The organism is Nocardioides sp. NPDC006273, assembly GCF_040613495.1.
Taxonomy (GTDB): domain Bacteria; phylum Actinomycetota; class Actinomycetes; order Propionibacteriales; family Nocardioidaceae; genus Nocardioides.
The window spans coordinates 1-55363 of sequence record NZ_JBEXSD010000020.1; the positions used below are offsets into that span (position 1 = coordinate 1).

Genomic DNA, 55363 nt, shown 5'->3' on the forward strand with positions numbered 1-55363 from the left:
CCGACGGCGGCCCACCGTCAAGGAGGGCCGCCGTCGGCGTATCTCTCAGGCCAGGTTGTCCTTGTCGATGACCTCGCCGGTGACGATGTCGTCGTTGCGGGGCCGGGCGGTCGGCCCGAAGGTCGACGGCATCGTGGCGGTGACCAGGCGCTTCTGCACGATCGTGGCCAGGATTCGGCGGAAGAACGGTCGGGTGAGCGGCAGCATCAGCACCACGCCAAGGATGTCGGTGACGAATCCCGGGGTGAGCATCATCGCCCCGCCGAGCAGGATGAGAGCACCGTCGGCGATCTCGGTGGACGGCATCTTCCCGGCCGCCAGCGCGTTCTGCAGCGCCGTCCAGGCTCGGGCACCCTCACGGCGCACGATCCAGGCCCCGATGATCGAGTCGGCGACCAGCAGCAGGATCGTCCACCACACGCCGATCAGCTGACCGACCTGGATGATCACGAACAGCTCGGCCAGCGGCATCACCAGGAACAGGAGCACCAGCAGCCAGGAGAGCCTGCGTCGCCGAGCGGTCATCGGCGGCCTCCCCCGAGACGGTCCAGCCCGAAGCGGCGCAGCAGTCGCATCAACTGGTCGCGTCGCTCGGCCAGGCCCCAGCGGGTCACCCGGCGCATCGACTCGGCAGCGACCGCCGAGCTCATCTTCGACTCGCCCCGGACCCGCTCGATGAACTGGATCGGGACCTCCTTGACCGTGAGACCGGCCCGCAGCGTACGCGTCACCATCTCGGTCTGGAAGACATATCCGGTCGACTCGACGCTGCTCAGCTGCAGCTTCTCCAGCGTCGTACGCCGAAAGAGCCGGTAGCCGGCAGTGGCGTCGTGCACGCCGATACCGAGCAGGAGACGGACGTAGAGGTTGCCGCCCACCGACAGCAGCCGTCGCGACAGCGGCCAGTTGACCACCGAGCCGCCGCGGATCCAGCGGGCACCGATCACGAGGTCGGCGGAGGGGATCGCGTCGAGGAGCAGATGGAGCTCCTCGGGCTGATGGGAGCCGTCGGCGTCCATCTCCCCGACGACGTCGTAGGCCTGCTCGATGGCCCATCCGAAGCCGTGGAGGTACGCAGCTCCGAGGCCGGCCTTCTCGGTGCGGTGCAGCACATGGATCTGGTCGTCGTTGTCGGCCAGCTCGTTGGCGATCGTGCCCGTGCCGTCAGGAGAGCCGTCGTCGACGATCAGCACGTCGACGCGCGGTTGCGCCTTGCGTAGCCGTCCGACGATCCAGGCGAGGTTGTCAGCCTCGTTGTAGGTCGGGATGACCATCACCGCCCGGCCGATCTCGGTCCAGGGTGGAAGCTGCTCGTTCGTCACGTAACGCCGGCCTTGTCGAGGGATGGGGTGGAGATCACAGGATATCCGCCCACCGGTCGAACCCAAGATCCCCGCAACCACCTGCCGCCAGCGCTGCGCGCACGGCGAAGCGAGCGCCGGCGACGCAGAGCGCGGGAGGACCAAGACGTTCTTCGGGCCGCTCCGATCCTTGCTGGAGGCAAGGGGACGATCGTTGTCTAAGGGCGCCTTGGCCTTCCCGCGTTGCCCTCGCGGTCATGGACCGCGCCCGCGAAAACGCATCGAAGGCATGCCTGGATCGACACCCCCCGACCCGATTCGTCGAGCGCCGGTCCGCCGACCGCAACTCTGCATGGGCGAACGTTGCCACCATCACCCGCTGGCTCTGCGTAAGTCAACACGATGCTGACCTGCGGAAACAGATGTTTCCGCAGGTCAGCCACAGCCCTCTGGGCGAGAAAAAGCAGGGAATTCTCGGGGAACCTCGGCGTGTCGTATTCGCGTACCCGTTACGGCCTTCAGGGAACGACGACGGTCCCCCGCGCGAAGGTGGCGAGGACCGGCTCCGCCAGCATCTCGGCGGCCCCCGGACTGGCCTCGGTCGCAGCGCCCCGGGCCACGACGTACACGGCGAACTCCATCACCCGGGAGCGGGTCCCGGCCTTGACCAGCTCGCAGCTGATCTCCAGGACGTCGCCGGCACGCACGGGCGCCTTGAACTGCACGTCGTCGTAGGAGGCGAAGAGTCCCTCGTCACCGTCGGTGCGGATGCACATCTCGGTCGCGACGTCGCCGAAGAGCCCCAGGCTGTAGGCGCCGTCGACCAGGTTCCCGGCGTAGTGGGCGTGGGAGTACGGCACGTAGCGGCGGTGGACGACCACTGTTCCGACTTCGGGGCCGATCTGCGGCGACGTCATGCGGCGGGCTCCTTCGCGGTGGTGCGGTGGACGAGATAGGAGGCGACCTCGGCGGGAGTCGTGCCGCGGCCGAAGATGCGGTCGACGCCGAGCTCGGTGGTCATCGCCTCGTCGAAGCGCGGCCCGCCGGCGACCAGCAGCGGCCGCTCCCCCGCCGGATAGGCCTCGCGGAAGGCCGCCGACATCTCCCGGGTGTTGAGCAGGTGCGCGTCGCGCTGGGTGACGACCTGGGAGACGAGCACGGCGTCGGCGCGCCGGGTGACGGCGGCCTCTACGAGGGAGGGCACGGAGACCTGGGCGCCGAGGTTCACGACCTCGATCTCCTTGTAGTACTCCAGGCCCTTCTCCCCCGCGAAGCCCTTGATGTTGAGGATCGCGTCGATCCCCACGGTGTGGGCGTCGGTGCCGATGCAGGCGCCGACGACGACCAGCGGACGCCGCAGCGTCTCCTTGATCACCGCGTTCGCCTCCTTGGGCGTCAGCAGCGGGAAGTCGCGCTCGACGACCTGGACCTTGTCGACGTCGACGAGGTGGTTCACCTGCCCGTAGACGACGAAGAAGGTGAAGTCGTCGCCCATCGGCTTGGAGTGGACGACCATCGCCGGCTCCATGCCCATCTTGTTGGCCAGCTGGAGCGCGGCGCCATCGGCGACCTTGCTGTGCTTGATCGGCAACGTGAAGGAGACCTGCACCATCCCGTCGCCGGTGGTGTCGCCGTAGGGCCTGATCAGGTTTCCTTGGCTCATTCCTCGCCCTCCAGGATCGTTGTGGCCGGGTTGTAGTACGCCTCGGACTTCTCGGCGACGCCCTCGAGGCCCTTGCCCGCGTCGGCGGGGCGCTTCATCAGGCCGAACGTGCCGTCGGCGATCGCGTCGAGAAGCCCGTTGGGCTCGTCGATGATCTTCCCAAGCAGGTCGATCGACTCCCCCAGCACCTCACGCGCCCGGTTGGCGATGAAGCCGTCCGGAGCCGGGTGGAAGTCCTCGCCGAGCCGCCCGGCCGCGTCCATGACGTACCGGACGTTCTGCAGGGCCAGGTCGCGGTCGGAGATCCAGGGCGTCACGACGGCCTCGGTCATCATCCCCACCAGCAGGATCCCCTGGTCGGTCATCGCGCCGGCGAGGTTGAAGAACCCGTCGAGCAGGTAGCCCCTGAAGATGTCGCCGGTCATGTGCCGCGTCGGCGGCATCCACTTCAACGGGGCGTCGGGGAAGATCGACTTCGCCAGCAGCGCGTGCGCGAGCTCGAGACGGAACGAGTCCGGTACGTCGGGATTGATCTCGAACGCGTGGCCCAGCCCCAGCTGCCAGTCCTCGAGCCCCGCCTCCTTGGCGAAGTACTCGTTGAGCAGCTGGGAGGTGGTCACCGTGTGCGCGGCCTCGACCGCGTCGGCGGTGGTGAGGTAGTTGTCCTCGCCGGTGTTGATGATGATCCCCGCCCGTGCGTGGATCTGACGCGAGAGCCGCTGGTCGACGAACGTACGCACCGGGTTGATGTCGCGGAACAGGATCCCGTACATCGAGTCGTTGAGCATCATGTCGAGACGCTCCATGCCGGCCAGCGCCGCGATCTCCGGCATGCACAGCCCGCTCGCGTAGTTGGTCAGCCGGACATAGCGCCCCAGCTCGCGGCTCGTCTCGTCGAGGGCCGCGCGCATCAGCCGGAAGTTCTCCTGCGTCGCGTACGTCCCGGCGAACCCTTCCCGCGTGGCGCCCTCGGGCACGTAGTCGAGGAGCGACTGACCGGTCGAGCGGATCACCGCGATGATGTCGGCACCCTCGCGCGCCGCCGCCTGCGCCTGCGGGATGTCCTCGTAGATGTCGCCGGTCGCGACGATGAGGTAGATCCAGGGCTTGCGAGGGGCGTCACCGATCTCTGCGATCATCCGATCCCGCGCCGTCCTGCTGGTATCGAGCCGGGCGATGCCGACGCCGACCGCCTCGCGGGCATGCTTCGCGGCCAGCTCCGCCTCGGCACCCTCGGGCAGGCGGAAGGTCACCTGGCCGGCGGCGGCCTCCTCGGCAAGTCGCGACAGATCGTTGCCATGAGCCGCCAGCGCCTGCCACACCGGCAGCGCGATCCCGTGCTCCAGACCTACGTCGGCGCGCACCGCGTCGACGAGATGGTTCACCCACGGGGTGCCGTCCGGGTCGGCGCCGGCGAGCCCGGCCAGCCGCAGGGTGGCCCGCTCCACGGCGACCGTGGTGTGCTTCTTGGCCATCTCGACGATCGGGTCGCCGACCTTGGCTGCCAGCGCGCGGGCCTGGGCGATCGTGCGTGGGTCCAGATCGAGTCTCACCGGACACCCTCCTTCTCGAATACGGTCCTGCCGTCGACGACGGTCTGCAGGCAGGCGGTGGTGACGTCGGCGACGTCAGGCGTGGTCAGGTCGGGGAACGTGGTGCGGTCCCAGACCGCGTAGGTCGCCCGCTGGCCGACCGCGAGCGTCCCGGCGTCGTCGATGCCGGCCGCGTACCAGCCTCCGACGGTGTGCGCGGCGAACGCCTCCGCGGGAGTGATGCCCTGGCCGGGGGTGCGGTGGTGCACGGCCGCGTGGACCGCCGCCCACGGGTCCAGCGGGGTGACCGGCGAGTCGGAGCCGAAGGCGACGCGTACGCCGGCGTCGAGCAGGGTCCGGAACGGGTTCATCTGCTGCCAGCGCTCCCCCAGCCTCGCCGCGTACATCCGGCCCGGGCCACCCCACAGCCCGTCGAACATCGGCTGCATGCTCGCGATCACCCCGAGGTGGGCGAAGGTCTCGGTCGCGGCCGGCGAGGGCAGCTCGCAGTGCTCGAGCCGGTGGCGACGGGTCCGCAGGGTCTCGGCGCCCAGCGCCTTCTCGGCGAGCCGGAACGCCTGCGCGATGTTGTCGATCGCCTGGTCGCCGATGCAGTGGAAGCCGGCCTGCAGGCCGCGCCGGGTGCAGCCGATGATGTGCTCGGCCAGCTGCTCGGGGTCGAGATAGGCGTGGCCTCGGTGGCCGGCGAGATCGGCGTAGTCGAAGGTCAGCGCCGCGCTGCGGGATCCCATCGAGCCGTCCGCGCTGAGATCTCCGGCCAGGCCGGAGACGTCGTCGAGGCGGTCCAGATCGCCGAAGCCGAGATGTGCGCCCCAGTAGTAGGTGCCGTGCAGCCCGGACTCGGCGGCCTGCGTCTGCACGGCGACCAGGTCCGACTCGGGGCCGATGTCGGGTCCGGCGTTCTCGTGGAAGGCTCCGATGCCCAGGGCTGCCATCGCCTGCAACGCCGCCCGGGCACCGCGCTCGGCATGCCCGGCCGGGGTGAGGTCGGCCAGCAGCGGAAGCAACGCGCGCAGCGCCTCCCGCTCGACGCGCCCCTCGGCGGTCCAGCCCGGCAGCCCGGTGATCCCGGGAACCTCAGCCATCAGCGCGCTCGAGACCACGGCGGAGTGGCCGTCGATGCGGTTGAGATACACCTTGCGGCCGCCCGAGGCGCGGTCGAGCTCGGTCGCGGTCGGCAGGGTCGGGTCCGGCCAGCGCGTCTCGTCCCAGCCCTGGGCGAGGACCAGGTCGTCGGGGCCCAGGTCGGTGACGTACGCAGCGACCATGTCGAGCACCGCCTCCCGGCTGGGCGCTCCGCCGAGGTCGAGCCCGAGGATCTGCTCTCCGGTCTCGACGACGTGGACATGGCTGTCCACGAAGGCCGGTGTCACCAGCCGTCCGCCGAGGTCGACCACCTCGTCGGGGCTCGTGAAACCGTCCAGATCGGTGCCGGTCCAGACGATCCGGCCGTCCTCGACGGCCATCGCGGTGATCGGCTCGGCCGGGGCCAGGCCCGTGTGAATCTGACCATTGCGCAGGAGGATGCGAGTCACGGCGCCAGTCTGCCCTCGAAGAGAGTTCGTACGCCGCGGTTCGCGCGGAGAAGATCCAGGGCGTACGCCGCGTGGCCGGGGACGTAGCCGTTGCCGACGAGCATCGTCACGTCGGCGGCGAGGCCCTCGGCGCCGAGCGCGGCTGCGGAGAAGGAGGTCGCCATGGAGAAGAAGACGACGGTGCCGCTGTCGGCGGTGGAGAGGATCGCTCCGCCCTCGCAGCCGGGCACGTCCACGCACACCACGGTGACGTCGGCGGGGCCACCGGCCTTGGTGACCGCGTCACGCAGCGCCACCGGGTTGCGGGCGTCGGCGACCACGACCTCGTCGGCCAGACCGGCGTCGCGAAGGCGCTCGGCCTCGGCCTCGGTCGGCACGATGCCGATCAGGTGGCCAGCGCCCGCGTCACGGGCCGCGGCCAGCGACAGCGACCCGGACTTGCCGCCGCCACCGATCACGGCGACGACCCCGCCGGTGTATCTCTCCGAGACGACCCGGCGGGTGAGCGCCGGCGCGCCGCACACGTCCATCACCGAGAGCGCGAGCTCCGGGGCGAGATCGTCGGGGAGGACAGCCGCGATCGAACGGCCGAAGAGGATGGCGTAGCCGTCGCACGGCACCTGCTCGTCCTCGCCGGCCCATCGCTCGAGCCCGTCCTCGATGACCAGCGGCGTCAGCGTCAAGGAGACCAGGGTGGCGACACGGTCGCCGACCGAGAGGCCGAGCGGCGACTCGGGGCCGACCTCCTCGACCACGCCGACGAGCATTCCGCCCGACCCGGTCACCGGGTTCTGCATCTTGCCGCGGTCGGCGACGATGTCGAGCACCTCGCGGCGTACGGCCTCTCCATCGCCGTCGTGCGCTGCCTCCAGCTGACGGAACGAGGCGGCGTCCAGGTTGAGTCGCTCCACCCGGATCCGCACCTCGTCGGGCCACAAGGTCTTTCGGGTGTCGAGTCGGCGGGCCGCCTGCGGGAGCGGCAACGAGCCGGCCACCGGCTCGTCGAGCACTCGGTGCAGGCCTGTCGGGTCGGAAGTGGTCATCGTCGTACGCCTCCTTGCGTGCATCTCACGGCGGACCATACCAGCGGTTGATGGAAGAATTGCGGCTGATGCTTGCATTGGCCGGAGGATCTCCCGCTATGGTGGAAAGCATGACGGCAACCATCGAGCCCAAGACCCGAGACGGACAGCCATACGCCTACCAGCGCGTAGAGCTGGTCGAACCCGACTGGACCCGGTTCCCAGGCTGGGCCGACATCACCGAGGAGCAGTGGCGTGACGTGCAGTGGCAGCGCGTCAACTGCATCAAGAACGTGCGCCAGCTCCGCGCGCTGATGGGTGATCTCCTCGACGAGCGGTTCTACGCCGACCTCGAGCGCGACATGGCCGAGCGGGCGACGATGTCGATGCTGGTGCCTCCGCAGATGGTCAACACGATGGTTCCCTCGGGCGCGTCGGCAGGCGAAGAGTTCACCGCAGCGTTCTACGCCGACCCGCTCCGGCACTACATGATCCCGGTCTTCTCCGACCGCCGCACCGACTGGCCGTCCCACCCGCAGGCGAGCCGCGACTCGTTGCACGAGCACGACATGTGGGTCGCCGAGGGGCTGACCCACCGCTACCCGACCAAGGTGCTCGCCGAGCTGCTCTCGACCTGCCCGCAGTACTGCGGTCACTGCACCCGGATGGACCTGGTCGGCAACTCGACCCCGGTCATCGACAAGCTCAAGCTCACCGGCAAACCGGTCGACCGCCACGAGGCGATGCTCGAATACCTCCGCAACACACCGCAGGTACGCGACGTGGTCGTCTCGGGCGGCGACGTCGCCAACCTGCCTTGGCCGCGCCTGGAGGACTTCCTCACCAAGCTGATGGCCATCGACAACATCCGCGACATCCGGCTGGCCACCAAGGGCCTGATCGGTCTCCCCCAGCACTGGCTCCAGGAGCCGCTGCTGGAGGGGATGAACCGGGTGACCACCATCGCCCGCGAGCGCGGCGTATCGCTGGCGATCCACACCCACGCCAACCACGCCAACTCGGTCACTCCCCTGGTCGCCGAGGCGTCCAAGGCGCTGCTGGCCGCGGGGGTCCGCGACGTACGCAACCAGGGTGTGCTCCTGGCCGGCGTGAACGCCGACAGTCACAGCCTGCTCGACCTGAGCTTCCGCCTGCTCGACGGCGCGCAGATCATGCCCTACTACTTCTACATGTGCGACATGATCCCGTTCAGCGAGCACTGGCGGGTCTCGGTGGCCGACGCCCAGCGGCTGCAGCACGACATCATGGGCTACCTGCCCGGTTTCGCCACTCCCCGCATCGTGTGCGACGTGCCTTTCGTCGGCAAGCGATGGGTCCACCAGATCGCCGACTACGACACCGAGCGCGGGATCTCCTACTGGACCAAGAACTACCGCACCTCGATCGAGGCGAGCGACCCCGAGGCGCTGTCCAGGACCTATGAGTACTACGACCCGATCCACACGCTGCCCGAGTCAGGTCAGGAGTGGTGGCGCACGCACGGGGAGTGAGCGGCCGAGGCGCTCAGTGCTTCAAGGTCGGCCGGTTCTCGTAGTAGGTGTACATCGCGATCGTGGTCCGAGTGCCCACGTTGGCGACCGAACGGATCCGGCCGAGCAGCTCCTCGAGCGCCTCGGGGGTCGCCACCCGCACCTTGAGCATGTAGGACTCCGCGCCGGCGATCGACCAGCAGGCCTCCACCTCGTTGAGGTCGGCGACCCGCTCGGGGCAGTCGTCGGGCTGTGAGGGGTCGAGCGGCGTGACCGCGACGAACGCGGTCAGCGGGACTCCGATCGCGGCGTAGTTGACGGTGGCGCCGTAGCCGGTGATGAGGTCACGCTGCTCGAGCCGCTTGACGCGCTGGTGCACCGCCGAGGTCGACAGACCGGTGGCCTTGCCCAGATCCGTGTAGGACATCCGGCCGTCCTCCGCGAGAAGCTGAAGGATTTTACGGTCGGTGGCCTCTATCTCAGGGGTAGTCACGGCGACAGCGTACCGACAACAGCAATATATCCGCTGAAACGTCCAAAACCGCGATCGATATCGAAAGATTTGCGGCTCGCGGTGGACTGAGTGAGCCTCAGGAGGGCGATTCAGGAGGCCCGTCCCACGCGTCAGCGGATAATGTGCACAGCGTGGCTGAACCTCGAATGCTCCTGCTGGACACCGCGTCGCTCTACTTCCGCGCCTTCTTCGGCGTGCCTGACATCAAGGCGGATGACGGCACTCCGGTCAACGCCGTCCGCGGCCTGCTGGAGTTCATCTCCCGGCTGGTCAACGACTACTCCCCCACCGACCTGGTGTGCTGCTGGGACAACGACTGGCGCCCGCAGTGGCGGGTCGACCTGGTCCCGTCCTACAAGTCCCACCGAGTGGTCGAGGAGGTCGAGACCGCCCCCGACGTGGAAGAGGTCCCCGACCCGCTGCAGGTGCAGGTCCCGATCATCCGCGAGGTGCTCGCCGCGGCCGGGATCTGCGTCATCGGCGCCGACGGCTACGAGGCCGACGACGTGATCGGCACCCTCGCCACCGGCGCGGGGATGCCGGTCGATGTCGTCACGGGCGACCGCGACCTCTTCCAGCTGGTCGACGACGCTGCCGGCGTACGCATCCTCTACCCGACCCGTGGCGTGGGCGATCCCGACCTGGTCGACGAGAAGTGGCTGCTCGCCAAGTACGGGATCAGCGCCGCGCAGTACGCCGACTTCGCCACGATGCGCGGCGACTCCTCTGACGGCCTGCCGGGGGTGAAGGGCGTCGGAGAGAAGACGGCGGCCAAGCTGCTCGAGCAGTTCGGAGACCTGGCGGGGATCATCGCCGCCGTCGCCGACCCGACCACCTCCCTGACCAAGTCCCAGCGTCAGAAGTTCGTCGACGCGGTCGACTATCTGGCGGTCGCACCGAAGGTCGTGGCCGTGGCCCGAGACATCCCCCTGGACCGCAGCCGCACGACACTGCCCAGCACTCCGGCCGACCCGACTCGTCTGCATGAGCTGGCCGCGACGTACAACCTCAGCTCTCCCGTCGCGCGCCTGGAAGCCGCTCTCGCGCGGGTGTGACCGAGGTCGCCACGAAGCAGTTCAGAAAGTTTGTAGAAACGGCATCATCACCTGCGTACGACTCCGTCTCCTTGGCAAGACCACCAAGAAGGAGCGGACGAATGAGCGACATCAAGCACCCGACAGTGCAGCAGGACATCCAGATCTCGTGCCTCGACCCCTGGGGCCGCACGGTCGAGGTGCCGACCACCCTCGGCTACCGCGAGAGCGACCCGTACGCAGTGAGCCTGACCTTCCACTCAGGTGCCGGTGACGTCGAGTGGGTCGTGTCCCGCACCCTGATGCTGCAGGGCCTGGCTGCGCCCGCCGGTGAGGGCGACGTGAAGATCTACCCGAGCATCGACGAGGACGCCAAGGCGGTCGCCGTCTTCGACTTCAGCTCCCCGGACGGCCGGCTCATCGCGACCGCCGACTCCAGCGAGGTGCAGACGTTCCTCGGCAGGTCCTTCTCGGCCGTCCCCGTCGGCGCCGAGAGTCAGCACATGGACCTCGATGCGCTGGTCGCGGACCTGCTCGGCACCTCCTCCGACGTCGAGTAGGCACTCCGCCCGTCTGCTCTTTCGTCTTCGCACCCTCTCGTCCCGACTGTCCGGCACGAGAGGGTTCGTCGTTTTCGCTGGCCGGAAGTGTTCCCTCGCCGTTGCCGTGTCAACTGTGGTAGTGATGTGCGTCACGCGTCTCTCTCGGAGGTCACATTGCTTCCCGCTTTCCTGTCTCGCGAGCGCACGGTCGCCGGTCCCGGCTTCAACCGTTGGCTCATCCCGCCCGCCGCCCTCGCGGTCCACCTCTGCATCGGCCAGGTGTACGCCACCAGCGTCTACAAGACCGCCCTCGTCGAGCACTTCGGCACGAGCCAGACCGCGATCGGACTGATCTTCTCGATCGCGATCGTGATGCTCGGTCTCTCGGCCGCGGTGATGGGCACCTGGGTCGACCGCAACGGACCCCGCGCGGCGATGACCGCAGCCGCGATCTTCTGGGCCTCTGGATTCTTCATCGGCGCCCTCGGTATCGGCACCGGCCAGCTGTGGCTGGTCTACCTCGGCTACGGCGTCGTCGGCGGCATCGGGCTCGGGATCGGCTACATCTCCCCCGTCTCCACCCTGATCAAGTGGTTCCCGGACCGGCCCGGCCTGGCGACAGGGATGGCGATCATGGGCTTCGGTGGTGGCGCCATGATCGCCAGCCCGTTGAGCGGCCGGCTCCTGTCGCTCTACGATCCCTCCTTCACCGGTGACGGCTCCACGGTTCCCGACGGGCATGCGGTGATGATGCTCTTCCTCACCCTGGGCGCCGTCTATCTGGTCTTCATGTCCTTCGGTGCGGCGACGGTCCGAGTCCCGCCGGCGGGATGGACGCCGGCCGGCTGGGACCCGGCGAGCGTCAAGGCGAAGAAGCTGGTCACCACAGCGAGCGTGACGGCGAACAGCGCGATCAGGACCCGTTCGTTCTGGCTGGTGTGGATCGTGCTCTTCTGCAACGTCACAGCCGGCATCGGGATCCTCGAGCAGGCGGCCCCGATGATCCAGGACTTCTTCCGCATCGATGGTGTGTCCGCCGTCAGCGCCGCCGCGGCCGGAGGCTTCGTGGGGCTGCTCTCGATCGCCAACATGGCCGGCCGATTCGTGTGGTCCTCGACCTCCGACGTCATCGGCCGCAAGCCGATCTACATGATGTACCTCGGCGTCGGCCTGGTCCTCTACCTCCTGCTGGCGACCGTCGGCGACGCCTCGATGGCGCTCTTCGTGCTGCTCGCCGCGGTGATCCTGTCCTTCTACGGCGGCGGCTTCGCGACCGTGCCCGCCTACCTTCGCGACCTCTTCGGTACGTTCCAGGTCGGCGCCATCCACGGCCGCCTCCTGACCGCCTGGGCGGCAGCCGGGATCGCCGGACCACTCATCATCAACGCCTTCCTGGACGCGCAGGGTGAGCCGGGCACGCTCACCGCAGAGGCCTATCGCCCCGCGTTGCTGACCATGGTCGGCGTCCTCGCGGTCGGCTTCGTCGCCAACCTCCTGGTCCGCCAGGTCCCCGACAGGTTCCACGAACCGAAGTCCGCCGATCCCATCGAGACCGAGAGGAGCGCGGCATGAACCCCAAGGTCGCAGGCGCCTGGGCCCTGGTCGGGATCCCCCTGGTCTACGGGATCATCGAGACGCTGCGCCGTGCGGCGCAGCTCTTCACCGGCTGAGCTCTGTCGCCGGCCGCTCAGAGGCCGAGCAGGCTCGACTCGTTCGTACGCCACGCCTCCTGCGCCGCCCGGGTCACCGGGCCGTGCGGGAGGGTGCGCGTGCCCCACTCGGTGACAGCCTGCACGTCGCGCAGGCTGGAGGTGAGGAAGACCTCGGTGGCGTACTCCTCCACCTCGGCGAGTGGCTCGTCGGTCTCCTCCGCGCCGAACCACTCCAGCACCAGAGCCCGGGTGATCCCGGCCAACGGACCACTGGAGAGCGTCGGCGTCTTGAGCGCACCGTCGAGCACGTAGAAGACGTTGCTCCCGGTGCCCTCGCACAGGTCGCCGACGGTGTTGGCGAAGATCGCTTCGCTCGCCCCGTGCTTGTGGGCCTCGGCGAGCGCGATGACGTTCTCGGCGTACGACGTCGTCTTCAGGCCGGACGTCGCGCCGTGCTCGTTGCGGCGCCACGGCACGCTGACGACCTTCGTCTCGGTCGGCGTCGGCGTCGCGTCCTCGAGACCGACCACGATCGTCGGTGCCGCCTCTGCGCGTCCCGACCCGAAGGGCGCCGGCCCACCCGTGACGGTGATCCGCAGACGCCCGTACACCGTCGGGCCCGCGCCCAGCACAGCCTCGACACCCTTGGTAATGAGCGTGCGGTCGAACGCGGGCAGGCCGAGGCCGTTCGCGGATCGCTCGAGGCGGTCGAGATGGAGGGCGAGCGCGAACGGCCGGTCCTCGATCACCTTGAGCGTCTCGAAGACGCCGTCGCCGACGACCAGACCATGGTCGCGGACGGAGACCGCAGGAGCGGCCGGGTTGTCGAGAAGGTGACCATCGATCCACGCGCGCATGCAGCAACTCTAAATCGTCCCTGATCAGAGGCAGGAAAACGCGCCGGTGCGACCTTCGAGATGTCGAGCGAATGACACCGAGGTGACCCCCGATTTGTCGCCGCCACGTGGCTCCGTTAATGTTCTTCTCGTCGCCAAGGGCACGGGAAACCGGGTCCGAAGCAGCAAGCGGACGTAGCTCAGTTGGTAGAGCGCAACCTTGCCAAGGTTGAGGTCGCGAGTTCGAGCCTCGTCGTCCGCTCGGAGTAGGTCTCCACCGGAGGCATTGCCTCCAGCGGTGGGTTGGCCGAGAGGCGAGGCAACGGACTGCAAATCCGTGTACACGGGTTCAAATCCCGTACCCACCTCGAAGCACCACCCTGATGTAAACTGCAGGACACAAACTGAATAACCACGGACGATTGGCGCAGCGGTAGCGCGCTTCCTTGACACGGAAGAGGTCACTGGTTCAAACCCAGTATCGTCCACCACCGAAACCGGCCCCTGAACTGCGGAAACGCGGATCAGGGGCCGGTTCGATTCTGCGGACCCGAATGGCAGTCGACGCAGTTGCCCTGCAAAACGAGTGGTGAGTCGACTGGCGCCGCTGATGTACTGCTGTGCGACCCTGAGTCTGCAGCGTGACGGAGGTAGTAGTAGTCGTGACGGGTTACAACGCGCTCGCCGAGGTGTACGAATGGCTCATCTCGGATGCAAAGCTGGCTCCGGCCGAGTTCGCTGCGTCGTTCGATGACGTCCTCAGTCTTCTGTCGCCGAACGCTCATGTGCTCGACTGTTCGTGCGGAACCGACAGTTGGCGGTTGGCCTCGCTGGTCGCGGCATTCGGGTTGTCGCAACCGACGCCAGCGAAGCGATGGTTCGTCGGACTGCGGAATTGTCTGAGGAGTTCAGGGCGCCTGTGCGGACAGTGCGGGCGGACTGACAAGAGCTGCCTGACCATTTCGATGACGACACCTTCGACATGGTGTTCTGCGTTGGCAACTCGCTGCACCACGCTGTGGGCGCGAGCGGCAGGCTTGCTGCTCTGGGGTCGATGTCCCGGCTTCTACGCCCTGGCGGGCGCTTGGTACTCACCTCCCGCACCTGGGAACTCGTGAGGGCCAGAGGATCCCGCCTGGACATCAGTGACCGACTCGTCCGCCGGAACGGCCGCGATGCTGTCGTGATCTACCGCTGGGAGATCGCGACGAACTGGGAGGACGAGCACCACATCGAGATCGCGATCGCGCAAGTGGATACGGATGGGTCGGTCCTTGCCCGCTCGGAGCTGCTGTCGTGCTGGCCCTACCGATACGACGAACTCGAAGCCGAGTTGCACCAGGTCGGACTCCGGACGGAAACGAGCACGTTCAACCCTGAGGCCGAGAACTACATCGTGGTGGCACGCAAGGCATAGACAACGGACTCCGAGCACACCTAGGACTGCCGTCGAGCAGGCAGGGATTCAGGCGTCTTGCGTAGCTTGTCGTCTGTACGGCCAGCAGGCACATGTCTTCCCGACTACCTCGACCCCGATCTGCCACACGCCGCCATAGGGGAGCATAGTTTCGGCATGAGCGCCGACCTCTTGGACGAGATGCCCACTGAATCGCGACAGTGGCTCGTCGAGCAACTCTGCACCGAGCTCGACATCGACGCAGGTACCGCCGAGGACCTCATCCGATCCGCCGAACCACTATGGAATGCGATGGAGCGGGCCGGCGGTCTGGTCGATTCCTGGGGCGGAGGCGAGTTCTGCGCGCTACTACCGAGGGTGCTGGCGTTCGTTCGAGGTTCAGACTGAAACCGATCTGCACCCTCCGTGAGAGTCCGCTATCCTTTCCGGCGATGAGCACGCTATCCACGAAGGGACATGCCGCGTAGGCGTCCCGCTCAAGTGCGCGACCAACTGCGGCGCGCCAGGCATATGTACGGGGGCTATAGCCCGCGCCCACACTCGAGTCTCACCGGCCCTCTCAGGGCAGCGATCCGCCGTCAAGAGCGCTGGGCTGGCGAGACTGACGATCTCCTTCGCAATTGGGAACGTCTCGCCGCGCGGCGAGAGTATTGGTACTACCTCAACGAGGGATGCGGCATCCCAGAATGTTGTGGCCCAACGGCTTGGGACCGTGAGGACCTGGAGAGCATCGCTCGTCGCCTTCCGCCAAAACCAGCCAAAGAGTTCCGTGACGCCCTTCGGAAGTTCGATGAGTGCATCCTCGCCTACCGAATCGGTGAGCACGACTGGCACGACGGCTGGTGGTGGCGAGATGCATGACGGCACGGGTCCAAACATGTTGGCACCGTCATGCGAACCTGCCAGAGAATGGCGTAGTGATCGAACTCGGCCCAGGACCCAGGCACCGCTTCTACGATGCCGTCGCCCGCTGGCGCGACGACTCCAGCGATCACAACGTCGTCATCGATACTGCCGTCCAGGCCCTGGGCGACGAGCTCGGTCTGCAAGGAGGATCCGTGCAATCGGGATGCCGCTGGTCGCGTACACCATGGCCCGCAGTCGCTGCGACGGCAGTTCGCCACAGGCCTCGCCGCGCAGCCCTGCTGCGCTGACGGTGGCCGCACCAGGCTCGACCGGGGTTCAGTCGATCAGACCGGCTTCGCGCGCCATCCGGACCGCGTGGACACGGTTGTTGGCGTTGAGCTTGCGGGTGGCGCTCTTGAGGTAGGACTTCACCGTGCTCTCCACGATCCCGAGGGCCTCGGCCGCCTCCCGGTTGCTGTTCCCGAGCGCCACCTGGCGCAGGACGTCTACCTCACGGGCGGCCAGGCGTACGGCCGGAGCGAGCCGGGCCGGCGCCTCCCCCGGTGCGGCGGTGAGTCGTCGGACCATCGCCTCGAGGCGGCTGCGGACTTCGGGGTCGATCACCTGGCCGGCGAGGTCGGTGAGCTCGGCCGCCATCTCCCGGCGTTCGGCTAGGTCGTGTTTCGCGGCCTTCTCGGCCGGGGTTCGTACCGGCGCCGGTGCGGTCGCCAGCCGGGAGAGCCGGTTGCGGACCTCGTCGTCGATCAGGATCTCGCGCTCGAGGGTGCGGATCAGCGGACGCAGCGAGTCGAACCAGACGCCGCCGAGGCCGAGCCGCGAGCGGGAGGCGAGGTAGATGAGCATCCGCGGGGCCCGGTCGATCATGATCGGCAGGGCGGCGACGGTCTGGATCTGCTCCTGAGCGACGGCGGTGTCGTAGAGGTGGGTGATCCCGCGAGCGGTGTAGTAATGGTCGACGGAGCCGGGTTGCCGAGTCTGCAGGGTCTTCCCGCCCAGGCCCTCCCCGTTGACGACCCGCAGACCGCGCAGCGAGGCGCCCTTCGCGCCGTATGTCGCGGTGATGTCGATGGCCGTGCCGTCGCCGCGCACCGGACCACCGAAGGCGAGGTCCAGCCCCGACGCGGTCCGGAAGGAGGCCAGCGTCTGGGCGATCCGGGACCCGTCGTATGGCGCCTCTGGGGCGATGGCGGTGGTGCTCATGGCGTTGAGCGTAAGTGACGACCATCACAAGCAACAAGGGCCCACCCCCTCTTTCGAGGGCACTCTTCGGGGGGTATCGGTCAGGTGGTGACAGTCCCACACTCGGTTCACCAATCCGAGTAGGAGGCACGATCATGGCCCAAATCGCGGCTAACCGAGCCGAGGTCGACGGGCGCACCATGCGCCGCGTCGCGACGGCGTCACTGACCGGCACCACCATCGAGTTCTACGACTTCCTCATCTATGGGCTCGCGGCAGCCCTGGTCTTCAATGCCGTCTTCTTTCCATCGATGGGCGGCCCCGAGGGCACCCTGGCCTCGATCGCGACCTTCGGCGTCGCGTTCGTCTTCCGACCGTTGGGGGCGATCCTCTTCGGCCACTACGGCGACCGGATCGGTCGCAAGGCCACGCTGATCACCACCCTGATGATCATGGGTATCTCGACCTTCGCGATCGGCCTGCTCCCGAGCGTGGAGTCGATCGGCAAGGGAGCCGTGGTGATCCTCGTTCTGTTGCGTGCGCTGCAGGGCATCGCGCTCGGCGGCGAGTGGGCGGGCGCCGCACTCCTCACCACCGAGTACGCCGCCCGCGGCCAGCGCGGGCGCTACAGCATGTTCCCGCAGCTCGGTCCCAGCCTGGGCCTGATCCTCGCCGCCACCGCCATGCTCACCACCTTCCGCCTGATGGAGCCCGCCGCCTTCGCGGCCTGGGGCTGGCGGATCCCGTTCCTGGCCAGCGCCGTCCTCATCGCGGTCGGCCTCTGGGTCCGGCTGAAGATCGCCGAGACTCCGTCGTTCAAGAAGGTCCAGTCGGCAGGCACCCGCAGCACGCTGCCGTTCGTCGGCTGCATGCGTGACCAGTGGCGGCAGGTGCTGCTCAGTGGCGGAATCATGGCGGTCGTCTTCGGCGCCTTCTACACCGGCGCCAGCTTCATGGTCGCGCACGCGGTCGGCACCCTCGGCCTGAGCATGAGCCAGGCCCTGCTCGGCGTCATCGTCGCGGCATTCGCCATGAGCGTGACGGTCATCGCGTCCGCGTGGCTCTCCGACGTGCTCGGCCGCCGTGTGGTCCTGCTCATCGGCGCCGGCTTCGGCCTCGTCGCCGGCCCGCTGTCCTTCGCCATCATGGAGGCGGGCAGCTTCGCGAGCTTCGCTCTCGGCAACAGCCTGATGCTGTGCGTGCTTGGTCTCAACTATGGTCCGATCGCGGCGTTCCTGCCCGAGATGTTCCAGGCGAAGTACCGCTACACGGGAGCCGGTCTGGGCTACAACATCGCGGGAATCCTCGGCGGCGCCGTCCCGCTGGTCATCGCCGAGGACCTGCTGGCCAGGTGGGGCACCAACGGCATCGCGTACTTCCTCAGCGCCTTGGCTGTGCTGAGCATCGGCTGCCTGCTGGTCGCCAAGGAGACGAGCGGCGTGGAGCTCGACGCGGAGCCGGCACTCGCCTGATCCGGCACCCGCTCACCCTCTTTAGGGGGTGTGGCTGCCGCCCCGGTCTCGGTCATGCTCGCGGCATGACCGAGACCTCTTCCATCACCGCATCGTCGGCCCGTGGCGACATCGACGTTCCGCTGCTCGAGGAGACGATCGGAGCGAACTTCGAGCGCACCGTCGCCTGCCACGGAGACCGTGAGGCGCTCGTCGAGATCGCCACCGGGCGACGCTGGACCTACGCCGAGCTGGACGCCGACGTCGACGCCCTCGCGGTCGGCCTCCGCAAGGCCGGCATCGGCAAGGGCGACCGCGTCGGGATCTGGGCTCCGAACTGCGCCGAGTGGACGATGGTCCAGTTCGCCACGGCCAAGATCGGGGCGATCCTGGTCAACATCAACCCCGCCTACCGCACGCACGAGCTCGCCTACGCGCTCAACCAGTCCGGGGTGCGGCTGCTGATCAGCGCGACGGCGTTCAAGACCAGCGACTACGTCTCGCTCGTCGGTGAGGTGGAGGGCGACTGCGGCGCACTGGAGCAGACGATCTTCCTGGGTACGCCGCAGTGGGATGCGCTGCTGGCTGCCGGCCGTGGCGAGCGGCTGGCCGACCACGTCGACTACGCGCTCGACCCCAACGACGCGATCAACATCCAGTACACGTCGGGGACCACGGGCTTCCCGAAGGGCGCGACGCTGTCGCACCGCAACATCTTGAACAACGGCTTCTTCGTCACCGAGGCGATCCACTTCACCGAGCAGGACCGGCTCTGCATCCCGGTGCCCTTCTACCACTGCTTCGGCATGGTGATGGCGAACCTCGGCTGCACGACCCACGGCGCGACGATGGTGATCCCGGGCCCCGGCTTCGACCCGGCCACGACGCTGCAGACCGTGCAGGACGAGAGGTGCACGGCGCTGTACGGGGTGCCGACGATGTTCATCGCGATGCAGGACGATCCTGGCTTCGCGACCTACGACCTGTCCACGCTGCGTACGGGGATCATGGCCGGCGCGCTGTGCCCGGTCGAGGTCATGAAACGGTGCGTCAGCGAGATGCACATGAGCGAGGTCGCGATCGCGTACGGCATGACCGAGACCTCCCCCGTCTCCTGCCAGACCCGCACCGACGACGACCTCGAGCGGCGCACCGAGACCATCGGCCGGGCCGCCCCGCACGTCGAGATCAAGATCGTCGACCCGGTCACCGGCGAGGTGGTCCCCCGCGGTGCGGCGGGCGAGTTCTGCACCCGCGGCTACTCGGTGATGCTCGGCTACTGGGACGATGAGACGAAGACCGCCGACGCGATCGACACCGACGGCTGGATGCACACCGGCGACCTGGCGGTCATGCGCGAGGACGGCTACTGCGTGGTCGTGGGCCGGATCAAGGACATGGTCATCCGTGGCGGGGAGAACATCTACCCCCGCGAGATCGAGGAGTTCCTCTTCACCCACCCCGACATCGCCGAGGCCCAGGTCGTGGGCGTCCCCGACGAGAAGTACGGCGAGGAGCTCTGCGCCTGGATCCGGATGCGGCCCGGCGCCGAGCCGCTGGATGCCGAGGCCGTCCGTGCCTTCGCCAGCGGCAAGCTCGCCCACTACAAGACACCGCGCTACGTGCTGGTCGTCGAGGAGTTCCCGATGACGGTGACCGGCAAGGTCCGCAAGATCGACATGCGCGAGCAGAGCGTCGCCCTGCTCGGCCTCTGATGAGCTACTGGCACAGGACCGGCCCGCGCACCTTCACTCCGACCGAGCACGTCGGCGGCGCCTGGGACCTCAAGACTCAGCACATCGCCACTCTGCTCGGCGTGCTCGCGCACGAGATCGAACGCGACCGGGACAACCGCCGCGACGACGGCCTGCGGATCAGCCGGCTCAGCTACGACATCCTCGGAACCATCCCGCTCGAGCCGGTCGACGTAGAGGTCACCGTGCTTCGTGGCGGCCGCACGATCGAGCTCGTCGAGGCCCGAGCCAGCCACGCCGGCCGGCCTGTCGTGCTCCTCCGCGCCTGGCTGACCGCCGACTACCCGACTGCTGACCTCGAGGGCACCCACCACGTCACGATGCCCGCACCGGACCAGGTGCCGGCCTGGGACATGACGGCGGTGTGGGGCGGGGGCTTCATCGCCTCGGTCGAGGTGCGTCGTCGTGACCTCGGCCCGGGTCGGGCGCAAGCCTGGGTGCGTACGCCTCACCGCCTGGTCGCAGACGAGGGAGTGAGCCGGCTGGCGCAGGTCGCAGGACTGCTCGACATCACCAACGGTGTAGCCGTCCGGGTCGCCCCGGAGGACGTCAGCTTCCCCAACCTCGACCTGACCGCGCACCTGTTCCGTACGCCGGGCACGGGCTGGTTGGGGCTCGACACGACCGTCTCGTTCGGCCAGGCGGGCGCCGGCGTGACCACGTCCGTGCTCCACGACGAGCACGGTGCCTTCGGCATCAGTACGCAGTGCCTGACCGTTCGCCCCTGACGGCTTCTCGAATCGCGCCCGAAGGTGACTCGGTGAAGTGCCAGTACGCCGCAATGACGGCCGCCGCAGCGACCGAACCGAGCCACCCGAGTGTCAGGTCGCCGATCGTGTCGCGGTAGGCCCACTGGAGCTCAGAGGACGTGGTGACGAACGAGAAGTACTCGAACACCTCCCAGGCCAGCGCAATCGTCATCCCGACTGCTACCGCGCGCTCGAGCACCTGTCCGAAGGTGCCGCGGTGAAGGGTGAGCAGGACCGCAGCTGCGCTGAGCTGACCGGTGGCGAAGAAGTGGCTGGCGTCGTCGAACCACACGATGGCGTCGTAGAGGTCCAGGCGGTTGCCGAGGATGTCGTTGAAACAGACCAACGTGATGAGCAGGTCCGCGGTCCAGGGATACGCCCCCTGATGGCGACGCGCCAGCCAGACGAGAGGGATCGCGAACGCGAGCAGTGGATAGGTGACTGCCCTGGCGATCGGAGCCTTTCCCTCCAGATTGCCCCACGTCGGATCGAGTCCGACACGGACGATGGACAGCAGGAGCAGCACTTTGGCGGCGACATCCAGCAGCACGACCACTTCGCTCGTCGTCCAGCTGGACCGTCGGCGGCCGAGCGCTTCGTTCGTCACATCTCGATGGTTTCGCCACAGCGATGGCGACAGCAAGGTCACTGGTCCCGCGCCACAGTGACGTCAGCCCTTGATCGTGTCGCGGACGACTCCACCTCACCGCTGGCTGCGGGGGAAGAAGTCCTCGTAGCGGTGCTCCCCCGCCGGCCGCTGGTCGACGACCTCCTGCTCGCGGGCACGGAGCTCGACGCGCCGGATCTTGCCCGAGATCGTCTTCGGCAGGTCGAAGAACTCCAGGCGCCGCACCCGCAGGTAGGGCGGTAGGTGGTCGCGGGCGAACTCGAGGATGGCCCGGGCGGTCTCGGCGGTCGGCTCGTGGCCGGCGGTGAGCGAGACGTACGCCTTGGGAACGGCGAGCCGCACCGGGTCCGGTGCCGGGACGACCGCCGCCTCGGCCACTGCGGGGTGCTCGATCAGGACCGACTCCAGCTCGAAGGGCGAGACCTTGTAGTCGGAGGCCTTGAAGACGTCGTCGGTGCGGCCGACGTAGGTGATGTAGCCGCCGTCGTCGCGGCTGGCGACGTCACCGGTGTGGAAGAAGCCGCCGCGCATGGCGTCGGCGGTGCGCTTCTCGTCGTCGCGGTAGGTGGTCATCAGCGTGGCGGGTCGTGCGGAGAGGTCGGGGCCCAGATCGAGGCAGAGCTCGCCCTCCCCCGGTCCTTCGATCACGGTCCCCTCGACCGGGTCGACCAGCACGACCGGGACGCCCGGCAGCGGCCGCCCCATCGAGCCGGGTCGGACCGGCTGGCCTGGGCTGTTGGCGATCGTCGCGGTCATCTCGGTCTGTCCGAAGCCGTCCCGGATGGTCAGGCCCCACGCCTGACGGATCTGGCTGATCACCTCGGGGTTGAGCGGCTCCCCTGCGCTGATCGCCTCGCGCAACGACCCGCAGCCGCCGCTGAGGTCGGCCTGGATGAGCATCCGCCACACCGTCGGCGGGGCGCACATGCTGGTCACCTGCTCTTCACGGATCCGCTGCAGCAGCGTGGCTGCGTCGAAGCGCGCGTAGTTGAGGACGAAGACGGTCGCTCCGGCGAGCCAGGGCGCGAAGAAGTTCGACCACGCGTGCTTGGCCCAGCCGGGGCTGGAGATGTTCATGTGCACGTCGCCGGGGCGCAGGCCCAGCCAGTACATCGTCGACAGGTGTCCCACCGGATAGGTGTAGTGGGTGTGCTCGACCAGCTTCGGGCGGCTGGTGGTGCCGCTGGTGAAGTAGAGGAGCAGGGCGTCGCTCGTGGCGTTGCCGGGGTGGTCGAGGGGCTCTTGGCTCTCGGCCGCCGCGGCGGCGTACCCGTTCCAGCCCTCCTGCTCCCCCACGCAGATCCGGACGTAGTCGCCGGGGACGCCGTCGAACTTGCCCGTGTCCTCGGCGTTGCAGACCACCGCCTTCGCCCGGCCGCGGGCGAGCCGGTCCACCAGCTCGGCGGTGCCGACCGCCGTCGTCGTCGGCATCAGGACCGCGCCCACCTTCATCGCCGCGAGCATCGTCTCCCACAGCTCGACCTGGTTGCCCAGCATCACGATCACGCTGTCGCCGCGGCCGACGCCGAGACGCCCGAGGTAGCGCGCGACCGCGTCCGAGCGCCGGGCCAGCTCGTCGAAGGAGTACGCGGCTCGCGACCCGTCGGCCTCGGAGATCACCAGCCCCGGAGCGTCGTTGCCCCGGGCCATCGGGTCGAACCAGTCGTGGGCGAAGTTGAAGCTCGCCCCGACATCGGGCCAGCGGAAGGTGTCGAGGGCCTCGGTGTAGTCGAGACGCTGGGCGATCAGCGTGTCCCGGGCGGCGAGCAGGGCGTCGGTCGAGGTCGATCGAGTCATGGCGGACATCATCGTCGCGGCCTCGACCTCGACATACCCCCGGAAGAGGGGGCTACTGCGTCAGCCCGCCGACGATGACCGTGGGCTCGATGTCGACCGGGAAGCTCACGCTGTTGGCGATGAAGCAGTCCAGGTGGGCCTGGTGATGCGCCGACGTCGCGGCCTCGATCATCCCCGCGTCCGCGACGGTGACGACCGGGCGCAGCACAGCCTGGATGAACCGGCCGCCGCTCCCCTGTGTCTCCATCCTGGCGGTCGCCGCGTCGTGGTAGTCGAGGACGACCACGCCGACCCGCACCGCCTGATGCAGGTAGGACAGCATGTGGCACTGCGCCAGCGCTGTCAGCAGCAGCTGCTCCGGGTTGTGCCGGCCGGCGTCTCCGCGGAAGGTCCGGTCGGCGGAGCCGAGGATGTCGGGGAGTCCCTCGATGCGTACGACGTGGTCTCGGCTGTAGTCGCGATAGCCGCTCGTTCCGGTGCCACGGTTGCCCGTCCACTCCACCGAGACCGCGTACTCGTGGATCATTGCCATGCCTACACGCTAGCGCCGGTCTGGGCGGTGTATGTGCGGCGTCCGACCCGGTTACCGCTCGCTGGGACAGGTAACGACCGCGATGCAGGAGATGCGATGACCCATCCGACACCGGCTCGAGGAGACAGCACGCCGGCGACCGTCACCGAACCCGCAGGACGTACCGGGCCGGGCTGGTGGCGGTCCGCCGTCGTCTACCAGGTCTATCCGCGCAGCTTCGCCGACGCGAACGGCGACGGCGTGGGCGATCTGCGCGGGATCAGGGAGCGCCTCGACCACCTCGAGTGGCTCGGTGTCGACGTCCTCTGGATCTCCCCCGTCTACCCCTCGCCGATGGCCGACAACGGCTACGACGTCAGCGACTACCACGACGTCGACCCGACCTACGGCACGCTCGCGGAGCTCGACGAGCTGATCGCCGAGCTCCACCGCCGCGGGATGAAGCTGGTGATGGACCTCGTCGCGAACCACACCTCCGACGAGCATCCCTGGTTCGTGGAGTCGAGCTCGAGCCCCGAGAGCGCCAAGCGCGACTGGTACTGGTGGCGCGACGAGCCCAACAACTGGGGGTCGTTCTTCTCCGGCCCGGCGTGGACCTACTGCGAGGGCAGGGCCGCGTACTACATGCACCTGTTCACCAAGAAGCAGCCGGACCTGAACTGGGAGAACCCCGAGGTGAGGCAGGCGGTCTACGAGGTCATGCGGTGGTGGCTGGACCGCGGTGTCGACGGCTTCCGCATGGACGTGGTGAACCTGATCTCCAAGGACCCCGCGCTGCCGGACGCGCCGGTCATGCCCGGGCAGCGCTACGGCAACATGCGCCAGTCGGTGATCGACGGGCCGCGCGTGCACGAGTTCCTCGCCGAGATGCACCGAGAGGTCTTCGATCGGTACGACCGCGACCTGCTGCTCGTCGGGGAGACGGGTGAGACGACTGTCGAGGAAGGCCGGAAGTACACCGACCCGGCACGCCGTGAGCTCGACATGGTCCTGCACTACGAGCATGTCGAGATCGACCACGGCGCCTTCAAGTGGGACGTACGCCCCTTCGACCTCGGTCGTCTGCGTGATCGGCTCGCGGCCTGGCAGGAGGGCCTGGCGGACGTGGGCTGGAACAGCCTCTACTGGGACAACCACGACCAGCCTAGGATCGTGTCGCGATACGGCGACGACGGCCGCTGGCGAACCGAGTCGGCCAAGCTGCTCGCGACGGTCCTGCACCTGCAGCGGGGCACGCCGTTCGTCTACCAGGGCGACGAGATCGGCATGACGAACTACCCGTTCGCCTCCATCGACCAGTTCGACGACGTGGAGGCGGTGAACTACTACCACGAAGCGGTCGCCGCGGGCCTGGAGCCCGCGGATGTGATGGCGTCGCTACGGGCGATGAGCCGCGACAACGGGCGTACGCCGATGCAGTGGGACGACTCCCCCGGGGCCGGTTTCACCACCGGCACGCCGTGGCTCGCGGTCAACCCGAACCACACCGAGATCAACGTCGCAGCTCAGATCGACGACCCGGACTCGGTGCTCTCGCACTACCGGCGGCTGATCCGGTTGCGGCACGAGGATCCGATCGTCGCCGACGGCGACTTCACCCTGCTGAGCGACAGCCATCCGCAGGTCTTCGCCTTCCGCCGTCGTCACGAGAGCGGTCAGCTGGTCGTGCTCGCGAACTTCAGCGGAGCCGAGGCAGACCTGGGTGGGCTCGCCGAGGAGTGCCGCGGTGAGCTCGTGATCGGGAGGGGTGGCGGCCCGGTGCTCTCGCCGTGGGAGGCACGGGTCTACCGGCGCTGATCCTGAGGCGGCCACGCACACGAGCCCGGGCCCACCGGCCCGGGCTCTGCCTCATTCGTCGCTGAGCAGCCAGGCCGCGGTGTCCGGCGGAAGCTCGGAGGCGAGCGGCTCACCGCTGCAGATGAGGACGTCACCACGCGGCAGCGGCGTGGGCGTCGCGCCGCAGTTGATGACGACGGTCAACCGGCCGCGTCGGAACGCGATGACGTCCTTGGGTACATCGAGGAACTTCACCTCCTTGTCACCGTGGGCGTAGCGGCGACGGGCCGCGAGCGCCGACCGGTAGAACTCCAGGGTCGACCCGGGCCGTCCGGTCTGAGCCGCCACGGTCAGGTCCGCCCACTGGTACGGCTGGGGCAGCCAGGGCTGTCCGTCGCCGGGCCCGAAGCCGAAAGGCGGAGCCTCACCGCTCCACGGCAACGGCACCCGGCAGCCGTCGCGGCCGTTCCCTCCCTCGGCCCATGGATCCAGCTGGTGCTCCGGGGGCAGCTGAACGTGCGGCAGCCCGAGCTCCTCGCCCTGATAGAGGTACGCCGCTCCGGGCAGTGCCAGCATCATCAGTGTCGCCGCCCGGGCTCGGGCGAGCGCCTGCGCACCGTCGCCGTAGCGCGTCCGGTGTCGCATCGCATCGTGGTTGGAGAGAACCCACGTGGGCCAGGCACGTGACGGGTTCAGCGCCTCCAGCGTGGACACGATCGCGTCGGTGAACTCGCGCGCCGACCAATGTGACTGCAGCCATCGGAAGTTGAACGCCTGCTCGAACTCGTCGGCGCGCAGGTAGCCACGCAGGTCGCCCGGTGCCCGGGTCCACGCCTCGGCGATCAGCATGCGCTCACCGGGGTAGGACGAGACGACCTTGTGCCAGTCCCGGTAGATCTCATGGACGTCTGGATGGTCCCACATCGGATCGTCGTCGACGCCGATCTCGTACATGACCGCTGGGTCGGAGTTGGGCTCTCCGCCCTCCGGGACGCGTTGGTCGCGCAGGGCCTTGACCAGGCCGTGGGCGACGTCGACGCGGAACCCGTCGACGCCTCGGTCCAGCCACCACCTCAGCACCGAACGGAACTCCTCGATCACCTCGGGGTGGCGCCAGTTCAGGTCGGGCTCCTCGCGGTCGAACATGTGCAGATACCACTGCCCGTCGCTGACCCGCGTCCACGCCGGCTGGCCGAAGACGGATCTCCAGTTGGTCGGCGGCTCGTCGCCGTTGGGCCCGCGGCCGTCGCGGAACAGGTAGCGATCACGCTCGGGGGATCCGGGGCCGGCAGCGAGGGCATCGATGAACCATGGGTGGCTCGATGAGGTGTGGTTGGGGATCAGGTCGATGATCACCTTCAGACCGAGCTCGTGCGCCTCCTTGAGCAGGGCTTCGGCGTCCTCGAGCGTTCCGAAGACGGGGTCCACGTCGCGGGCGTCGGAGACGTCGTATCCGTAGTCGTACTGCGGCGAGGGATAGAACGGGGAGAGCCAGATCGCGTCGACGCCGAGATCGGCCAGATAGTCCAGCCGCGAGGTGATGCCGGCGAGATCGCCGGTGCCGTCCCCGTCTGCATCGGCGAACGAACGTGGATAGATCTGGTAGGTCACGGCCTCACGCCACCACGGGGAATTCACGAGGGCTCGGTAACCCGATGCCCGTCGGGTCATGCCACCCAGGACCTTCGCCCGCCCTGTGTCCGCCCGACCGCCCGACCGACCGCCCGTCCGATCGTCCTCAGCGGTCGTGGTCGGCCGGGTGCAGCTGGGTCCCGGTGACACCGCAGTGCGCACAGGTCTCGATGTGCACCCGGTCCTCCTCGGGACCGGCCTCGGGCGCAGCGGTGAGCGGCCGACGTACGAACACCGCTGCGAGCGCCGCGCCGAGGATCAGGAGACCGGCGTTGATGAGCATCGCCGCGCCATAGCCGTCGTCGAAGGTCTGCGGGTTCGTGTAGTCGTCGCCGGCGATCCCGACCGCCGCTGGGACGACTGCGACGGCCAGCAGCCCGGCGGTCCGGGCCACCGCGTTGTTGACGCCCGAGGCGATGCCGACGTGCCGGTCGTCAGCGGCGTCGAGCACAGTGGCGGTCAACGGCGAGACCAGCAGCGTGAGCCCGACGGCGAACAGCAGGACCGGAGCCAGCACGTCGAGGACGTACGACGCCTGGGGGCCGATCCGCCCCATCCAGAGTGCGCCGCCGGCGGCCAGCAGCGGCCCGAGTGTCATCGGCAGGCGCGGACCGATGCGTTGCGCCAGCGCGCCCGCACGGGCCGAGAAGAGCAGCATCACCACGGTCACCGGCAGCAGCGCCGAGCCGGCCGCGAGGGGCGACCAGCCGCTGACGACCTGGAGCTGGAGGACCAGCAGCACGAAGATCACGCCGAGTGGTGCGTACACGAGCAGCGTGACGGCGTTGGCCGCGCTGAACTGGGGGTTGCGGAACAGCCCGAGCGGGACCAGCGGATGGGCCGAACGGGCTTCGACGACCACGAAGGTGATCAGAGCGGCGACTCCGGCGGCGACGGTCACCGCCACGGAGCCGACGAAGCCGACCTCGCCCGCCCGAGTCAGGCCGAAGGTGAGAGCGCCGAGTCCGGTCGCGGCGAGCACCGTGCCGGTGAGGTCGAGTCGGCCAGCGGCGTCAGGGTCCCGGCTCTCCGGGACGTGGCGCACGGCGACGATGACGATGAGAACGGCGACGGGGACGTTGATGAGGAAGACCAGCCGCCAGTTGATCTCCACCAGCCAGCCGCCGACGAGCGGGCCGATCGCGGCGGCGATGCCGCTGAGACCGGACCAGGCGCCCACGGCAGCGGACCGGTCCTCGCCGTGGAACGAGGCGGCGATGATCGCCAGGCTTCCCGGTGTCAGCAGGGCGCCTCCGACTCCCTGCAGCCCGCGCGCGGCGATCAGCACCTGGATGTCGGGAGCCAGCCCGCACAGCAACGACGCGACAGCGAACCACGCCACGCCGATGAGGAAGATCCGCCGCCGGCCGAAGCGGTCACCGAGGGAACCACCGAGGAGGATCAGCGCCGCGAGGCTCAGCGTGTAGGCGTTGACCGTCCACTGCAGACCCGAGAACCCCGCGTCGAGGTCCTCCCCGATCCGGCCGAGGGCGACGTTGACGACCGTCGAGTCGAGCATCGCCAGCCCGGAACCCAGCACCGTCGTCGCCAGCACCCACCGGCCGCGGGCCGTGCCCAACCGGAGGACGGCGCTGTCGGTCTCTGTCACCCGCTCAGTCTAGTGACGGCCCCGCCCTACCCGGGTTGATCGGAACCGTCCGCCACCCACGTACGCAGCCCGGGGCCGTGCTGGTCGAGGGTGGGTGGCGCGGCGTGATCGATGGGAGTCACCTCCGCCCCGTCGGTGAAGAACCGCAGCGGCGGTCCGGGGAGGGTGAGGTGACCGAGGGTGGCGTGGTCGACGTCGATCAGCAGGCCCTGGCTGGCCGTCTGCTCCCAGGCGTAGACCTCGTCCAGAGAGCGCACCTTGCCGGCCGGGACGCCGGCCTCGGCGAGCTTGGCGAGCAGCTCTTCGGCAGGCCACGGCGCGAAGAGCGTCTCGACGAGCTCGACGACCTGCTCCCGGTTGGCGGCGCGCTCGGGGTTGGTCGCCATTCCCTCGCGGTCCGGTGAGATGTCGAAGGCGGTGCAGAACCGCCGCCACAGCCCCTCGCTCCCGACCGCGATCTGCACGGTGCCGTCGGCGCAGCGGAACAGGCCGTACGGCGAGATGCTCGGGTGATGGTTGCCCTGCGAGCGGCCGACCTCGCCGGCGACGGTCCAGCGAGTGCCCTGGAAACCGTGGACACCGACGACCGCGGAGAGCAGCGAGGTGCGTACGACGGTCCCGCGGCCGGTGCGCTCGCGCTCGTGCAGAGCCGCGAGCACGCCGTAGGCGCCGTACATCCCGGCCAGCAGGTCGGCGATCGGCGTACCGACCCGCTGGGGGTCGTCGGGGCCCGAGCCGGTGAGGGACATCAGGCCGGCCTCGCCCTGGGCGATCTGGTCGTAGCCGGACCGCCCTCCCTCGGGGCCGTCGTGGCCGAACCCGGTGATCGAGAGCACGACGAGGCGAGGGTTGCGAGCCTGGAGGTCGTCGACGCCGAGCCCGAGCCGCTCCAGCACGCCGGTGCGGAAGTTCTCGATGAGCACGTCGGCCCGGTCGGCCAGGCGCAGCAGCACCTCCTTGTCGTCGGGGTCCTTGAGGTCGAGCGTGATCGACTCCTTGTTGCGGTTGGCCGAGAGGAAGTACGTCGCCTCCCGCTGCCCCTCCTCCCCCACGAACGGCGGGCCCCAGCCCCGAGTGTCGTCGCCGTGGCCAGGTGCCTCCACCTTGATGACGCGAGCACCGAGGTCGCCCATCATCATCGCGGCGTGCGGCCCGGCCAGAGCACGGGAGAGGTCGAGGACGACGATGTCGTCGAGTTGTCCACGCATCTGCGTCACCAGCCCGGGAGGACCAGGGCGGTCCAGACCAGGAGGGGGCCGACGAGCACCACGATGACGCTGTAGCCGAGGATCTGCTTGTAATAGCGCTCCTCTGTGATGCTCTCGGGCCGGTTGGCCAGCATCAGCGCGCCGTTGGTGGAGAACGGGCTCACATCGACGATCGTCGAGGAGATCGCCAGCGCGGAGATGAACAGGGCTGCCGAGATCCCGCCCTCGGCGATCAGCGGCACCGAGATCGGGATGATGATCGGAAGCAGCGCCGTCGAGGAGGCGAACGCGGAGACCACGCCGCCGACGTAGCAGAGGACGAGCGCGCCGATGGCCACGGCGCCCAGGTCTGCGGCCCAGTTGCCCACGAACTCCGGCGATCCGGCGGTGTTGAGGATCGTGGCGTACGTTGAGACACCGGCGACCAGCAGGACGGTCGGCCAGGCGATCTGGCGGATCGCGTCCTTGTGCTGGCTCGGGGAGAGAGCCGCCAGGACGGTAGCGGCCGTGATCGAGGCGAAGCCGATGTTCTTGTCGAAGAACAGCGCGATGGCGGCGACGATGACGAAGGCGGTCAGGGTCAGGACCTGCTCGGTGCGGATGCCGGGCTTGGTCCCGGTCGGGGCGACGGTGCCGTAGCCGCGGGCGGGGACGGTGACGCCACCCTCGTTCAGGCTCTCGGGTACGCCGGCGGCGGCGCCGGCCGCCTCGTCGGGGTCGAGCCGCATGCTCATCAGCGCCCGTCCGCCGAGGGCGAAGAACAGGATCGTGGCCATGATCAGATTGACCACGAGGCTGGTCACGAAGACCGTCATCTCGCTGGCCGGCAGGCCGTTCTCGACCATGACCGAGTTGGTGATCGTGCCGTAGATGCTGATCGGCGAGAAGCCACCACCTTGGGCGCCGTGCACGACGAACATGCCCATCATCAGCGGGTTGATCTTGTAGCGGCCGGCGAACCCGAGCGCCACCGGCCCGATGATCGCGCAGGCCGCCGGGCTCGCGGCACCCATCGCGGTCAGCAGGGCGGTTACACCGAACATCACCCATGGGATGAGCGCGACCCGGCCTCCCACCGCCCGGACCGCACTGCTGACGATCAGGTCGACCGTGCCGTTGTTCCTCGCGATCGCGAACAGATAGGTGACACCTATGAGCGTCAGGATCAGGTCAGCGCTGACGCCGGCCAGGATCTCCTTCTCGGAGAGGTCCAGCGCGAACATCCCGACCAGCCAGGCCGCGACGTAGGCGAGAGCTCCCATGTTGATCGGCAGCAGCGTGCCGGCCACGAACAAGGCGACCAACGCGATGATCGCCACCCATTCCGGTCCCATCCGACTTCCCTTCTGTTGGCCCCCGAACGACACCGCAGGTTGTGATTCGGATCACAGGCGGATCAGTGGCCTAGCCAATAGGACAATCACGAGAACGTCAATACCCTGTAGCCATGAGTGAGTCCGCGCGCTTTCCACGTCCGCTGCAGCGAACCCGTCTCTATGAGCAGGTCGCGGAGCAGATCACCGCCTGGATCTCGGAGAACGACCTGAAGGCCGGCGACCGGCTTCCGCCGGAGAGACAGCTCGCCACCAGCCTCGGCGTCAGCCGCGCGACACTCAGCCAAGCCCTCGTCGCCCTCGAGGTGATCGGTGTCGTCGCGGTGCGGCACGGCGACGGGACGGTCCTGACCGACAAGCCTCGGGCCGAGCGCATCACCGACGCCATCCGGGCCCACGCGGAGCGGATCCCCGACGTCATCGAGGCGCGGGACGCGCTCGAGACCAAGCTCGCCGCCCTGGCGGCGCAGCGGCGTACGCAGGAGGACCTCGACCGGATCGACGCGGCTCTACGGGCGATGGCGGACGACGTCGACGGCGGCGGTCGCGGCGTTCAAGGTGATGAGCTCTTCCATCGCGCGGTCACCGAGGCCGCCCACTCCCCTCTGCTCGAGCAGATGATGTCGGAGATCAGCGAGCTGATCCGCGAGACGCGGATCGAGTCGCTCTCCCAGCCCGATCGCCCCCGGACATCGCTCGCCGGCCACCAGAGGATCGCCGACGCGATCGCCTCGGGTGACGCCGAAGCCGCCGCGGCCGCCATGCACGGGCACGTCATGATGGTCAGCGACGTCGCACTGCTTCGAGACTGATGAGCGAGCGCAAGCGAACGGCAGTGCGGCATGACATGGCTTGACCAGCTCGTGGTGCTCGCCGCGGGCCTCGGGGCGGGCATCCTCACCTCCACGGTGGGGGTCGCATCGCTCCTCAGTTTTCCCGTGCTGGTCGCGGTGGGCCTGCCGCCGGTCGTGGCCAACACCTCCAACACGGTCGGGATGACGCCGGCCGGGCTCAGCGGCTCGTTCGGCTACCGGCGAGAGCTGGCCGAGCATCCGCGCGTGACCGCTGCCGTGCTGATCACCGCGGGCTGCGGCAGCGTCGCCGGATCGCTGCTTCTGCTGTGGTTGCCGGGATCGGTCTTCGAGGCGGTCGTGCCGTGGCTGATCCTCGGCACCTGCGTACTCGTCGGGGTGCAGCCTCGGCTGAGCCGGTTCCTGCGGCAGCACGCCACCGACACCGAGCCGCGGGTGCGGGTCTCCGGGGCCACCGCGGTGTTCGCCACGCTGACCGGCGCCTACGGCGGCTACTTCGGCGCCGGCTCCGGGGTGATGATGATGGCCGTGCTCGGGTTCGGGACGGACCTGGAGTTCCGCACCGTCAACGCGCTCAAGACGTTCGCGGTGATGGCCTCGAACGTGGTCGCGACCGTCATCTTCGTGGCGATCGCAGACCTCGACTGGCTGGCAGTCGGCCTGCTCGCCGCCGGGTCGGTCGTGGGTGGGTACGTCGGGGCGCGCATCGGTCGCCGCCTCCCGGCCACCGTGCTGCGCTCGCTGATCGTCATCGTCGGGATCGGCGCGGCGACGTTCATGCTGGTGCGCTGATCCGCGGCAGTCCCGGTCGGGTCAGAACGGCGGCCTACCGGTCCCTGAGACCCGGAACCGCCCCCAGGGGTCGATGTCGGAGAGCCGTCCTTCGGCGTCGCCGTGGGCGGTGCGGACGGTGACGGTCTGGCCGTTGCGCACGCCTTCGAGGGCTGTGCCGACCCGGCCGTACCAGTGGTAGCGGCCGTCGATCGGCTGGAAGGCGCCGCGGAGGGCGACGTCGACCTCCCAGGCGCCGTGCTCGGACTCGAGGCTGGCCTGGCCGTCGTAGAGGTGCTGGGGCTCGTGCGTGCTCATGAGCGGCCCTTTCGGAGCGGGGTGACGATCTCGGGCTGGTCCAGGGCGCTCAGGTCGACGCCGTACTCGGCGGTGGTTCCCGCCAGCGCGTGCCAGACGAGCTCGCTGAGATAGCGGGTGAACGCGGCGCGGGACATGGTGCGTCGCTCGAGCCACCACTGGCCCGCGAACTCGCCGATCCCGACGAAGCTGTGTGCCCACGGCTCGGCGCCGGCGGCATCGACGCCGAGGCGGCCGAAGGTGTCGACGAGCAGGCGCGTGAAGGTCGCGGCGATGAGCTGCTTGCCGTCGGCGAGCGGGTCGGTGCCGCCGGTGTGCTGACGCACCAGGAGCAGGTAGACGTTGGGGTGCTCGGCGATTGTCTCGACGTACGCAGCGACCCCGGCCTCGACCCGCCGGCGGGTCGGCGCGGGAGCGAGCACGGCCTCGACCACGGCGTCGAGGATCTGCCGCGCCGCCCACATCCCGACCGCGCCGTGCAGCTCGGCCTTGTCGGCGAAGTAGCGGTAGAGCACCGGCTTGCTGACCCCGGCCTCGGTGGCGATGTCCGCGATCGAGACCTCGGCGCCTGCGGAGTCGACGGCGCGTACGGCGGCGGCGACCAGCTCCGCCCGTCTCGTCTCGCGGTGGGTGTCCCAACGTGAGGACCGGCCGTCGTCCTTGACCTTCCGTGTCATGTCCTGCACTCTAGCAACTACCCGTAACTCTGGGTAACACGTATTTGGATGCGCAGCGTCGAGCTGCTCAGTGGGGAGAAGAATGACCATCGCCGACCCGACCGCCGACCGGCTCCTGCGTTCCACGGCGCGCCAGTCCTACGACCCGGAGGTCGACCTCGACTGGGAGGCCGCGCCCGTCGCCGGACTGTGGTGGATGCAGCCCGAGCGCGTCTCGCTCTACGGCACCCCGACCTGGGACCGGCTCAGCCCCGAGCAGCAGATCGAGCTCTCCAGGCACGAGGTCGCCAGCATCATGAGCGTCGGGCTGTGGTTCGAGGTGCTGCTGATGCAGCTGCTGCTTCGTGAGGTCTACGGGGCGGATCCGCGCACGGCCCGGACCCAGTACGCGTTGACCGAGATCGGCGACGAGACCCGCCACTCGGTGATGTTCGGCCGCGCGATCGCGGCGATGGAAGCACCGGCGTACGGTCCTCGCCCTGCCGTCCTGCGCATCGGGAAGTTCGCACCGCTGCTGCACGGACCCAGCGTCTTCTCCGCGACCCTGGTCGGCGAGGAGCCGCTCGACCGGTGGCAGCGCGAGCTGATGAAGGACGAGCGCTGCCAGCCGCTGACCCGGATGGCCTCCCGCATCCACGTCACCGAGGAGGCCCGCCACGTCACCTTCGCCCGCGAGGAGCTCGCCGCGGCGATGTCGCAGAAGATCGGGCGTACGCAGCTCCGGCTGCATCAGAACCTCACTGCCCGAGCCGCCTATGTGATGGCGCGCTCACTGGTCCATCCGGACTGCTACGCGGCCATCGGGCTCGACCCGATGGAGGCCCGCCGCGAGGCGCTCGGCAACGAGCACTACCGCGCCACCCTGGCCTGGATGGGCGAGAAGATGATGCCCTACCTCACCGAGCACGGGATGGTCTCGGAGAAGGACCGCAAGATCTGGCGGGCCTCGTTCCTGGTGCCGCGCGACTGACGGGACTCCTCAGAGCACGGCGAGACGGTCGACGATCAGGTCGACCCTCTGCTCGGCCCGGCTAACGGGGATCAAGTTGTCCTAGATGATTGATGCACGGGGCGATCGGCACTCTCTAACGAACGAAAATTCGTTCGCTCGCCGCCTCCTCTCGGAGAGATGGGTCCTGGCGCTGAAAGAGTTGCTTCTTTCACCGATCAGTTCACCTGCGGTGAGCTGATTGAAGCGCCTGACGGGGCGGACGAATTTTCGTTCGCCCCGTGAGGCGACACGTGCGCGAGCGAGAACGGGTCAGCGGAAGGCGGACTCCCCCGTCAGCGCCTGGCCGATGATGAGCTGGTGGACCTCGCTGGTGCCCTCGTACGTCAGGACCGACTCGAGGTTGTTGGCGTGGCGCATGATCGGGTACTCGAGAGTCACGCCGGCGGCCGCCAGGATGGTGCGGCACTCCCGGGCGATCGCGATCGCCTCGCGGACGTTGTTGAGCTTGCCGAGCGAGATCTGCTCGGGACGGAGGGTGCCCTCGTCCTTCAGGCGTCCCAGCTGCAGCGCGAGGAGCATCGACTTGCCGAGCTCGAGGGTCATGTCGGCGAGCTTGGTCTGGGTGATCTGGTAGCCGGCCAGCGGCTTGTCGTAGATCTCCCGGGACGCGGCGTACGCGATGCCCGACTCGAGGCAGTCGCGGGCCGCGCCGACGGCGCCGAAGACGATGCCGAACCGAGCCTCGTTGAGACACGACAGCGGGCCCTTCAGGCCCCTGACCTCGGGGAACGCGGCGGAGGCCGGGAGGCGTACCTCGTCCAGGACGATCTCGCCGGTGACCGAGGCGCGCAGCGACAGCTTCTGCTTGATCACCGGCGCCGAGAATCCGGGAGTGTCGGTGGGGACGACGAAGCCGCGGATCCCCTTGCCGTCGGTCGCCTCGTCGGTCTGCGCCCACACCACCGCGACGTCGGCGACCGGTGCGTTGGTGATCCACATCTTGGTGCCGGACAGGATCCAGTCACTGTTCTCGTCTCCCGGGGCATCCTTGCGGGCGCGCGTGCGCATCCCGGCCGGGTTGGAGCCGAAGTCGGGCTCGGTCAGCCCGAAGCAGCCGATCGCCTCCCCAGCAGCCATCCGCGGGAGCCACTCCTGCTTCTGCTCCTCGCTCCCCCACTTCCAGATCGCGAACATCGCCAGCGAGCCCTGCACGGAGACCAGCGAACGGATCCCGGAGTCGGCCGCCTCGAGCTCCATGCAGGCCAGCCCGTACGCGGTGGCGCTGGTGCCGGCGCAGCCGTAGCCCTCAAGGTGCATCCCGAGGACGCCCAGCCTTCCGAGCTCGGGGGCGAGCTCGCGGACCGGCACGTCACCGGCCTCGAACCAGTCGGCGAGGTGAGGCTTGATCTCCTTCTCCACGTAGGCCCTCACCGTGTCGCGGATCGCGCGGTCCTCCTCGCCGATGAGGGCTTCGGTGCCGAACAGCTCGAGCGGGGTCTGGGGCATGGGATTCTCCTTGGGGGTCGATCTGGCCGCTGCCGATTGTGTCACCCGTCAAGGAAGCCCGCTCGAACCGTTCGCCCCAGGCTCAGCGCTCGGTACGCTGCCGATGGCTGAGCTGGGCCAGGTACAGGTTCTTCGGCAGCACCGCCGCGTCCAGGGAATCGGTGACCGAGCCGAGCGGCCCGGAGAAGTCGCGCGCGTGGTTGGTCGGTCCGGTGGTGCCGGTGACCCCCACCACGGCACTGTTCGGCGCGTTCTCCTCGATCCGGATGCCGTGCGAGCGGCCATTGGTCACCTCGATGTTCCAGTGGGTGAAGCGGGCTCCCCAGTTGGGTCCCGCGTCGCCGGCGCCACCGGTGTTCCCGTCGTTGCTGATGGTGATCGCGGTGCGCACCGCGTCGGTGGGGACGAGCTTGTGCGAGTCGAGGGTGCCGTTGGCCATGGTGCCGCCGGCCCACACGTTGCCGGAGGACCAACCCTCGACGTTGAGACCGTGCTGGGTGGGCCCGGCGATCTCGAAGTCGGCGACGAGGTTGTCGTGGGACTGCACGCGGCACATGAAGGGGTGGTGGCCGCGGCGCCCGGAGACACGGGCGCCGACGATGGAGACGTTCTTGGTGCCGACCAGGCCGAAGGCGTTGTCGGCGTGCTCGACGTGGACGTCGCGCGCCCAGCAGTCGATCGCCGACTGGAAACAGGGCCCGTTGAAGCCGGGCTCGACGCTGTGCTGGGGCGTGGGGATCTCCCGCATCCGCATGGTCAGGCTCTCGATGCCGGCGTTGCGGATCACCGGGCCCAGGGTGGTCAGGGCCGGTTCCCACTCGGGGCGCAGCTCCACACGCAGTGGCTGTGCCAGGGTGATCCCACCGTCATGGACGGCGGTCACCTCGACCGGCCAGCGGTAGTGCTCGAAGTTGGGCGCCCCGGTCCAGTCGCTGATCTCGGGACGCATCCGTCGGCCCTTGGTCTCCCAGGGATAGTCGTCGGCCCCGGAGATGTCACCGCACAGGTGCTTCAGCAGGCTGTTGTCGGGCAGGTTGCGCAGCGTCAGCAGAACGGTGTCGCCGGCGTGCAGTCCGGTGGTGTCGGCGACGTGGAGCTCGCGGTCGCCGCGGGCGGCCGGAGCGAGGGTGGTCAGGGTCTCGTTGTCCATCCAGCCCTCGTTGCCGACGAAGCCCGCCTCGCGCAGCGACGCCAGCCGGCGGCGTGGCACGAACCAGATCTGGCCGCCCATCCAGCTCCACTGGCTCATCCAGCCGCGACGGTTGAGCATGTAGCCGTCGTCGAGCGAGTTCTCGCAGTAGATGACTGTCTCCTGCGGGCTCTCCCCGCGGATGACCACCCCGGAGTCGTGCACGGGGATCATCCCGGTGGTGCGGTAGGTGCCCGCCGGAAGCAGTACGACGCCCCCGCCCGCCGCACCCGCGGCCGTGACGGCCCTCCGGAGGGCGTCGGTGTCGTCGGCCCGGCCGTCGCCGCGCGCGCCGTATCGCTTGACGTTGGCGACCACCCGCGGTCGTGGGATCCGTCGGTCCCCGCGGCCGTAGCCGGCGTAGGAGACGTTGGGGATCTGCGGGTGGGTGTCGGGGGCGGCGAGGTACTCCTGCCAGAGCGCGGCGCCACCCGACGTGGACATCGCCGTGGTAGCGCGCGTCGCGGCCTGGGCTGCGGTGGCGGGTAGGAGCGCGGCGCCGGCTGTGAGTCCACCGAGGGCGAGCAGTTTGCGGCGGTCGAGGTGGGGCATACGGGCGCCTCTCAGGAGGGTCGACACCGGAGATCGCGGTGCCGCGGGATCGGACGATCGGAGGCTATGACTGTGACGTACCTCACGCAATCGCGTTCTCGAGCCGGACTCTGCTCAACAGGGCTCTGACGAGCGTCGGTTCCACTTGGGCATGGATCGATACCCACCTCGGTTGAACCGATGACCTCACCGCTCCGTAGTAGGGGTGAGGGCCGGCATCGGGTCGGCCTCCAGGCGAGAGGAAACGGCGTGCGGACACGTACGAAAGCAGCAATCGGAATCGGTGCGGCAGTCGTCGTGGTCGGAGGCGTCGTGGCGATCTTCGGTCCGGGCTGGTACGCGGACCGGGCCGCGGAGGCGGCGGACGAGCCCACCCTCAGCGCGTCGGCAGCACCCGCCGGCGGCACGGACAGCAGTGGGACATGGACGGTCTCCGACGGCTCCTTCGCCGGCTACCGCGTCGACGAGGTGCTCCAGGGCGAGGACGTCACCGTCACGGGCCGCACCGAGGACGTGACCGGACAGGTCACCATCGCCGAGGGCGAGGTCACCGACGCCGACATCGAGGTGAAGGTCGCCACCATCGCCACCGACTCGGACCGCCGCGACGACTACTTCCGCGACAACGCGATCCAGGCCGAGCAGTTCCCGACCGCCACCTTCGCGCTGACCGAGCCCGCGGTCATCGAGGACGGTGCCACCGCGGTCGAGCTGGTCGGTGATCTCACCGTGCGCGGCGAGACGAGGCCGGTGACCGTGGACGCCGAGGTCGGTGGCGACGGCGCCGGCGCCCTCCAGGTCGTCGGCAGCGTGCCGGTGACCTTCGCGGACTTCGGCATCGAGGCGCCGAGCCTGGGCTTTGTGAGCGTCGAGGACACCGGCAGCGTGGAGTTCTCGCTCGAGCTGGTCAAGGGCTGAGCCGGGACTCTGGGATCCTGGGTTCGTGCGGGGAGGTGACATGGGTGCGGAGGACGAGCTGCTCGTAGCGGTGCACGACGCCCATTCGGAGGCGCTCTACCGCTACGTCGTGCGCCGCACCGGCGATGCCGAGGAGGCGCGCGACGTGGTGCAGGAGACGCTGCTGCGCGCGTGGCGCAACCCGGACGTGCTGCAACGGCCCGACGAGGGTGTACGTGCCTGGCTGTTCACCACCGCCCGCAACCTGGTCATCGACGACCTGCGCAGCGCGCGCCGAAAACGGGAGTACGCCGCGGAGTCACCGCCCGAGCAGAGCCGGACCGACCAGGCCCAGGCGGACCAGACCCAGGCCGTGCTCGACTCCTGGATCGTCGCCGACGCCCTGCTCGCGCTCTCCCCCGACCATCGTGCGGTGGTGGTCAGGGCCTACTACGGCGGCCGGTCGGTCGCGGAGCTCGCCAGCGAGCTCGACATCCCGGCCGGCACCGTCAAGTCTCGGCTGCACTACGGCCTGCGAGCCCTGCGTCTCGCCCTACAGGAGAAGGGGGTCACCTCATGAGTGAGCGCCAGCGAACGACCACGGGATTCAGGCCGCCACGTCCGTACGATCGCGCTCGCGCTACGGAGGTGGGGGCATGAACGACGACCTGGACGCCTCGCCACACGAGACGTTCGCCGACTGGGACGCCTCCTACGTGCTCGGGGCGCTGAGCCCGAGCGACCGGAGGGCCTACGAACGGCACCTGACCGGCTGTGGCGGGTGCCGCGACGCCGTCGCCGAGCTCGCCGGGATGCCCGGACTTCTCGGGGCGCTCTCGCGCGGGGAGGCCGAGGAGCTGCTCGAGGACTCCACCGCAGAGATCGCGGCGCCGCCGCTGGCAGAGCTGGCCGGAGCCGTACGCAGGTCGCGACGGCGTCGCCGGGCGTTCGCCGTCGCGGCCGCGACCGTGCTCCTCGCCGGCGGCACCGCCATCGGTGGGCTGCTGCTCGACGGCGACGGGAGCCGACAGCCGAGTGCCGGCCCGTCTGCCACGGCGTCCGCGACGCCGCCGGGCGCTGCTGCCGAGGACGCACGCACCGTCGACCTGCGTCCCGTGGGCAGCGTGGACATGTGGGCCCAGCTCGTGTTCACCCCGACCTCATGGGGCACCAAGCTCAACTGGAGCTGCCACTACCCGCCCAAGCCGGGGCAGAGCCCGCCGGCGCGGTCCGACTATCAGGGCGAGCCGGTGACGTACGACCTCGTCCTGGTCGGCCGTGACGGCTCGCGCACCGTCGCCGGTTCCTGGACCTGGTCGGGTGGGGAGACGCTCGGGCTGGACGCCTCGTCCGCGGTGCCGATCGCCGACGTCGAGCGGGTCGAGATCACCCTCGTCGGCGAGGACACCGCGGTCGCGGCGGCGTCGCTGACCTGAGCACGCCCGACCACCGGCCCGCCACGTTCAGCGATAGGCCGAAGGGACTACCGAAGGTGGCCGCGCGACAGACGCGGCCATGAGCGCCGGACCGCGAGGCTGGCGACATGTCCACTACGAAGACGTCCTACAGCATCCCCACACCCACGTTCGCAGCTCGCTCTCGCGGAGCGCTGACCTTCGCCTGCGTGGTCACGGTCGCCCTGGCGGTCATCGCGTCGGTGAGGGGCGAGGCGATGACCTATGCGGCCGGCTTCGCCCCTCCGTGGGTGGCCGTCGTCGCGTGCGCCCTGGGCCTGGTCGGTGTCGCGCTGTCCGCCGGGCACTCCGTCTCGACACCGATCTCCTGGACCGGCGTGACCCTGCTCAGCTGGTCGGCAGCCGGACTGGTCTTCGACGTGTTCCGGGCTGCGGCCGTCCTCGGCGTCCCCGGCCTGCCACCGGTGGTGGACTGGCTCGGGCTCTCGCTGCGGGCCGCGGCACTCACGACCGGCATCCTGCTGGCGGCAACGACCCTCCGCAGGGCCGACCGGCTACGCCGCCCCGGACGCTCCTGGGTCGTCGCCGCCTGGCTGTGCGCGGCGCCGTATCCGCTGCTCAAGGCGTACTGGTGGGCCGGCGGAGACCTGGGGGCGGAGGCGATCGGGCACACGGCGTCCTTTCCGTACGGGGAGGTCGTCGTCTTCGCGCTGGCCGCGGCATGGGCCACCGCGCTCGCGGCACCGGTGTCCGCATCGGTTCCCCGAGCGCTCCTAGTCGCCGGTGGCTGGTTCGCAGCGGCGGCCCTGCTCAACCTCGGCGCGCTGGCGGCATTCGGGACGCTGGCCGACGTGCTCGGGGTCGTCGACGGCCCCATCTCCTTCGCCGACGGCCGGTGGGTCGTGACTCCGGTGTACGCCTCCTGGCTGGCGCTCGGCATCGTCCTGGGCCGCCTCAGCCTGGCCGGCCCGCCTGCGCGCCGGCGACGCTAGCATGTGCCCATGTCGCCGCCGCTTCGGAGGAGCCTCGATCACACGGCTCTGCTGCTCGGCATTCCTGTTCTCGCCCTGTCGGTGTTCCTCGCCGTCGTCTCGTTGCCCGCAGGTGCTGCCGCCGTGGTGTGCGCTGCCTCGCTCGTCGCGCACCTCGCGCTTGCGCTCAGACTGTCCCGGCCACGTCTTGCCTTCGTCACCGTGGCCGCCTGCATCGGGGTGCTGGCCCTGGCCAGCGGCTTGTTCATCGTCATCCCGTCCGTGCTGACGTTCCCCGTCGCCCTGCACGCAGTGACAGCCCGTGGCAGTCGGCTGGACGGAATGGCAGCAGCGGGCGTCGGGATCCTCGGGGCCGTCTTCGGCACGTGGCGGCTCGTCACCGACGCCAGCGTCCGAGCGGAGGGGCTCGAGCCACACGCGGGCTTCGTACTGGTGACCCTCCTCTCCGTCGTCGCGGCGACCTGGGCCCTGGGGCAGCGAACCCGTGGCGACATCGCCCGGGCGAAGGCCGAAGAGCAGCGAGCGGTGGAACGGGTCGCTGCGGCCGCACGGGACGAACGGACCAGGATCGCCATCGAGATGCACGACGTCGTGGCCCACTCGCTCGCGGTGATCGTGAGCCAGGCACGGGGCGCCCAGTACGCCGACCGCTCCGACCCGCAGGTGCCGATCGACACCCTGTCGACGATCGAGAGAACCGGCCGTGAGGCACTCAGCGAGATGCGCGGCATCCTCGGCCTGCTGCGCGACGGCGGGCAGGGAGGCGAGCTGGCACCCGTACCGGCCCTCGATGACCTGCCGGAGCTTGTCGCCCGATTCCCTTCCGCCCGCCTCACCGTCGTCGGGACACCACAGTCGTTGTCACCGGCACGCGAGCTGGCGGTCTACAGGGCCGCTCAGGAGTCGCTCACCAACGTCCTCAAGCACGCGGGCCACGGGGTGGCTGCCGATGTCACGCTCACGTGGGCTCCCGCACGGCTGGTCCTCGAGGTGACGGACGACGGGGACCCGGTGACGACCGACGACGGCTCGGCCGGCCTCGGGCTTTCCGGGATGCGCTACCGGGTGGAGGCGCTCGGTGGGACGGCAGCCGCCGGGCCGAAGCCGAGCGGAGGATTTGCCGTGACCGTGTCACTGCCGACCGAGGAGGAGGACCGGTGACCATCAGGGTCTTCATCGTCGATGACCAAGAGCTCGTACTCGCGGGTTGCGAGATGGTGATCGCCGCCCAGCCGGACATGGAGGTGGTGGGCACCGCCGGCGACGGCGCGACTGCCTTGGAGCGGCTGGCCGTCACCCGTGCAGACGTCGTGCTCATGGACATCCGCATGCCCCGGCTCGACGGTGTGGAAGCGACCAGGCGGCTGCGCGCGCGAGGTGACCTGCCTCGGGTGCTGGTCCTCACCACGTTCGACATCGACGAGTACGTCGTCGCAGCGCTGGCGGCCGGTGCCAGCGGCTTCCTGGTGAAGGACGCTCCGGCCGACGAGCTCCTCAGGGCGATCCGATCGGTGGCCGGCGGGGACGCCGCGCTGTCTCCGTCGAGCACCCGGCGGCTGATCGAGCACGTCGCGAGCGACCTGCTCCCGTTCGACCCAGACCAGGGTCCGCTCGTTCGATTGACCGAGCGCGAACAGGACGTGTTCTGGGCACTCGTCCGTGGCCGCTCGAACGCCGAGATCGCCACTGAGCTGCACCTGGCCCAAGGCACCGTCAAGCTCCATGTCGGCAGGATCCTGACCAAGCTGGAGCTGGAGGATCGTGTGCAGGTCGTGATCTTCGCCTACGAGAACCGCCTCGTCCGTGCGGGCCGACCGCTGGCGGGAGAGTCCGACCAGCAGACCTGAGCCCAGCCGCCGCTACGGTGTCAGTCGCTCGCGATGAGCTCCGCGGCGCGCTCGCCGATGAGGATCGACGGTGCGTTGGTGTGTCCGCGCACGATCCTGGGCATGACAGAGGCGTCGGCGACGCGGAGGCCCTCGACGCCGCGTACGCGCAGCCGGGGGTCGACCACGCTGGCCTCGTCCGTGCCCATCCGGCAGGTGCCCGTGGGGTGGTAGAGGGTGTGCGCGTGGCGCTCGAGGATCGCGTCGGCGACCTCCTGCGCGGACGAGTCCGTCGGGACATCGGGGCGCAGGAACCTGCCGAGGATCGGCTTCAGCGCGGGCTGCGAGGCGATCTCCAGGGCCACCCGGATCCCTTCGACCATCGCGGCGCGGTCCCTGCCCTCGGGGTCGGAGAGGTAGCGCGGGTCGATGACCGCCTTGGCGGACGGGTCGGTGGAGGCGAGAGTGATCCGGCCGCGGCTGGCCGGGTCGACGAGGATGGGACCGGCGACGACACCCTCACCTTGGAAGGCGATCAGGCCCTCGTCGAAGAACCCGGCTGGGGCGAAGATCATCTCGATGTCGGGGGCACTCAGGTCCGGGCGCGAGCGGAGGAAGCCGTACGCCTCCCCGACGTTCGAGGTGAGCATCCCGCGCCTGCGCAATAGGTAGTCGGCCAGCTGCCGCAGGGACTCCGCGGTCGCCAGTGAGCCGGTCTCGACCTCCCAGCCGATACCGGCGACGAGATGGTCGGCGAGGTTCTCTCCCACCTCCGTCGCGTCATGGAGGACGTCGATGCCGAGCCCCTTCAGCTGTGCGGCCGGCCCGATCCCGGAGAGCATCAGCAGCTGCGGGGTGTTGATCGCACCGCCGGAGAGGATCACCTCGCGGCGGGCGGTGATCGTCGTCTGCCGGCCGTCGACGACGGCCTCGACCCCGGTCGCCCGGTTGCCGTCGAAGGTCACCCTGGACACCTGCGCGCCGGTGACCACTCTCAGGTTGGCGCGCTTCGCGGCGGGCTTGAGGTAGGCGGCGGCGGTGCTCCACCGGGCTCCTCTGCGCTGGGTGACCATGGTCTCGACGTACGCCTCGGGGTTGGGGCCGTTGGCTCGCCCGCGCACGTATCCGGCCTGCTCCGCGGCCTGCAGGAACGACTCGGTGCAGGGGCGCGGGCTTCGCTGTCGCTCGACGCGGACGGGGCCACCGATACCGTCCAGGGCGGTGGCGTCCTCGACGTCCTCGAGCTGTGCGTAGGTCTTCTTGACGGCGTCCCAGCCCCAGTCGGGTCCGGCGGCTGCGCCCCATTCCTCGTAGTCGGCCTGGAACCCCTTGACCCACATCATCGCGTTCATCGAGGAGCAGCCACCGAGCATCCGGCCGCGCGGCCAGTAGATCCGACGACCGCCGAGCTCGGGCTGTGGCTCGGTGAAGTAGTCCCAGTCGTGCTCGCTCTGGAAGAGCTTCGAGAAGGCCGCCGGGATATGGATGTTCATGCCCTTGTCGCGCTGCCCCGCCTCGAGCAGCGTCACCTGGGTCCCCGGGTCCTCGCTGAGCCGCGCCGCAAGCACGGCGCCCGCCGATCCGGCCCCCACCACCACGTAGTCGCTGGTCAGTTCCTGGCTCATACCGGATCTCCTTCGTCGACGGTGACGGTGACGGGCTTGGCGGGGCTACGGTCGCAGAGGTGGGGTTGGAGAAGGGTTGAGCGGCGCTGGTTCGGCGCGGCCGACGTGGTCCGTCAGAGCCGACGCGTACGCGCACCACACCGACAGCGCGTGGAGCAGCAGGGGCCAGGGGGATCCGGCGACCGTGACGTTGTCGGTGAGCAGCGACATGACCCACAGGAACGCCACCACCACGAGCCCCAGCGTCTGAAGCAAGCGGTACCAGCCGAGCGCCAGGCGACTTCCGCGCCAGATACAGAGCACCAGGAACAGGTCGACAGCGATCCACGGAGCCGGGCCCTGCCCACCGGGATAGCTCACTGCCGCGTACGTCAACAACCCGAAGGCAAGCGAAACGACCAGCCACCATCTCGGGCCTCGACCCCGCGCGGCGGCGATGTTCACAGCCGAAGTGTCCCACGCCGGACCGTGCCCACGCGCCGGTTTCGCACCTCACCGATACGTCACCTTCTGACGCCGAGAGGTCACTACTCGGCGGCGAGGAGTCAGTCGGCGAGGAAGGCACCCAGGGCGTACGCGGGGTGGCGGTCGAGGTTGTGGCGGCCGCGGTCGTAGCGACGGGTGGTGCGGGGGTCGGCGTGACCGGCGGCGTCCTGGACGTCCTCGAGAGGTACGCCGGCCTCGCGGGCCAGGGTGACGAAGGTGTGGCGCAGGCTGTGCGGAGAGAGCTTGTCGCCGTGCTCGATGCCGGCGGCAGCGCCGAGCCGGCGGATGAGCCGGAATGCCTCGGAGCGGTGCCAGCGGTTGCCGGTGCTCGTGACGAAGACCGGGCCGTCGACTCGGGCGTCGAGGTAGGTGTCGAGCGCCTGTGAGGTCGCCGGGTTGAGGACGACGTCGCGGCGGGCACCGCCCTTGCGGGTGATGGTCAGGATGCGGTGGCCGCGGGAGTGGCTGAGATCGGTCACGTCGGCGCCGAGAGCCTCGGAGATGCGCAGGCCGTCGTGGAGCAGGAGGGTCACCAGCGCCGCGGCGCGGCCGGAATGCTCCCGCGCGGCGGCGAGGAACGACCGCGCCTCTCCCCTGTCCATGCCCAGCGTCTGGGAGTCGTTGCTGGTCTTGGGGCGCTTGATGTGCTCGGCCGGTGATGTGAACAGGACGCCCTCGGCCACGCCGTAGCGGTAGAAGCCGGCGATCGCGGAGAGCCGCCGGGCGATCGTCGCCGGGCTGCGCCGCGTCTCCAGGTGGCGGGCATAGCCGTCGACCATCGCGCGGTTGGCGGCGAGCGGGTCGATCTCCAATGCCGCGCACCAGCCGAACCAGTCGGCGAGGTCTCTTCCGTACGCCGCGCGGGTGTGCCCTGCGTAGGAGAGCAGGAATCTGCGGGCGAGGGCCTCGGCACGTTTTTCCGGGGGCAGCTCCCCGAGGTCGTCGAGGAACAGCTCTCTGACGGATTCCGTCATCGCCAGGTCTGTGGAGGGGGTCTGCGGACTGTTCTCGAGCGTGCTCATGGCACACATCATAATGCCAGTTATGTTGGGTGCATCTCAGGGATCTCAATCCTCTCATTTTTCGTTTTTGTTTCGTCTTTTGTCACGCTATGCTGACGTAATGACGGAAACGATCGTGGTCGACGAGAAGCACTGTCGCTTCCCCGGCTGTCCCCTGCCCGCCGCATCGTCCGAGAGCGGAAGCGGCCGGCCGCCGGAGTACTGCGACGATCCCGCCCACAACCGCGCCGCAGCCTGGCGCGAGCGGAAACGTCTGCAGCGGCTCGTCGCCGAGCGACCGCCCGAGGAGACCGCCCGGCCCGTCCAGGCCGCACAGCAGCGGGCCGCGGAGATCACCACCCAGCTGACCCAGCTCGCCGACAGGTTCCTCGACCAGCTTCCGAAGGCGCTGGAGGAGCTGCGCACCCTCGGCGACCTGACCGCTGCCGAGGCCCAGATCGCCACCGTCCAGAGCGAGGCGCAGGAGCAGATCGCCGCAGCGAGCGCTCGCGCGGTGCGGGCCGAGCAGGCCCAGCGTGCGGCCGAGGCGGAACGGGACGAGGCGGATGCCGCCGCGGCGGAGGCCTCGGAGGAGGCCGAACGCTCGGCGGAGATCCTGAGAGAGGCGCTGGCTGCCACCGCCGCGGCCGAGGAGTCGCGCCAGAGCGCGCAGGCTGCCCTCGAGAGAGCCGAGTCCGAGGCGGCGTCGGCGGCCGAGCGGGCCGCCGAGACGATCACCGCGCTCGAGAGCCGGCTCGCGGAGATGACCTCCGAGCGGACAGCTCTGGCCGAGAACCTGGAGAAGGCACGCACCGAGCACGCCGCGACGGTGCAGCGCCGGCGGAGGGAGACCGCGCGCGCCGACCACGCGGAGAAGGAGACGGCGCGGCTGCAGGAGCAGCTGGCCGCGGAGAAGAAGGCGGCCGAGAAGGCGGCGGCCAGCGCGGAGGCGACGAGTGCCGGGCTGCGTACGCAGCGTGACACCGCGCTCGAGCAGATCGACGCGCTTCGGGACCGGCTGGCCGACCTCCGCGGGAGCGAGGCCGCGGCGAAGGCGGATCGCGACGCCACGCGGACCGAGCTCGAGCGCGAGCGTGCCCACGCGAGCGAGCGGCTCGAGGATCTGAAGGCAGCGCACCGAGCCCAGGTCGCGCAGCTGATGGAGCAGATCGAGCGACGTACGCCGTCGCCCGATGTTCCCGACGAGGCTTCGTGACACGCAGGGACCCCAGTTGGAGGTACGCGGGCCACATCCGCTAATGTTTCTTCTCGCAAGCGGACGTAGCTCAGTTGGTAGAGCGCAACCTTGCCAAGGTTGAGGTCGCGAGTTCGAGCCTCGTCGTCCGCTCCACTGCGAGGGCCGCCCGGTCGGGCGGCCCTCGATCAATTTCCCGTGGCGAAACCAGCATCTCGCCGCGACTGCTCTAGGATTTCACTGCTCTGGGATTCTTGGGCACCGGGGTGCGGACGAGCCCGGGGCGAGGCCGACAACCGAAGGACTGTGCGTGGGGGGCGTTGAATGAGCGGCAAGTTCATCGACGCCTACGCCGTCCTCCAGGTCACCCCGGACGCGGACGACGCGGCCGTGCGAGCCCGCCACCGTGAGCTCGCCAAGCAGTTCCACCCCGACCGTGGCGGCCGTGCCGCCGACGGCGAGCTGATGATGCGCATCAACCGGGCGCGCGACGTTCTCCTCGACCCGGCCGCGAGGGCGACGCTCGACGAGGAGCTCGCCCGGCGCCGCCGCAAGGCCACTCCCCCAAAGACCGGCGGGAAGGCACCCGAGGGCACCCCCGGCACAACGCCCCTCAGCCGCGACCGGCGTTGGCGAGCCCAGTGGGGCAGCGACACTCCCGTCGCAACGCCGCCGCCCGGCAGCACGTCCACGGGTTCGGTTCAACCGCCGCCCGCTCGCGTGCGCCCCTCGGCCAGCCGGCTGCGTCCGACCACCCGCCAGGCGCGCTCGGCGAACCCGGCGCTCTCCTCTCGTCAGGGGCCAGCCGCCCCGAAGCGGCCTCGAGCAGAGACAGAACCGCCTCGCCCTCAGCAGGCCGGCCAGCCGACCGCGAACGCGCAGGGTGTGCCGTCCCAGCAGGTAGCTCCGCAGCAGATAGCTCCGCAGCAGACGAGCCCGCCACCCACGGCTCAGGCGGCCGAGAAGTCCGGGAACGCCTGGTCGCTCTACTCCGTGCCGCTCGACGGCGTCTCGGTCGCATCACTGATCGCCAGCGTGCTGCTGTTCGGCCCACTCGGTTTCATCCTCGGCATCATCGGCCTGGCCCGCACCGCCGACGACAAGCGTCGCGGTCGCTGGGCCGCAGTCGCCGGCATCGCCATCAGCAGCCTCACGATGCTGGTCGCGATCGGCTATGTGATGCAGGCGATGTCCGCGTCCGCTCCCTGACGCGGCTCAGCTCACCGCTCGGCCGGCAACGGCGCTCCACCCAGTGACCACTCGGCGATCAGGCGACAGTCGTGGTTGGCGTACCACTGCAGGCTGATCCGGTCCGCACGGCATCGCGCCGGCAGCACGGGAGCGAGCGACGTACGTGTCGAGTCGAGGTCTGCTCCCCCGGCGACGTGGTCGACGGTCAGGTGTGGCACCGGCTCGAAACGCCCTGCATAGGGCGGACACTGTGGGAACGCGACAGACAGCTCGGCGGTGAGCGCGGCGAACGGCTCGGCCGGCTCTGGGGTCAGGTGGATGTTGCCGCCTGCGGACATCTCGACCGCGGCCAGATCGTAGGTCCAGGGCGAGGCCGCCTCGGCGATCTTCGCGAGTCGCTCCAGGTCGGCCGCCGAGGGCTCCGGCAGGAAGGGTGCGAGGAGCGTGATGTGCGCGTGAACGAAGGCCGGATCGGCTGACACGAACGAGTCGTCATAGTGCCGAGTCCGCTCCAGGACGTACGCCTCGAGCTCGGGCACCGGCACAACCAGCACCGAATGCCCCTTGGGTGCGGGTTGTGAAGCCGAGCGTGGCCTATAGGTCACTCTGAGCTTCACAACCCCGCGGTCGCCGTTCGTCATGGGTTGGATTCTCATCGATGGCAGACCCCGGGCGCGAACCGGCCTCGGCTGGGCTAGGGTTCCGGGGTGCCCGGACCCGAGATGCCCCCTGACCTGCTGAAGCACGCCCTCGACGCGACGGGGTTCATGCCTCCCGAGGAGGGCCAGGCGCTGTTCGCGTACGCCGTGGAGCGGCTGCCCCACGGGCCGGCGGTGGAGATCGGCACCTACTGCGGGAAGTCGTCGGTCTATCTGGGTGCGGCGGCGAAGCTGACCGGCGGCACGGTCTTCACCGTGGACCACCACCACGGCAGCGAGGAGAACCAGGCCGGCTGGGAGCACCACGACACGAGCCTGGTCGACCCGGCCACCGGGCGGCTGGACACGCTGCCGACCTTTCGGCGCACCCTCGAGCAGGCCGGTCTCGAGGAGGAGGTGGTCGCGGTGATCGGGGCTTCGACGACCGTGAGCCGGTGGTGGACGACCCCGGTCTCGTTCCTCTTCATCGACGGCGGCCACGGTGTCGAGCCCGCGCAGCTGGACTACCGCGGCTGGGCGCCGAAGGTGATGCCCGGTGGCCTGCTGCTGGTCCACGACGTGTTCCCGGACCCCGCCGACGGCGGTCGGCCGCCGTACGAGGAGATCTACCTCCCCGCGCTTGCCTCGAAGCAGTTCGAGGAGATCGATGCTGTCGGGTCGCTACGCGTGCTGCGACGCCTCTGACATCTCGCACCCACACTCGAGCGCCAGCTCGTCGAAGGGCGCGGCGAGGGAGGTGCTGCGCATGATCCCGGAGCCGGCCGTGGCCCCGCCGTAGCGTTCCCCCAGCGCGTCCGCGGCCAGGATGACGGCCGCGGCGGTGAAGGTCGAGTGCTCCTCCGGCCAGAACGCGTTGGGGTTCGGGTTGGGGTAGTCCGGCGACTCGTAGACCCAGCCGGTCCAGTAGCCACCGTCGGCGGCGCGCATGTGCTGCATCTCCGTCAGCAGGCGGAGGGCGCGGCGGTGGTCGCCGATGTTGTCCAGCGCCATCGCCAGCTCGCACGTCTCCGCGCCGGTGACCCACGGGTTGGTGTCGACGCAGAGCGCGCCGAGGCCGGGGCGTACGAAGTGGTCCCAGCGCGACTCGATCAGGTCGTAGCCGGCGTCACCGACCACGGCCCCACCGAGGACCGGGTAGTACCAGTCCATGGAGTGGTGCGACTTGTCCTCGAACGAGTCGCGGTGACGCCGCAGCGCGTGGCCGAGCCGGCCGCCGACGATCTCCCACTCCGGCTGCGGGTCGTCCATCAGGTCAGCGAGAGCGACGCCGGCACGCAACGACTGGTAGATCGAGGACGAGCCGGTGAGCAGCGCGAACGGGTCCCGCGGTGTCCAGGCGATCCCGCCGAAGGGCAGCTGCAGCCCGACCACGAAGTCGAGACCGGCGCGTACGGAGGGCCACAGCCGCTCCACGAAACCCCGGTCACGCCGGATCAGCCAGTGGTGCCAGAGCCCGACGGCGAAGTAGGCCGACATGTTCGACTCGCCGACCGTCTCGACCGCCGAGCCGTCCACGATCTTCATCGGCCACGAGCCGTCGGCGTTCTGCAGAGCCGGGATCCAGTCGTACGCAGCCTCGGCCTCGTCCACCAGGCCGCCGACGAGCAGGCCCATGGCCGCCTCGACATGGTTCCAGATGTCGGTGTGCTGGCCGGGCACCCACGGGATCGCGCCCGACGGTTCCTGGGCGCGGGCGATCGACTCGGCCGTGGCGACGATCTGGGCAGGGGTCAGCACCCCGTCGACGTACGGGATCTCGCGACTCATCCGAGAATCAATCGGTCGCGGTGGGGTCGGAGGCGACACGGCCCGGCTTGCGGAAGTAGAGGACCATGCTCTTGCCGATCACCGGGTCGAGGACCTTCCCGGCCAGCCGCAGCGGCAGCGGGTTCTTCATGATCTCCCAGACCAGGATCTGGTGATACGCCTTGACCAGGACGTTCTTGTCGTTCTCGACGCCGACGGCCGACTTCAGCCACCAGTAGGGCGCGTGCAGGCCGTGGGCGTAGGACTTGCCCTCGAAGATCATCGCCTCGCCGGGGGTGCCGTCGTTGGGGCGGCCGGCCTTGGTGACCTTGTCGATGAGCTCATGGTCGGTGTAGATGCGGATGTGGCCGCCGGCGGTGTTGTGGTATTCCTCGGAGAGCTTCCAGTTGACGACCTCGGGCAGCCAGCGCGGCACCGAGATGGCGAGGGTGCCGCCGGGGCGGAGCACCCGGACGAGCTCCTTGATCGCGTCGACGTCGTGGTGGATGTGCTCGAGCACCTCGGCCGCGACGATCCGGTCGAACTCACCGTCGGCGAACGGCAGCGAGAGCGCGTCGCCCTCCTTGACCTCCGCGTTCGCGCCCTCGGGGACCTCCTCGCGCATGGCGAAGAACCACTCGCCGACCTTGGCGAGCTCGTCGGCGTCCTGGTCGAACGCGATCACGTCGGCGCCGCGGCGGTACATCTCGAAGGCGTGCCGGCCACCACCGGCACCCATGTCGAGCACGCGCTCTCCGGGCTGCAGGCCAAGGCGGTCGAAGTCAACGGTGAGCACGGCTCACTTCCTTTCGTCAGTACGGAACTCGTCGATGGTCTGCTGGTAGAGCGCGGTCATCCGCTCGGCGACGGCATGCCAGGAGAAGTGCTCCTCGACCCGGGCGCGTCCGGCGGCCGAGTAGCGAGCCCGCCGCTCGGGGTCGTCGAGCAGCGCCGCGATGGCCTGCTCGAGCTCCTCGGTGTCGCCCGGGGTGACCTGGGCGGCACACAGGTCGTCGGGGCCGACGACCTCGGGGATCGCGCCGGCGCGGGAGACGACGAGCGGGGTGCCGCACGCCATCAGCTCGGCGGTGGGCAGCGAGAATCCCTCGTAGAGAGAGGGCACGCACGCGATCTCCGCGGAGCCCATCAGCGCGACGAGCTCGGCATCGGAGATGCCGTTGACGAAACGTACGTGGTCCCCGATCGCGAGCTTCTCGATGAGCTGCTCGGTCGGGCCGCCCTTCTTGGGCTTGGAGACCAGGACGAGCTCCAGGTCACGTTCGGTACGCAGCTTGGCGAAGGCCTCGAGCAGGAACGCGATGCCCTTCAGCGGAGCGTCGGCGCTGGCCATGGCCAGGATCCGCCCCGGTACGCGGGGTGCGGTCGGCGGGACGAACTCCTCCGGGACACCCAGGTGCACGGTCTGCACCCGATCCGAGGGGACGCCGAAGTCGGTGAGGATGTCGCGCTTGGAGTTGTCCGAGGGCGTGATGACGTGCCGCAGCTGCGCCGCGACCTTCGCCTGCATCTTCACGAACGAGTACCAGCGCCAGACGCCGAACTTCTTCCGCCAGCCCTGCGCGCTCTTCATCTCGATGCGCGCATCGAAGGAGATCGGGTGGTGGATAGTGGTCACCAGCGGCAGTCCGAGCTCGGGCTCGATCCGCAGCAGCGGCGTGGCCAGCGTCTGGTTGTCGTGGACGATGTCGAAATCGTCCTGACGCTCGGCCAGCACCCTCAGGACACGCTTGGCGAAGGTCAGCGGCTCGGGGAAGGCGCCCGTGCGCATGCGCGCCCACTCCTCGACGTCGATCCGGTCACGGATCTCGGAGAGCTTCGGGTTGCCGAACGGATTCGGCTCCTCGTAGAGGCCCAGGCTCGGCACCTTGGTGAGGGCGACTCCCGCCCCCTCGAGGTCGAGATCAGGATATGGCTGTCCGGAGAACACCTCGACGGTGTGACCGAGCTTGGCCAGCTCCCGACTCAGATGGCGGATATAGACGCCTTGACCGCCGACATGCGGCTTGCTGCGATACGACAGCAGAGCGATCCGCATCCGCCACCTCCCTCGAAACTAGGCAGAGCAAAACTAGAACGTGTTCTATACTAGCAGGTAGCCTGCGCCAGTCACTCTAATGCAGCCTCTTCAGCACACCGTGTCCGGCTTGGCGACTAGGCTGGTGATGTGGAGGGTTTCTGGACGCGGTTCCGTCTTGATCCGAGACTGGCCGACAACGCACGTATGCGCGCCTCCGATGCCGATCGCGAGGTTGTCCGCACCGTTCTCACCGACGCATTCGCCGACGGACGGCTGACCCGCGAGGAGCACGAGGAGCGGGTCAGCAGCCTGCTGGAGACCCGTACGCTCGGAGAGCTTCCCGGGCTCGTGGACGACCTCGTGGTGGTCGAGCCCGTCGCCGAGGAGGCCGGGGCGAACCTGCCGGCGACGCAAGACTTCCGCGAACAGGGTGCGGCCGCCTACCGCAAGGAGCTGCAGGAGGCGCTCGCCACCTTCTTGATGGTCAGCCTCATCACCTGGGGCATCTGGCTGTTCACCTCCGCACCCGACGGGCATCCCTGGCCGATCTACCCGATGCTCTTCCTGATCGTGAACCTGGTCGGGACCGGCGTACGCCGCGAGGCGATCGTCCAGCGCGAGGTGCAGCGCCTCGAGAAGAAGGCAGCCAAGAAGGCTGCGAAGAAGGCGGCCAAGACCGAGATCGAGGCCGCCCCCGCGAGCTCCGCCCCGATCCTCGAGCAGCCGGCGGACCAGCCCGAGAAGTCCGAGGAACCTGTGAAGTCCGAGAAGGACCGGCCTTCCGATCCCGCCTAGGCGACCGCCTGCGAGTGCGAGATGCTGGCTCCGGGTGATCGGCGCGCGACCGGCTCACCGTCCGGCCGTAACCGGCGGCGCAGCTGCACGGTGACGTACGCGGCGACGGCGAACATCACCACGTCCGCGGCGATCAGGGCCACGAGCCAGGAGGCGTCCGCGGGCCCGTCGATCCGTTGTTGGATGTGGAGGTGGGCGACGGTCGCCGAGACGATGAACCCCACGCTGGCGTAGAGAGCGATTCGCACGTCGACCCGCTCCTCATCGACGCCGATCACCCAGCGCCGGCCGAGACGCAGGATGGCCAGCGAGGTCAGCGTCGCGATCACCGGCAGGAACGGCACCGCGTAGCGAGCGTGGATCCAGCCGCCCCCGGCGTGGAAGGAGGCCACGTTGACCAGGATGATCACGCAGTAGATCCCCATCAGCACCCGCACGGCCAGCTCCAGCCGACGCTGCAGGAGAGACGCCTCCGGGCCGGGGATCACCACCTGGCGCATCACCCCGCTCGGCCGCGGGCGGACCTTGGCGTTGGCGTCGAGCACCAGGCCGGTGACGGTGACGACGAGCGTCGCCGCGGCGGCCAGGGCCCAGACCTTCGGGATCACGTCGTCGGCCCAGAGCGAACCGTAGAGGTGCAGATAGAGCTGGGGGTTGACCAGCTGGAAGAGGGTGTCGCCGTGGGTCTGACGGGAGAACTTGTCGAAGAGCGCCGCGGAGGCCGTCGGGTCGCCGTAGAGGACGATGTTGCGGACGTAGAACCAGCCGATCACGACCACCGGCGCCAGCCCGATCCGGACGGCGAGGAGGACACCCCGGCGGAACGTACGCAGCGTCGGGTCGCGCAGCCACAGCGCCGCCAGCACACAGGCACCCAGTACCAGCACCGCGACCAGGCCGGTCGAGCGGAAGGAGGCGGCTGCGACGCCGGCGACCGTCGCCCAGAGCAGCCGGTCGCGGGTGACGCCTTCGCGAACCATCCGGAAGCCGAGCAGCAGGGCCGTGGAGGCGGCGACCGTGCCCCAGCCGTCGTTGTAGATCGCGCCGCCGTCGTAGGTCACCGCGCCGCAGCCGAGCACCGCCGCGGCGGCGAGCACCGGGACCACCCGGCGTCTGGGCACCAGCTCACGTGCCAGGAGTCCGACCAGGATGATGCTCAGCGCGTAGCCGAGCGCGTTGAGCAGCCTCATCCCGAGGAGCGTCACCCCGACATCGCCGACGGCGTCGCCGAGCCAGACCAGCGGCAGGCTCATCAGGTAGAACAGCGGCGGATGGTTGGCGACCCAGATGTCGCGGCGGGGCTCGTCGAGCCCGAAGAGCGCCTCGGCGAACCGCGGGTAGCGCACCGGGTCGGCCGGGGTGTTGGTGTCGATGGTCGGGAGGACGCCCTGGGACAGGACGATGGCGTACGCGGCGTGCTGCTTCTCGTCGGCCTTGAGCAGCGGCGGCATCCCGATCGCGTACTGCGCGCTCATCGCGAAGCCGAGCACCCCCAGCAGGAGCAGGCATACGGTCACCTGGGAGAGCGAGCGCGTGGGCGTAGGCACCTCGGCAAGCTAGTGGCCGCAGGTGCCGATCAGCCGCCGTGGCGGTTTGCCGTCAGATGACGAGTCGGCGAAGACTCGCCGCCGTCGTGCCAGAGGCC

General features: G+C 69.3%; 52 protein-coding genes, 4 tRNA genes and 1 pseudogene. 28 read left to right on the plus strand and 29 right to left on the minus strand.

Annotated features, from left to right (window positions below; genetic code table 11):
* Positions 1 to 45: 45 nt before the first annotated feature.
* The 7 genes from ABZZ22_RS10980 to ABZZ22_RS11010 form a co-directional block, all read right to left on the minus strand.
* Complete coding sequence (locus ABZZ22_RS10980; RefSeq protein WP_354930625.1) at positions 46 to 525, minus strand: FxsA family protein; 480 nt, start codon at positions 523 to 525, stop codon at positions 46 to 48.
* A complete protein-coding gene (locus tag ABZZ22_RS10985; protein ID WP_354930628.1) occupies positions 522 to 1322 on the minus strand; it encodes a polyprenol monophosphomannose synthase in 801 nt (266 codons plus the stop codon). Before ABZZ22_RS10985 ends, ABZZ22_RS10980 begins: the two co-directional genes overlap by 4 nt.
* 497 nt (positions 1323 to 1819) lie before the next feature.
* On the minus strand, positions 1820 to 2218 hold the full coding sequence (locus ABZZ22_RS10990) for a hotdog domain-containing protein (protein WP_354930631.1): 399 nt from the start codon (positions 2216 to 2218) through the stop codon (positions 1820 to 1822).
* Positions 2215 to 2964: an OAM dimerization domain-containing protein gene (locus ABZZ22_RS10995; protein ID WP_354930634.1), complete on the minus strand. Its 750-nt coding sequence runs from the start codon at positions 2962 to 2964 to the stop codon at positions 2215 to 2217. The genes ABZZ22_RS10990 and ABZZ22_RS10995 overlap by 4 nt, the downstream gene beginning before the upstream one ends.
* The gene (locus tag ABZZ22_RS11000; RefSeq protein WP_354930637.1) at positions 2961 to 4517 is read right to left on the minus strand and encodes a lysine 5,6-aminomutase subunit alpha; all 1557 of its coding nucleotides are present in this window, start codon (positions 4515 to 4517) and stop codon (positions 2961 to 2963) included. The genes ABZZ22_RS10995 and ABZZ22_RS11000 overlap by 4 nt, the downstream gene beginning before the upstream one ends.
* Positions 4514 to 6052 carry an amidohydrolase gene (locus tag ABZZ22_RS11005; RefSeq protein WP_354930640.1) on the minus strand — a complete coding sequence of 513 codons (1539 nt, stop codon included), beginning with the start codon at positions 6050 to 6052 and terminating at the stop codon, positions 4514 to 4516. Before ABZZ22_RS11005 ends, ABZZ22_RS11000 begins: the two co-directional genes overlap by 4 nt.
* Entirely contained in the window at positions 6049 to 7095 is a 1047-nt protein-coding gene (locus tag ABZZ22_RS11010; RefSeq protein ID WP_354930643.1) for an L-erythro-3,5-diaminohexanoate dehydrogenase, read from the minus strand. The genes ABZZ22_RS11005 and ABZZ22_RS11010 overlap by 4 nt, the downstream gene beginning before the upstream one ends.
* 110 nt (positions 7096 to 7205) lie before the next feature.
* On the opposite strand from ABZZ22_RS11010, the gene ABZZ22_RS11015 reads away from it, so the two are divergent.
* Positions 7206 to 8585, plus strand: coding sequence for a lysine 2,3-aminomutase (locus tag ABZZ22_RS11015; protein ID WP_354930646.1), 1380 nt, complete (start codon positions 7206 to 7208; stop codon positions 8583 to 8585).
* A 13-nt stretch (positions 8586 to 8598) separates the two neighbouring features.
* Here ABZZ22_RS11015 and ABZZ22_RS11020 read toward each other — a convergent pair whose 3' ends face one another.
* A complete protein-coding gene (locus ABZZ22_RS11020; RefSeq protein ID WP_179661418.1) occupies positions 8599 to 9042 on the minus strand; it encodes an Lrp/AsnC family transcriptional regulator in 444 nt (147 codons plus the stop codon).
* Between the two features lie 182 nt (positions 9043 to 9224).
* Here ABZZ22_RS11020 and ABZZ22_RS11025 point away from each other — a divergent pair, with 182 nt between their 5' ends.
* The 3 genes from ABZZ22_RS11025 (at position 9225) to ABZZ22_RS11035 (ending at position 12226) form a co-directional block, all read left to right on the plus strand.
* Positions 9225 to 10133 (plus strand): 5'-3' exonuclease, encoded by a 909-nt coding sequence (locus tag ABZZ22_RS11025; RefSeq protein ID WP_354930835.1) that lies wholly within the window; start codon positions 9225 to 9227, stop codon positions 10131 to 10133.
* A 101-nt stretch (positions 10134 to 10234) separates the two neighbouring features.
* On the plus strand, positions 10235 to 10672 hold the full coding sequence (locus ABZZ22_RS11030) for an SsgA family sporulation/cell division regulator (protein ID WP_354930649.1): 438 nt from the start codon (positions 10235 to 10237) through the stop codon (positions 10670 to 10672).
* 156 nt (positions 10673 to 10828) lie between these two features.
* Positions 10829 to 12226: an OFA family MFS transporter gene (locus ABZZ22_RS11035; protein WP_354930652.1), complete on the plus strand. Its 1398-nt coding sequence runs from the start codon at positions 10829 to 10831 to the stop codon at positions 12224 to 12226.
* A gap of 115 nt (positions 12227 to 12341) precedes the next feature.
* Here ABZZ22_RS11035 and ABZZ22_RS11040 read toward each other — a convergent pair whose 3' ends face one another.
* Positions 12342 to 13163, minus strand: coding sequence for an aminotransferase class IV (locus tag ABZZ22_RS11040; protein WP_354930655.1), 822 nt, complete (start codon positions 13161 to 13163; stop codon positions 12342 to 12344).
* A gap of 168 nt (positions 13164 to 13331) precedes the next feature.
* On the opposite strand from ABZZ22_RS11040, the gene ABZZ22_RS11045 reads away from it, so the two are divergent.
* From ABZZ22_RS11045 to ABZZ22_RS11070, 6 genes and pseudogenes are all read left to right on the plus strand, one after another.
* A tRNA-Gly gene (locus ABZZ22_RS11045) sits at positions 13332 to 13404 on the plus strand.
* Positions 13405 to 13439: 35 nt separating this feature from the next.
* A tRNA-Cys gene (locus ABZZ22_RS11050) sits at positions 13440 to 13510 on the plus strand.
* Between the two features lie 48 nt (positions 13511 to 13558).
* Positions 13559 to 13633 (plus strand) — tRNA-Val (locus ABZZ22_RS11055).
* A 491-nt stretch (positions 13634 to 14124) separates the two neighbouring features.
* Positions 14125 to 14178, plus strand: a pseudogene (locus tag ABZZ22_RS11060) (hypothetical protein); the annotation flags it as partial.
* Positions 14179 to 14325: 147 nt separating this feature from the next.
* Complete coding sequence (locus tag ABZZ22_RS11065) at positions 14326 to 14559, plus strand: hypothetical protein (RefSeq protein WP_354930838.1); 234 nt, start codon at positions 14326 to 14328, stop codon at positions 14557 to 14559.
* Positions 14560 to 14715: 156 nt separating this feature from the next.
* Complete coding sequence (locus ABZZ22_RS11070) at positions 14716 to 14946, plus strand: hypothetical protein (RefSeq protein WP_354930658.1); 231 nt, start codon at positions 14716 to 14718, stop codon at positions 14944 to 14946.
* Between the two features lie 795 nt (positions 14947 to 15741).
* Here ABZZ22_RS11070 and ABZZ22_RS11075 read toward each other — a convergent pair.
* Complete coding sequence (locus ABZZ22_RS11075) at positions 15742 to 16626, minus strand: helix-turn-helix transcriptional regulator (protein WP_354930661.1); 885 nt, start codon at positions 16624 to 16626, stop codon at positions 15742 to 15744.
* A 134-nt stretch (positions 16627 to 16760) separates the two neighbouring features.
* Here ABZZ22_RS11075 and ABZZ22_RS11080 point away from each other — a divergent pair, with 134 nt between their 5' ends.
* The 3 genes from ABZZ22_RS11080 (at position 16761) to ABZZ22_RS11090 (ending at position 20538) form a co-directional block, all read left to right on the plus strand.
* On the plus strand, positions 16761 to 18077 hold the full coding sequence (locus ABZZ22_RS11080; protein ID WP_354930664.1) for an MFS transporter: 1317 nt from the start codon (positions 16761 to 16763) through the stop codon (positions 18075 to 18077).
* 65 nt (positions 18078 to 18142) lie between these two features.
* A complete protein-coding gene (locus tag ABZZ22_RS11085; protein WP_354930667.1) occupies positions 18143 to 19771 on the plus strand; it encodes an AMP-binding protein in 1629 nt (542 codons plus the stop codon).
* Positions 19771 to 20538, plus strand: coding sequence for a thioesterase family protein (locus ABZZ22_RS11090; protein WP_354930670.1), 768 nt, complete (start codon positions 19771 to 19773; stop codon positions 20536 to 20538). Before ABZZ22_RS11085 ends, ABZZ22_RS11090 begins: the two co-directional genes overlap by 1 nt.
* Here ABZZ22_RS11090 and ABZZ22_RS11095 read toward each other — a convergent pair.
* From ABZZ22_RS11095 to ABZZ22_RS11105, 3 genes are all read right to left on the minus strand, one after another.
* Complete coding sequence (locus ABZZ22_RS11095) at positions 20507 to 21166, minus strand: hypothetical protein (protein WP_354930673.1); 660 nt, start codon at positions 21164 to 21166, stop codon at positions 20507 to 20509. The genes ABZZ22_RS11090 and ABZZ22_RS11095 overlap by 32 nt on opposite strands.
* Before the next feature lie 96 nt (positions 21167 to 21262).
* Positions 21263 to 22984 carry an AMP-binding protein gene (locus ABZZ22_RS11100; RefSeq protein ID WP_354930677.1) on the minus strand — a complete coding sequence of 574 codons (1722 nt, stop codon included), beginning with the start codon at positions 22982 to 22984 and terminating at the stop codon, positions 21263 to 21265.
* 52 nt (positions 22985 to 23036) lie between these two features.
* The gene (locus ABZZ22_RS11105; protein WP_354930680.1) at positions 23037 to 23516 is read right to left on the minus strand and encodes an OsmC family protein; all 480 of its coding nucleotides are present in this window, start codon (positions 23514 to 23516) and stop codon (positions 23037 to 23039) included.
* A 96-nt stretch (positions 23517 to 23612) separates the two neighbouring features.
* Between ABZZ22_RS11105 and ABZZ22_RS11110 the strand changes: the two genes are divergently transcribed.
* A complete protein-coding gene (locus tag ABZZ22_RS11110; RefSeq protein ID WP_354930683.1) occupies positions 23613 to 25313 on the plus strand; it encodes an alpha-glucosidase in 1701 nt (566 codons plus the stop codon).
* A 51-nt stretch (positions 25314 to 25364) separates the two neighbouring features.
* On the opposite strand, the gene ABZZ22_RS11115 is transcribed toward ABZZ22_RS11110, so the two are convergent.
* From ABZZ22_RS11115 to ABZZ22_RS11130, 4 genes are all read right to left on the minus strand, one after another.
* Complete coding sequence (locus ABZZ22_RS11115; RefSeq protein WP_354930686.1) at positions 25365 to 26930, minus strand: glycoside hydrolase family 13 protein; 1566 nt, start codon at positions 26928 to 26930, stop codon at positions 25365 to 25367.
* Between the two features lie 100 nt (positions 26931 to 27030).
* Positions 27031 to 28533, minus strand: coding sequence for an MFS transporter (locus ABZZ22_RS11120; RefSeq protein WP_354930689.1), 1503 nt, complete (start codon positions 28531 to 28533; stop codon positions 27031 to 27033).
* Positions 28534 to 28559: 26 nt separating this feature from the next.
* Positions 28560 to 29741 (minus strand): CoA transferase, encoded by a 1182-nt coding sequence (locus ABZZ22_RS11125; RefSeq protein ID WP_354930692.1) that lies wholly within the window; start codon positions 29739 to 29741, stop codon positions 28560 to 28562.
* Between the two features lie 5 nt (positions 29742 to 29746).
* The gene (locus tag ABZZ22_RS11130) at positions 29747 to 31075 is read right to left on the minus strand and encodes an SLC13 family permease (protein ID WP_354930695.1); all 1329 of its coding nucleotides are present in this window, start codon (positions 31073 to 31075) and stop codon (positions 29747 to 29749) included.
* Between the two features lie 113 nt (positions 31076 to 31188).
* Between ABZZ22_RS11130 and ABZZ22_RS11135 the strand changes: the two genes are divergently transcribed.
* Both ABZZ22_RS11135 and ABZZ22_RS11140 read left to right on the plus strand, forming a co-directional pair.
* Positions 31189 to 31887, plus strand: a complete 699-nt coding sequence (locus ABZZ22_RS11135; RefSeq protein ID WP_354930698.1) for a FadR/GntR family transcriptional regulator — start codon at positions 31189 to 31191, stop codon at positions 31885 to 31887.
* 30 nt (positions 31888 to 31917) lie between these two features.
* Positions 31918 to 32679 (plus strand): sulfite exporter TauE/SafE family protein, encoded by a 762-nt coding sequence (locus ABZZ22_RS11140; protein WP_354930701.1) that lies wholly within the window; start codon positions 31918 to 31920, stop codon positions 32677 to 32679.
* A gap of 21 nt (positions 32680 to 32700) precedes the next feature.
* On the opposite strand, the gene ABZZ22_RS11145 is transcribed toward ABZZ22_RS11140, so the two are convergent.
* The gene (locus tag ABZZ22_RS11145; RefSeq protein WP_354930704.1) at positions 32701 to 32976 is read right to left on the minus strand and encodes a DUF4873 domain-containing protein; all 276 of its coding nucleotides are present in this window, start codon (positions 32974 to 32976) and stop codon (positions 32701 to 32703) included.
* Positions 32973 to 33653: a TetR/AcrR family transcriptional regulator gene (locus tag ABZZ22_RS11150; protein WP_354930707.1), complete on the minus strand. Its 681-nt coding sequence runs from the start codon at positions 33651 to 33653 to the stop codon at positions 32973 to 32975. Before ABZZ22_RS11150 ends, ABZZ22_RS11145 begins: the two co-directional genes overlap by 4 nt.
* An 82-nt stretch (positions 33654 to 33735) precedes the next feature.
* Here ABZZ22_RS11150 and ABZZ22_RS11155 point away from each other — a divergent pair, with 82 nt between their 5' ends.
* Positions 33736 to 34623, plus strand: coding sequence for a diiron oxygenase (locus ABZZ22_RS11155; RefSeq protein WP_354930710.1), 888 nt, complete (start codon positions 33736 to 33738; stop codon positions 34621 to 34623).
* Positions 34624 to 34914: 291 nt separating this feature from the next.
* Here the strand turns inward: ABZZ22_RS11155 and ABZZ22_RS11160 are convergent, their stop codons facing one another.
* Both ABZZ22_RS11160 and ABZZ22_RS11165 read right to left on the minus strand, forming a co-directional pair.
* Positions 34915 to 36111 (minus strand): acyl-CoA dehydrogenase family protein, encoded by a 1197-nt coding sequence (locus ABZZ22_RS11160; protein ID WP_354930713.1) that lies wholly within the window; start codon positions 36109 to 36111, stop codon positions 34915 to 34917.
* 82 nt (positions 36112 to 36193) lie between these two features.
* Positions 36194 to 37852, minus strand: a complete 1659-nt coding sequence (locus ABZZ22_RS11165; protein ID WP_354930716.1) for a glycosyl hydrolase family 28-related protein — start codon at positions 37850 to 37852, stop codon at positions 36194 to 36196.
* A 249-nt stretch (positions 37853 to 38101) separates the two neighbouring features.
* On the opposite strand from ABZZ22_RS11165, the gene ABZZ22_RS11170 reads away from it, so the two are divergent.
* The 6 genes from ABZZ22_RS11170 to ABZZ22_RS11195 all read left to right on the plus strand — a co-directional run bounded on the left by ABZZ22_RS11170 (position 38102) and on the right by ABZZ22_RS11195 (position 43003).
* A complete protein-coding gene (locus ABZZ22_RS11170) occupies positions 38102 to 38770 on the plus strand; it encodes a YceI family protein (protein ID WP_354930719.1) in 669 nt (222 codons plus the stop codon).
* Positions 38771 to 38795: 25 nt separating this feature from the next.
* A complete protein-coding gene (locus ABZZ22_RS11175) occupies positions 38796 to 39329 on the plus strand; it encodes a sigma-70 family RNA polymerase sigma factor (RefSeq protein WP_354930722.1) in 534 nt (177 codons plus the stop codon).
* Between the two features lie 76 nt (positions 39330 to 39405).
* A complete protein-coding gene (locus ABZZ22_RS11180) occupies positions 39406 to 40185 on the plus strand; it encodes a zf-HC2 domain-containing protein (RefSeq protein ID WP_354930725.1) in 780 nt (259 codons plus the stop codon).
* Between the two features lie 107 nt (positions 40186 to 40292).
* On the plus strand, positions 40293 to 41156 hold the full coding sequence (locus ABZZ22_RS11185) for a hypothetical protein (RefSeq protein ID WP_354930728.1): 864 nt from the start codon (positions 40293 to 40295) through the stop codon (positions 41154 to 41156).
* A 9-nt stretch (positions 41157 to 41165) separates the two neighbouring features.
* The gene (locus tag ABZZ22_RS11190; RefSeq protein ID WP_354930731.1) at positions 41166 to 42317 is read left to right on the plus strand and encodes a histidine kinase; all 1152 of its coding nucleotides are present in this window, start codon (positions 41166 to 41168) and stop codon (positions 42315 to 42317) included.
* On the plus strand, positions 42314 to 43003 hold the full coding sequence (locus ABZZ22_RS11195) for a response regulator transcription factor (protein ID WP_354930734.1): 690 nt from the start codon (positions 42314 to 42316) through the stop codon (positions 43001 to 43003). The genes ABZZ22_RS11190 and ABZZ22_RS11195 overlap by 4 nt, the downstream gene beginning before the upstream one ends.
* Before the next feature lie 20 nt (positions 43004 to 43023).
* Here the strand turns inward: ABZZ22_RS11195 and ABZZ22_RS11200 are convergent, their stop codons facing one another.
* The 3 genes from ABZZ22_RS11200 to ABZZ22_RS11210 form a co-directional block, all read right to left on the minus strand.
* Positions 43024 to 44607, minus strand: a complete 1584-nt coding sequence (locus ABZZ22_RS11200; protein ID WP_354930737.1) for an FAD-dependent oxidoreductase — start codon at positions 44605 to 44607, stop codon at positions 43024 to 43026.
* 45 nt (positions 44608 to 44652) lie between these two features.
* Positions 44653 to 45051 (minus strand): hypothetical protein, encoded by a 399-nt coding sequence (locus ABZZ22_RS11205; protein WP_354930740.1) that lies wholly within the window; start codon positions 45049 to 45051, stop codon positions 44653 to 44655.
* Between the two features lie 101 nt (positions 45052 to 45152).
* Positions 45153 to 46115: a tyrosine-type recombinase/integrase gene (locus ABZZ22_RS11210; RefSeq protein WP_354930743.1), complete on the minus strand. Its 963-nt coding sequence runs from the start codon at positions 46113 to 46115 to the stop codon at positions 45153 to 45155.
* A 100-nt stretch (positions 46116 to 46215) separates the two neighbouring features.
* Between ABZZ22_RS11210 and ABZZ22_RS11215 the strand changes: the two genes are divergently transcribed.
* The 3 genes from ABZZ22_RS11215 to ABZZ22_RS11225 all read left to right on the plus strand — a co-directional run bounded on the left by ABZZ22_RS11215 (position 46216) and on the right by ABZZ22_RS11225 (position 48498).
* Complete coding sequence (locus ABZZ22_RS11215) at positions 46216 to 47310, plus strand: hypothetical protein (RefSeq protein WP_354930746.1); 1095 nt, start codon at positions 46216 to 46218, stop codon at positions 47308 to 47310.
* Positions 47311 to 47369: 59 nt separating this feature from the next.
* Positions 47370 to 47445, plus strand: a tRNA-Gly gene (locus tag ABZZ22_RS11220).
* A gap of 168 nt (positions 47446 to 47613) precedes the next feature.
* Complete coding sequence (locus ABZZ22_RS11225) at positions 47614 to 48498, plus strand: DnaJ domain-containing protein (protein WP_354930749.1); 885 nt, start codon at positions 47614 to 47616, stop codon at positions 48496 to 48498.
* Between the two features lie 11 nt (positions 48499 to 48509).
* Here ABZZ22_RS11225 and ABZZ22_RS11230 read toward each other — a convergent pair whose 3' ends face one another.
* Positions 48510 to 49034 carry a 2'-5' RNA ligase family protein gene (locus ABZZ22_RS11230; protein WP_354930752.1) on the minus strand — a complete coding sequence of 175 codons (525 nt, stop codon included), beginning with the start codon at positions 49032 to 49034 and terminating at the stop codon, positions 48510 to 48512.
* Positions 49035 to 49187: 153 nt separating this feature from the next.
* On the opposite strand from ABZZ22_RS11230, the gene ABZZ22_RS11235 reads away from it, so the two are divergent.
* Positions 49188 to 49823 (plus strand): class I SAM-dependent methyltransferase, encoded by a 636-nt coding sequence (locus ABZZ22_RS11235; protein WP_354930755.1) that lies wholly within the window; start codon positions 49188 to 49190, stop codon positions 49821 to 49823.
* Here ABZZ22_RS11235 and ABZZ22_RS11240 read toward each other — a convergent pair.
* Genes ABZZ22_RS11240 through ABZZ22_RS11250 form a run of 3 tightly spaced genes read right to left on the minus strand, consistent with a single transcriptional unit; the run spans position 49800 to position 52941 of the window.
* A complete protein-coding gene (locus ABZZ22_RS11240) occupies positions 49800 to 50906 on the minus strand; it encodes a prenyltransferase (RefSeq protein ID WP_354930758.1) in 1107 nt (368 codons plus the stop codon). The two genes, ABZZ22_RS11235 and ABZZ22_RS11240, sit on opposite strands and share 24 nt — an antisense overlap.
* A 7-nt stretch (positions 50907 to 50913) precedes the next feature.
* Positions 50914 to 51681, minus strand: a complete 768-nt coding sequence (locus ABZZ22_RS11245) for a class I SAM-dependent methyltransferase (RefSeq protein WP_354930761.1) — start codon at positions 51679 to 51681, stop codon at positions 50914 to 50916.
* A 3-nt stretch (positions 51682 to 51684) separates the two neighbouring features.
* Positions 51685 to 52941, minus strand: coding sequence for a glycosyltransferase family 4 protein (locus ABZZ22_RS11250; protein ID WP_354930764.1), 1257 nt, complete (start codon positions 52939 to 52941; stop codon positions 51685 to 51687).
* A gap of 186 nt (positions 52942 to 53127) precedes the next feature.
* Here ABZZ22_RS11250 and ABZZ22_RS11255 point away from each other — a divergent pair, with 186 nt between their 5' ends.
* Positions 53128 to 53718: a DUF1707 domain-containing protein gene (locus tag ABZZ22_RS11255; RefSeq protein WP_354930767.1), complete on the plus strand. Its 591-nt coding sequence runs from the start codon at positions 53128 to 53130 to the stop codon at positions 53716 to 53718.
* Here ABZZ22_RS11255 and ABZZ22_RS11260 read toward each other — a convergent pair.
* Positions 53715 to 55265 (minus strand): hypothetical protein, encoded by a 1551-nt coding sequence (locus tag ABZZ22_RS11260; protein ID WP_354930770.1) that lies wholly within the window; start codon positions 55263 to 55265, stop codon positions 53715 to 53717. The two genes, ABZZ22_RS11255 and ABZZ22_RS11260, sit on opposite strands and share 4 nt — an antisense overlap.
* Positions 55266 to 55363 lie beyond the last annotated feature (98 nt).

What these genes read in the sequence shown, in the direction of transcription:
- ABZZ22_RS11180 (WP_354930725.1), top strand. Translation starts at nt 39,406, where the DNA reads ATGAACGACGACCTGGACGCCTCGCCACACGAGACGTTCGCCGACTGG.
- ABZZ22_RS11240 (WP_354930758.1), bottom strand. Translation starts at nt 50,906, where the DNA reads ATGAGTCGCGAGATCCCGTACGTCGACGGGGTGCTGACCCCTGCCCAG.
- ABZZ22_RS11025 (WP_354930835.1), top strand. Translation starts at nt 9,225, where the DNA reads ATGCTCCTGCTGGACACCGCGTCGCTCTACTTCCGCGCCTTCTTCGGC.
- ABZZ22_RS11200 (WP_354930737.1), bottom strand. Translation starts at nt 44,607, where the DNA reads ATGAGCCAGGAACTGACCAGCGACTACGTGGTGGTGGGGGCCGGATCG.
- ABZZ22_RS11160 (WP_354930713.1), bottom strand. Translation starts at nt 36,111, where the DNA reads ATGCCCCAGACCCCGCTCGAGCTGTTCGGCACCGAAGCCCTCATCGGC.
- ABZZ22_RS11210 (WP_354930743.1), bottom strand. Translation starts at nt 46,115, where the DNA reads ATGAGCACGCTCGAGAACAGTCCGCAGACCCCCTCCACAGACCTGGCG.
- ABZZ22_RS11250 (WP_354930764.1), bottom strand. Translation starts at nt 52,941, where the DNA reads ATGCGGATCGCTCTGCTGTCGTATCGCAGCAAGCCGCATGTCGGCGGT.
- ABZZ22_RS11040 (WP_354930655.1), bottom strand. Translation starts at nt 13,163, where the DNA reads ATGCGCGCGTGGATCGATGGTCACCTTCTCGACAACCCGGCCGCTCCT.
- ABZZ22_RS11145 (WP_354930704.1), bottom strand. Translation starts at nt 32,976, where the DNA reads ATGAGCACGCACGAGCCCCAGCACCTCTACGACGGCCAGGCCAGCCTC.
- ABZZ22_RS11080 (WP_354930664.1), top strand. Translation starts at nt 16,761, where the DNA reads ATGGCCCAAATCGCGGCTAACCGAGCCGAGGTCGACGGGCGCACCATG.
- ABZZ22_RS11215 (WP_354930746.1), top strand. Translation starts at nt 46,216, where the DNA reads ATGACGGAAACGATCGTGGTCGACGAGAAGCACTGTCGCTTCCCCGGC.
- ABZZ22_RS11075 (WP_354930661.1), bottom strand. Translation starts at nt 16,626, where the DNA reads ATGAGCACCACCGCCATCGCCCCAGAGGCGCCATACGACGGGTCCCGG.
- ABZZ22_RS11030 (WP_354930649.1), top strand. Translation starts at nt 10,235, where the DNA reads ATGAGCGACATCAAGCACCCGACAGTGCAGCAGGACATCCAGATCTCG.
- ABZZ22_RS11165 (WP_354930716.1), bottom strand. Translation starts at nt 37,852, where the DNA reads ATGCCCCACCTCGACCGCCGCAAACTGCTCGCCCTCGGTGGACTCACA.
- ABZZ22_RS11130 (WP_354930695.1), bottom strand. Translation starts at nt 31,075, where the DNA reads ATGGGACCGGAATGGGTGGCGATCATCGCGTTGGTCGCCTTGTTCGTG.
- ABZZ22_RS11255 (WP_354930767.1), top strand. Translation starts at nt 53,128, where the DNA reads ATGCGCGCCTCCGATGCCGATCGCGAGGTTGTCCGCACCGTTCTCACC.
- ABZZ22_RS11015 (WP_354930646.1), top strand. Translation starts at nt 7,206, where the DNA reads ATGACGGCAACCATCGAGCCCAAGACCCGAGACGGACAGCCATACGCC.
- ABZZ22_RS11225 (WP_354930749.1), top strand. Translation starts at nt 47,614, where the DNA reads ATGAGCGGCAAGTTCATCGACGCCTACGCCGTCCTCCAGGTCACCCCG.
- ABZZ22_RS11090 (WP_354930670.1), top strand. Translation starts at nt 19,771, where the DNA reads ATGAGCTACTGGCACAGGACCGGCCCGCGCACCTTCACTCCGACCGAG.
- ABZZ22_RS11110 (WP_354930683.1), top strand. Translation starts at nt 23,613, where the DNA reads ATGACCCATCCGACACCGGCTCGAGGAGACAGCACGCCGGCGACCGTC.
- ABZZ22_RS11105 (WP_354930680.1), bottom strand. Translation starts at nt 23,516, where the DNA reads ATGGCAATGATCCACGAGTACGCGGTCTCGGTGGAGTGGACGGGCAAC.
- ABZZ22_RS10995 (WP_354930634.1), bottom strand. Translation starts at nt 2,964, where the DNA reads ATGAGCCAAGGAAACCTGATCAGGCCCTACGGCGACACCACCGGCGAC.
- ABZZ22_RS11070 (WP_354930658.1), top strand. Translation starts at nt 14,716, where the DNA reads ATGAGCGCCGACCTCTTGGACGAGATGCCCACTGAATCGCGACAGTGG.
- ABZZ22_RS11140 (WP_354930701.1), top strand. Translation starts at nt 31,918, where the DNA reads ATGACATGGCTTGACCAGCTCGTGGTGCTCGCCGCGGGCCTCGGGGCG.
- ABZZ22_RS11150 (WP_354930707.1), bottom strand. Translation starts at nt 33,653, where the DNA reads ATGACACGGAAGGTCAAGGACGACGGCCGGTCCTCACGTTGGGACACC.
- ABZZ22_RS10980 (WP_354930625.1), bottom strand. Translation starts at nt 525, where the DNA reads ATGACCGCTCGGCGACGCAGGCTCTCCTGGCTGCTGGTGCTCCTGTTC.
- ABZZ22_RS11085 (WP_354930667.1), top strand. Translation starts at nt 18,143, where the DNA reads ATGACCGAGACCTCTTCCATCACCGCATCGTCGGCCCGTGGCGACATC.
- ABZZ22_RS11125 (WP_354930692.1), bottom strand. Translation starts at nt 29,741, where the DNA reads ATGCGTGGACAACTCGACGACATCGTCGTCCTCGACCTCTCCCGTGCT.
- ABZZ22_RS11155 (WP_354930710.1), top strand. Translation starts at nt 33,736, where the DNA reads ATGACCATCGCCGACCCGACCGCCGACCGGCTCCTGCGTTCCACGGCG.
- ABZZ22_RS11010 (WP_354930643.1), bottom strand. Translation starts at nt 7,095, where the DNA reads ATGACCACTTCCGACCCGACAGGCCTGCACCGAGTGCTCGACGAGCCG.
- ABZZ22_RS11135 (WP_354930698.1), top strand. Translation starts at nt 31,189, where the DNA reads ATGAGTGAGTCCGCGCGCTTTCCACGTCCGCTGCAGCGAACCCGTCTC.
- ABZZ22_RS11100 (WP_354930677.1), bottom strand. Translation starts at nt 22,984, where the DNA reads ATGACTCGATCGACCTCGACCGACGCCCTGCTCGCCGCCCGGGACACG.
- ABZZ22_RS10990 (WP_354930631.1), bottom strand. Translation starts at nt 2,218, where the DNA reads ATGACGTCGCCGCAGATCGGCCCCGAAGTCGGAACAGTGGTCGTCCAC.
- ABZZ22_RS11190 (WP_354930731.1), top strand. Translation starts at nt 41,166, where the DNA reads ATGTCGCCGCCGCTTCGGAGGAGCCTCGATCACACGGCTCTGCTGCTC.
- ABZZ22_RS11185 (WP_354930728.1), top strand. Translation starts at nt 40,293, where the DNA reads ATGTCCACTACGAAGACGTCCTACAGCATCCCCACACCCACGTTCGCA.